The 57671-nt window shown below is 35.5% G+C and carries 47 protein-coding genes (1 of these 47 running past the window's edge); 30 read left to right on the top strand and 17 right to left on the bottom strand.

Annotation, left to right across the window (positions count from 1 at the left end):
* Window positions 1-305, top strand: partial view of an alkylphosphonate utilization protein gene (locus GJU43_RS15315; RefSeq protein ID WP_154341624.1) — the 3' portion only. The gene continues 274 nt to the left of window position 1, outside the view; 305 of the gene's 579 nt are visible here — the last part of the coding sequence; the start codon falls outside the window, past its left edge; it ends in the stop codon at window positions 303-305.
* A 131-nt stretch (window positions 306-436) separates the two neighbouring features.
* On the opposite strand, the gene GJU43_RS15310 is transcribed toward GJU43_RS15315, so the two are convergent.
* Both GJU43_RS15310 and GJU43_RS15305 read right to left on the bottom strand, forming a co-directional pair.
* A complete protein-coding gene (locus GJU43_RS15310) occupies window positions 437-883 on the bottom strand; it encodes a hypothetical protein (RefSeq protein WP_154341623.1) in 447 nt (148 codons plus the stop codon).
* Window positions 884-1105: 222 nt separating this feature from the next.
* A complete protein-coding gene (locus GJU43_RS15305) occupies window positions 1106-2455 on the bottom strand; it encodes a DEAD/DEAH box helicase (protein ID WP_154341622.1) in 1350 nt (449 codons plus the stop codon).
* A gap of 518 nt (window positions 2456-2973) precedes the next feature.
* Here GJU43_RS15305 and GJU43_RS15300 point away from each other — a divergent pair.
* Window positions 2974-4701, top strand: coding sequence for a M14 family metallopeptidase (locus tag GJU43_RS15300; protein WP_154341621.1), 1728 nt, complete (start codon window positions 2974-2976; stop codon window positions 4699-4701).
* A 414-nt stretch (window positions 4702-5115) separates the two neighbouring features.
* Window positions 5116-5340 (top strand): hypothetical protein, encoded by a 225-nt coding sequence (locus GJU43_RS15295; RefSeq protein ID WP_127337246.1) that lies wholly within the window; start codon window positions 5116-5118, stop codon window positions 5338-5340.
* Window positions 5341-5533: 193 nt separating this feature from the next.
* Here the strand turns inward: GJU43_RS15295 and GJU43_RS15290 are convergent, their stop codons facing one another.
* Window positions 5534-6145 (bottom strand): NUDIX hydrolase, encoded by a 612-nt coding sequence (locus GJU43_RS15290; protein WP_154341620.1) that lies wholly within the window; start codon window positions 6143-6145, stop codon window positions 5534-5536.
* Window positions 6146-6152: 7 nt separating this feature from the next.
* Between GJU43_RS15290 and pyrE the strand changes: the two genes are divergently transcribed.
* The gene (pyrE, locus tag GJU43_RS15285) at window positions 6153-6797 is read left to right on the top strand and encodes an orotate phosphoribosyltransferase (RefSeq protein WP_154341619.1); all 645 of its coding nucleotides are present in this window, start codon (window positions 6153-6155) and stop codon (window positions 6795-6797) included.
* 268 nt (window positions 6798-7065) lie between these two features.
* On the top strand, window positions 7066-7458 hold the full coding sequence (locus tag GJU43_RS15280; protein WP_132033286.1) for an SRPBCC family protein: 393 nt from the start codon (window positions 7066-7068) through the stop codon (window positions 7456-7458).
* Window positions 7459-7761: 303 nt separating this feature from the next.
* Here the strand turns inward: GJU43_RS15280 and GJU43_RS15275 are convergent, their stop codons facing one another.
* Window positions 7762-8502 carry a biotin--[acetyl-CoA-carboxylase] ligase gene (locus GJU43_RS15275; RefSeq protein WP_154341618.1) on the bottom strand — a complete coding sequence of 247 codons (741 nt, stop codon included), beginning with the start codon at window positions 8500-8502 and terminating at the stop codon, window positions 7762-7764.
* Window positions 8503-8596: 94 nt separating this feature from the next.
* Here GJU43_RS15275 and rsfS point away from each other — a divergent pair, with 94 nt between their 5' ends.
* From rsfS to GJU43_RS15240, 7 genes are all read left to right on the top strand, one after another.
* A complete protein-coding gene (rsfS, locus tag GJU43_RS15270; RefSeq protein WP_007809313.1) occupies window positions 8597-8968 on the top strand; it encodes a ribosome silencing factor in 372 nt (123 codons plus the stop codon).
* A 15-nt stretch (window positions 8969-8983) separates the two neighbouring features.
* On the top strand, window positions 8984-10909 hold the full coding sequence (gene ftsH, locus GJU43_RS15265) for an ATP-dependent zinc metalloprotease FtsH (RefSeq protein WP_154341617.1): 1926 nt from the start codon (window positions 8984-8986) through the stop codon (window positions 10907-10909).
* Between the two features lie 113 nt (window positions 10910-11022).
* The gene (locus GJU43_RS15260; protein WP_154341616.1) at window positions 11023-11631 is read left to right on the top strand and encodes a lactate utilization protein B/C; all 609 of its coding nucleotides are present in this window, start codon (window positions 11023-11025) and stop codon (window positions 11629-11631) included.
* A 1-nt stretch (window position 11632) separates the two neighbouring features.
* Window positions 11633-12523 carry a phosphatidate cytidylyltransferase gene (locus GJU43_RS15255; protein WP_154341615.1) on the top strand — a complete coding sequence of 297 codons (891 nt, stop codon included), beginning with the start codon at window positions 11633-11635 and terminating at the stop codon, window positions 12521-12523.
* Window positions 12513-13166 (top strand): phosphatidylserine decarboxylase family protein, encoded by a 654-nt coding sequence (locus GJU43_RS15250; protein WP_154341614.1) that lies wholly within the window; start codon window positions 12513-12515, stop codon window positions 13164-13166. Before GJU43_RS15255 ends, GJU43_RS15250 begins: the two co-directional genes overlap by 11 nt.
* Window positions 13167-13436 (top strand): acyl-CoA-binding protein, encoded by a 270-nt coding sequence (locus GJU43_RS15245; RefSeq protein WP_154341613.1) that lies wholly within the window; start codon window positions 13167-13169, stop codon window positions 13434-13436.
* An 8-nt stretch (window positions 13437-13444) separates the two neighbouring features.
* Window positions 13445-14224: a superoxide dismutase gene (locus GJU43_RS15240; protein WP_154341612.1), complete on the top strand. Its 780-nt coding sequence runs from the start codon at window positions 13445-13447 to the stop codon at window positions 14222-14224.
* A gap of 61 nt (window positions 14225-14285) precedes the next feature.
* On the opposite strand, the gene GJU43_RS15235 is transcribed toward GJU43_RS15240, so the two are convergent.
* Window positions 14286-16154: an alpha-amylase family glycosyl hydrolase gene (locus GJU43_RS15235; RefSeq protein WP_154341611.1), complete on the bottom strand. Its 1869-nt coding sequence runs from the start codon at window positions 16152-16154 to the stop codon at window positions 14286-14288.
* Between the two features lie 560 nt (window positions 16155-16714).
* Here GJU43_RS15235 and GJU43_RS15230 point away from each other — a divergent pair.
* The 6 genes from GJU43_RS15230 (at window position 16715) to GJU43_RS15205 (ending at window position 25445) form a co-directional block, all read left to right on the top strand.
* Window positions 16715-18394: an OstA-like protein gene (locus tag GJU43_RS15230; RefSeq protein ID WP_154341610.1), complete on the top strand. Its 1680-nt coding sequence runs from the start codon at window positions 16715-16717 to the stop codon at window positions 18392-18394.
* 332 nt (window positions 18395-18726) lie between these two features.
* Window positions 18727-19923, top strand: coding sequence for an aspartate aminotransferase family protein (locus tag GJU43_RS15225; RefSeq protein WP_154341609.1), 1197 nt, complete (start codon window positions 18727-18729; stop codon window positions 19921-19923).
* A gap of 162 nt (window positions 19924-20085) precedes the next feature.
* A complete protein-coding gene (locus GJU43_RS15220; protein ID WP_154341608.1) occupies window positions 20086-21483 on the top strand; it encodes a tetratricopeptide repeat protein in 1398 nt (465 codons plus the stop codon).
* A complete protein-coding gene (locus tag GJU43_RS15215; RefSeq protein ID WP_154341607.1) occupies window positions 21484-22233 on the top strand; it encodes a shikimate dehydrogenase in 750 nt (249 codons plus the stop codon).
* A gap of 450 nt (window positions 22234-22683) precedes the next feature.
* Window positions 22684-24675, top strand: coding sequence for a DUF349 domain-containing protein (locus GJU43_RS15210; RefSeq protein WP_154341606.1), 1992 nt, complete (start codon window positions 22684-22686; stop codon window positions 24673-24675).
* Window positions 24676-25025: 350 nt separating this feature from the next.
* Window positions 25026-25445 carry an OsmC family protein gene (locus tag GJU43_RS15205; RefSeq protein ID WP_127337227.1) on the top strand — a complete coding sequence of 140 codons (420 nt, stop codon included), beginning with the start codon at window positions 25026-25028 and terminating at the stop codon, window positions 25443-25445.
* Window positions 25446-25557: 112 nt separating this feature from the next.
* Here the strand turns inward: GJU43_RS15205 and GJU43_RS15200 are convergent, their stop codons facing one another.
* Both GJU43_RS15200 and gyrA read right to left on the bottom strand, forming a co-directional pair.
* Entirely contained in the window at window positions 25558-26826 is a 1269-nt protein-coding gene (locus GJU43_RS15200) for a lipopolysaccharide assembly protein LapB (RefSeq protein WP_154341605.1), read from the bottom strand.
* Window positions 26827-26871: 45 nt separating this feature from the next.
* Window positions 26872-29514: a DNA gyrase subunit A gene (gene gyrA, locus GJU43_RS15195; RefSeq protein ID WP_154341604.1), complete on the bottom strand. Its 2643-nt coding sequence runs from the start codon at window positions 29512-29514 to the stop codon at window positions 26872-26874.
* Between the two features lie 257 nt (window positions 29515-29771).
* Between gyrA and GJU43_RS15190 the strand changes: the two genes are divergently transcribed.
* The 3 genes from GJU43_RS15190 (at window position 29772) to GJU43_RS15180 (ending at window position 34348) form a co-directional block, all read left to right on the top strand.
* Window positions 29772-32318: an ATP-dependent Clp protease ATP-binding subunit gene (locus tag GJU43_RS15190; RefSeq protein WP_154341603.1), complete on the top strand. Its 2547-nt coding sequence runs from the start codon at window positions 29772-29774 to the stop codon at window positions 32316-32318.
* Window positions 32319-32460: 142 nt separating this feature from the next.
* Entirely contained in the window at window positions 32461-33828 is a 1368-nt protein-coding gene (gene rimK, locus GJU43_RS15185) for a 30S ribosomal protein S6--L-glutamate ligase (protein ID WP_154341602.1), read from the top strand.
* Between the two features lie 4 nt (window positions 33829-33832).
* Window positions 33833-34348, top strand: coding sequence for a DUF421 domain-containing protein (locus GJU43_RS15180; RefSeq protein ID WP_154341601.1), 516 nt, complete (start codon window positions 33833-33835; stop codon window positions 34346-34348).
* 193 nt (window positions 34349-34541) lie between these two features.
* Here GJU43_RS15180 and GJU43_RS15175 read toward each other — a convergent pair whose 3' ends face one another.
* The 4 genes from GJU43_RS15175 to GJU43_RS15160 form a co-directional block, all read right to left on the bottom strand.
* Window positions 34542-35882 carry an inorganic phosphate transporter gene (locus GJU43_RS15175; RefSeq protein ID WP_154341600.1) on the bottom strand — a complete coding sequence of 447 codons (1341 nt, stop codon included), beginning with the start codon at window positions 35880-35882 and terminating at the stop codon, window positions 34542-34544.
* Window positions 35883-35915: 33 nt separating this feature from the next.
* On the bottom strand, window positions 35916-36560 hold the full coding sequence (locus GJU43_RS15170; RefSeq protein WP_154341599.1) for a DUF47 domain-containing protein: 645 nt from the start codon (window positions 36558-36560) through the stop codon (window positions 35916-35918).
* A gap of 48 nt (window positions 36561-36608) precedes the next feature.
* Entirely contained in the window at window positions 36609-38123 is a 1515-nt protein-coding gene (hutH, locus tag GJU43_RS15165; protein WP_154341598.1) for a histidine ammonia-lyase, read from the bottom strand.
* A 147-nt stretch (window positions 38124-38270) separates the two neighbouring features.
* Window positions 38271-39335: a hypothetical protein gene (locus GJU43_RS15160; RefSeq protein WP_154341597.1), complete on the bottom strand. Its 1065-nt coding sequence runs from the start codon at window positions 39333-39335 to the stop codon at window positions 38271-38273.
* Window positions 39336-39951: 616 nt separating this feature from the next.
* Between GJU43_RS15160 and thrA the strand changes: the two genes are divergently transcribed.
* From thrA to thrC, 3 genes are all read left to right on the top strand, one after another.
* Entirely contained in the window at window positions 39952-42399 is a 2448-nt protein-coding gene (gene thrA / locus GJU43_RS15155) for a bifunctional aspartate kinase/homoserine dehydrogenase I (RefSeq protein WP_154341596.1), read from the top strand.
* Between the two features lie 150 nt (window positions 42400-42549).
* Complete coding sequence (locus GJU43_RS15150; RefSeq protein WP_154341595.1) at window positions 42550-43482, top strand: homoserine kinase; 933 nt, start codon at window positions 42550-42552, stop codon at window positions 43480-43482.
* 166 nt (window positions 43483-43648) lie between these two features.
* A complete protein-coding gene (gene thrC, locus GJU43_RS15145) occupies window positions 43649-44938 on the top strand; it encodes a threonine synthase (protein ID WP_154341594.1) in 1290 nt (429 codons plus the stop codon).
* 77 nt (window positions 44939-45015) lie between these two features.
* Here thrC and GJU43_RS15140 read toward each other — a convergent pair whose 3' ends face one another.
* Together GJU43_RS15140 and GJU43_RS15135 are read right to left on the bottom strand one after the other, a co-directional pair.
* Entirely contained in the window at window positions 45016-47385 is a 2370-nt protein-coding gene (locus GJU43_RS15140; protein WP_154341593.1) for a P-loop ATPase, Sll1717 family, read from the bottom strand.
* Window positions 47386-47669: 284 nt separating this feature from the next.
* Entirely contained in the window at window positions 47670-47870 is a 201-nt protein-coding gene (locus GJU43_RS15135) for a hypothetical protein (RefSeq protein WP_154341592.1), read from the bottom strand.
* A gap of 146 nt (window positions 47871-48016) precedes the next feature.
* Between GJU43_RS15135 and GJU43_RS15130 the strand changes: the two genes are divergently transcribed.
* The 3 genes from GJU43_RS15130 (at window position 48017) to GJU43_RS15120 (ending at window position 49487) form a co-directional block, all read left to right on the top strand.
* Window positions 48017-48223, top strand: a complete 207-nt coding sequence (locus GJU43_RS15130) for a helix-turn-helix transcriptional regulator (protein ID WP_370455648.1) — start codon at window positions 48017-48019, stop codon at window positions 48221-48223.
* A 106-nt stretch (window positions 48224-48329) separates the two neighbouring features.
* Entirely contained in the window at window positions 48330-48881 is a 552-nt protein-coding gene (locus GJU43_RS15125; RefSeq protein WP_154341591.1) for a HutD family protein, read from the top strand.
* A gap of 99 nt (window positions 48882-48980) precedes the next feature.
* Window positions 48981-49487, top strand: a complete 507-nt coding sequence (locus tag GJU43_RS15120; RefSeq protein ID WP_154341590.1) for a GNAT family N-acetyltransferase — start codon at window positions 48981-48983, stop codon at window positions 49485-49487.
* A gap of 213 nt (window positions 49488-49700) precedes the next feature.
* Here GJU43_RS15120 and GJU43_RS15115 read toward each other — a convergent pair whose 3' ends face one another.
* Window positions 49701-50270: a Crp/Fnr family transcriptional regulator gene (locus GJU43_RS15115; protein WP_154341589.1), complete on the bottom strand. Its 570-nt coding sequence runs from the start codon at window positions 50268-50270 to the stop codon at window positions 49701-49703.
* Window positions 50271-50501: 231 nt separating this feature from the next.
* On the opposite strand from GJU43_RS15115, the gene GJU43_RS15110 reads away from it, so the two are divergent.
* On the top strand, window positions 50502-51608 hold the full coding sequence (locus GJU43_RS15110; protein ID WP_154341588.1) for a polysaccharide lyase family 1 protein: 1107 nt from the start codon (window positions 50502-50504) through the stop codon (window positions 51606-51608).
* 275 nt (window positions 51609-51883) lie between these two features.
* On the opposite strand, the gene GJU43_RS15105 is transcribed toward GJU43_RS15110, so the two are convergent.
* The 3 genes from GJU43_RS15105 to GJU43_RS15095 all read right to left on the bottom strand — a co-directional run bounded on the left by GJU43_RS15105 (window position 51884) and on the right by GJU43_RS15095 (window position 53995).
* Window positions 51884-52267 (bottom strand): DUF3037 domain-containing protein, encoded by a 384-nt coding sequence (locus GJU43_RS15105; RefSeq protein ID WP_154341587.1) that lies wholly within the window; start codon window positions 52265-52267, stop codon window positions 51884-51886.
* On the bottom strand, window positions 52257-53039 hold the full coding sequence (locus GJU43_RS15100) for a HipA family kinase (protein WP_154341586.1): 783 nt from the start codon (window positions 53037-53039) through the stop codon (window positions 52257-52259). The genes GJU43_RS15105 and GJU43_RS15100 overlap by 11 nt, the downstream gene beginning before the upstream one ends.
* A gap of 107 nt (window positions 53040-53146) precedes the next feature.
* The gene (locus GJU43_RS15095; RefSeq protein ID WP_154341585.1) at window positions 53147-53995 is read right to left on the bottom strand and encodes an NAD(P)H-hydrate dehydratase; all 849 of its coding nucleotides are present in this window, start codon (window positions 53993-53995) and stop codon (window positions 53147-53149) included.
* Between the two features lie 233 nt (window positions 53996-54228).
* Between GJU43_RS15095 and gcvT the strand changes: the two genes are divergently transcribed.
* Window positions 54229-55311, top strand: a complete 1083-nt coding sequence (gene gcvT / locus GJU43_RS15090) for a glycine cleavage system aminomethyltransferase GcvT (protein WP_154341584.1) — start codon at window positions 54229-54231, stop codon at window positions 55309-55311.
* A gap of 221 nt (window positions 55312-55532) precedes the next feature.
* Window positions 55533-57563 carry a S41 family peptidase gene (locus GJU43_RS15085; protein ID WP_154341583.1) on the top strand — a complete coding sequence of 677 codons (2031 nt, stop codon included), beginning with the start codon at window positions 55533-55535 and terminating at the stop codon, window positions 57561-57563.
* The last annotated feature ends 108 nt before the right edge of the window (window positions 57564-57671 follow it).

The following is a 57671-nucleotide window of genomic DNA, read 5'->3' as shown; positions in this document are numbered from 1 at the left end:
GGCCACAGGAATTACTCGATATGATGTACCTGGATGAAGATACACTGGCATGGGCACAAGCAACAGGTGAAGGAGAAGAAGATGAAAACAAACTGGTACACCGTGACAGCAATGGCGTAATACTGGAACACGGAGATTCTGTTGTTTTAATCAAAGACCTGAAAGTAAAAGGATCCAGCATGGTGGCCAAACAGGGAACTGCTGTTCGTAACATTCGTTTAGACCACGAAAATGCCGAATACATAGAAGGAAAAGTAGACGGACAACAAATTGTAATTATCACACAGTACGTGAAGAAGATATAAGTTTACAGTCGCAGTTTACAGTTTGCAGTCCTATTGAGACTGTAAACTGTGACTGATCACTGCGACTGTAAACTAAAAAAAAGGCTATTCAAAATCTGAATAGCCTTTTTTAGTTGTATACTTGAAGTAAATTATTTCTGGAATAATTTATTGATTTGATCTTTAACGAATGGCTCAGAAACGCTGCTTGTTGCAGAAGAAGCTTCTTTTGAAGAAACCATGAACTGAACTGTAGCTTTCTCAGGAATAGCACTTCCTGTGTAGTGCAACCAGATATAGTTATTAGGCAATTCTAATTTAATATCGTACAAAGGACTTGCAGTAAAACCTCCCATAATAATATTATAAAGGCTTGTGTAATCATTGTTTACATTTTTAAATGAAAACTTTCTTAAAGATGAAGATTCATCATCATTCTGAATACTTGTATAATAAACAGTATATTCATCTCCAATTTTTTGAATATAATTGTTATTTACTTTTCCCAATTTTTCAACTGGTACAGTTTCAAGAACTTTAATCTGTGCAAACGAAACAAAACTAAAGAGCAAAATGGCAAGGGTAATAATTTTTTTCATAACGAATTTGGGGTTAATTTTTACTAATATTATAAACGCCGAAATTATGAAAAATTACCTCTAAAACTGCTATTTTATTAACATTAAATTGTGAATATTAGTTAAAATTCCAAAGCAGGTAAATAAAACAAATGTAACCTTTTAAAAATCAGCAAAATAAACCCAAAACAACAGCTTAAAAGTTTGTCATTTTTCGATAAAATTGACCAAAACTGATTGCTTTTATCGCTCTTCTTCCTTTTTAACGACCTTTCTGGCCACTTCAATTTTAAATTTTTTGCCTTTCATTTTCTCGTCCCTGATATTTTTCAGCAACTCTGTTACCTTATTATATTTCACTGCTGCAAACGAAATAAAGTCTTTTACTTCAATCAGACCTAAATCTCCTTTTTCCAGTTTTCCTTTTTGGGAAAAGAAGCCCACAATATCGATTTTATTCAATTTGTTTTTCTTTCCGCCACTAATATAAATGGTTTGAAATTCGGGTGGTTTTGGTAATGTTGTTAAGTTATCGACATTCAGGACATCCATTCCGTAGTCGATATAATCCAGTTTTTTTTCACTTTCATGAATGAGTATATAAGCCGTTCCGGAAGCAAGCATACGTGCTGTACGACCGTTACGGTGGGTAAATTCGTCTTCTTTTAAAGGCAGATGGTAATGAATTACATGCTTCATTTCCGGAATATCAAGACCACGTGCCGCAAGATCGGTTGTGATTAGGTAGCTCACGCTTCCGTTTCTGAACTGAATCAAAGCACGTTCACGCTCATCCTGATCCATTCCGCCGTGATAATAAACCGAATAGATTCCTTTTTCGTTCAGGGTATCGCTAATGCGCTCTGCCGCATCACGATGGTTACAGAAAATAATAGCCGATTGTGATTTCAACGAACAAATTAAACTGAATAAACTTTCCAGTTTATCTTTTGCAGGAGAAACCACCATTTTCATCGAAAGATTGGTCTTTTCCTCTTCCTCAGGAATAAAATCCAGAATGGTAGGATTAACCACTCTTGTATATCTCGGAATCTCAACATCTGAAGTAGCCGAAACCAGAACCCTTTTGTTCAGTTTCGTTAATTTCCCAATGATAAAAGACATCTGCTCATGAAAACCCAATTGCAGTGACTTGTCAAATTCATCCAGAATTAAGGTCTGAACTTTATCCAGTCGAAAAGTTCCCCTGTCAATATGATCTGCAATTCGTCCCGGAGTTCCGATTAGAACTGCAGGCGGATTGCTTAAGTTTTTAATTTCGGTCTCTATCGAGTGTCCACCGTAACAAATATTTACTTTATAATCGGTTCCCATTTTTTTCCATACTTGTTCAATTTGGAGTCCTAATTCACGGGAAGGAACTAAAATTAAACACTGAACGGATAGTATTTCAGGCTGCAATAATTCTAAAACCGGCAATAAAAAGGCCAATGTTTTCCCTGATCCTGTAGGGGAAAGTAATAAAACGTTATTGTCGTTAAGAATTGCATCCTGTGCAACTTCCTGCATTTCGTTAAGGCTCTCAATACCTAAATTCGAAAGTATATTGTTGGAATGGTGTTTTTTATTCATTTTGCAAAAGTAGTTAAAAAAAGTGGTTTCAGGTTTTCACGTTTTCTTTCTTTCAAGTTTTTTAACCGCAAAGTTCGCAAGGGTTTACGCAAAGTTTTTTTTATTCAATCACGCAAAGTCGCAAAGACGCAAAGTTTTTTTTGCTCAATCACACAAATTCGCAAAGTTTATTTTCTTTGCGTCTTTGCGACTTTGCGTGAAATAAATTAAAATCCTTTACGGTAAAATGCCGAAGTTGCTTTATCCACATTTCAACGTGAAACCTGAAACCTCAAACAATTGTAACCGCTTAGAATGCATAAAGTTCGTAAAGCTGCTTTTATTCAATCACGCAAAGTTCGAAAAGTTTTGATTATAAAGCTTTGCGAACTTTGCGTTTTTAAACCCTTCCATTATTAAAAAACTTTGCGTGCCTTGCGTTTAAATGCCAAAATTGCCCTACCCTCATTTCAACTTAAAACCTGAAACCTGAAACAAATAAAACTTTATATTTGACTTTTCTATTAAAAACCCAAATCATGAGACTTTTTACCATTGTCATTTCCCTTTTTACACTTACCCTTTTCGCTCAGAACACCAAAAAATATGATACTTTTTTCGAAAAAGGAAATGGAAATCAGGCGGCAGACTATTTCGAAACCATCAACTACTACACGCTATTATCGCATGATTTCCCAACAATCCAGATGCTCGAAATGGGCCTGACAGATTCAGGATATCCGTTACATATGATTACTTTTAATCCGGACAAAGAATTTGACTTTACTAAAATTCAGAAAAACAAAGCCGTCCTGTTAGTGAATAACGGAATACACGCCGGAGAGCCTGACGGAATTGACGCTACCATGCAATTGTTCCGCGATTTGGCTTTTGGAAAAATCAAGGCTCCCAAAAATACGGTTATCGTCACCATTCCGGTTTATAATATTGGCGGTGCTTTAAACCGAAATTCCACCACAAGAGCCAATCAGGATGGACCTGAAATTTATGGTTTTCGCGGTAACGCCAGAAACTACGACCTGAATCGCGATTTTATGAAATCGGATACGCGTAACACCAAAAGTTTTGTCGAGATTTTCCAGAAAACAAATGCCGATGTTTTTATAGACAATCACGTTAGTAACGGATCTGATTATCAGTACAAATTAACCTACATCATGACGCAACACAACAAATTAGGAACTGTTTTGGGTGATTTTATGAATACCCAAATGATGCCTGCTTTGGTAAAAGATTTACAAAATAAAAAAATCGAAACGACACCTTACGTCGATTCGTTTAAAGATACACCGGACAAAGGTTTCGGTCAGTTTACAGATAGTCCGAGATATACTACCGGCTATACGTCGCTCTACAATACCATTGGATTTGTGGTAGAAACGCACATGCTGAAAAAATATGCCGACCGTGTTAAAGTAACCTACGAATACATGAAGTCGACCATTGATTTTATGGACGCCAACTACCTAAAAATAAAAGAACTTCGATTGAAAAACGAAGAACAATATAAACCCAAAAAGACCTATACTTTGAAATGGGAAATGGACAGTACCAAAACGACTCCTTTTTCATTCCTGGGCTATGAAGCGGGTTACAAAAAAAGCGAAGCTACAACCGGAAATCGTTTGTTCTACGATCGCAGCAAACCTTATAAAAAAGACGTTCCGTACATTAAGGAATTCAAATCCATGAAAGAAATTGTCATTCCGACCGCTTATATTATTCCGCGTGGGTATTGGAATATTATAGATCTTTTGAAAAACAATGCCATCACCTACTCTACCTTAAAAAAGGATACGATAATAGAAGTTGAAAGTTATAAAATTGCCGATTTCAAAACGGTTCCGTCGGCTTATGAAGGGCATTACATTCATCGAAATACAACCATTACTTCTAAAATGGTAAAAGTTACTTTTGCGAAAGGCGATTACCTGGTTCCAACAGATCAAAAAGGCGTAAAATATCTACTGGAAGCTTTCGAACCGGAAGGGGTTGATTCCTTTTTTAACTGGAATTTCTTCGACCCAATTTTACAGCAAAAAGAACATTATTCGGACTATGTTTTTGAAGATACCGCGGCGAAACTTTTAAAAGAAAATCCAGCCTTAAAAGCAGAGCTGGAAACTAAAAAGCAAAATGATGCCGAATTTGCCAAAAATCCCGAAGCGCAATTAGAATGGATTTACAAACATTCTGTTTATTATGAGAAGGCGCATTTGCAGTATCCGGTTTATCGTGTTTTGTAGATTTTTCTTAACCGCAAAGTTCGCTAAGTTTTTTGTTTTTGATTGGGTTGAAAAACGCGGGGGGACGCAAAGCTTTAGGTGTAGATCTGAGCAAATTTCGATTGATTGAACTTAGTAAGCTTTATACTTTAATTTGTGACAAAATGAAAGCGAATAAAAAATTTGTCACGGATTTTTTGTGACAAAAAATAATTTTAAAAAAAAATGTCACAGTTTTATGCATAACAATATCAAAAATAGAGCAGAAAAAATAAAGATGTTTTTTTTTTTTAAATTGAAAGTTTTTTCTTATTTTTGAAATTCTAAACTACGACATTAGAATTAAATACAATTGCTCTTGTGATAAGGTTTTGCTATTAAAAACAATAGTGATGCATTATTTACGCGGGTTTAATATTCACTAAAATGTAGTTTATGAGTACAAACACTTTTTCAAAAGAAGCCGAAAAAAGGCTAATTGATTTTTTTAATCACGCGATAGCCCCTGAAGATATGGCTAAAGTAATCAGGCAGGTAAATTACACACTGGCTTTAGGCGTAATGCGGGAACAGGAAACCCCACCAAATGGAATAGAATCCAACTTTTATTGGCTCAATGAATTAGCCGAAATTTTAAATCCTTATCTGGAGGCCGAATAAATTTAACTGAAACTATTAAATGAAAACCCCGATTTTAAAAAGATCGGGGTTTTTTATTGGATTTTTTTAGCCTCTAAATCATTAAGATTCTAAGCTGCTAAGTCTTACTTACTTTTTTTTATACTTAAATCAGAATCTCCAGCATAGAATTTTCTAATTATCAAATTATCTCATTATCAAATTATATCATTATCTAATCCTCAACTGAAGCCTTAACTTCTTCTTCAAATAACAATTTAATATTCTCATAAGAATTTTTAAGTGCATCCTTGATTTCCTCCGGGTTCAGCCAGGCCACTTTTTCGATTCCTTCTTCGATCTGGCCTTCCGGAATTCCTTCAAAATCAGATTGCATTTCGAACCAATGCGTGATTTTGAGTTTGTATTTTCCGTTGCGTTTAAAAACGTGATAGGTTTTCTGAAGTTTTTCAGTGATGGTCAATTTTCCAACACCGGTCTCCTCTTCTACTTCACGCATAGCGGTGTCTTCAATTTCCTCCCCTTTTTCGATTCCGCCCTTAGGCAAATCCCATTTTCCGTTTCTGAAAATAAATAAAACTTCGCCTTTTTTATTGTAAACCAATCCTCCTCCGGCTTTCGTTACAGGAATTTTGGCCTTGAGCGTTTTCATTATTTCCCTTTCGTCAGGATGATATAAATAGGCTTTTTGAATTTTATTTTGAAATATTTTCACTATAAGCTGCTCAATATCAATACTCTCTAATAAGAATAATTGAAAATTAGTCTCTTTGGAGATTTCATTTGTCAAAAAAAGTGGTTTGTCGTTCACAAAAACTTTATACATTTGTACTATGATTTTTAATAAAGATACTGCCGAAAAAACAGCCGAATTGCTTTTGCAAATAAATGCAATTAAATTGAATCCAGAAAATCCTTTTACATGGGCTTCTGGCTGGAAATCTCCTATTTACTGCGATAATAGGTTAATTCTTTCATTTCCAACGATCAGAAATTATGTTCGTGATGAGTTTGCAAAGAATATTGAGAAACAATTTGGGAAACCGGATGTCATTGCCGGTGTTGCAACCGGAGCGATAGGAATTGGTATTCTGGTGGCCGAAAGCCTTGGATTGCCTTTTGTATACGTACGCCCGGAAGCCAAAAAACACGGAAGGCAAAATCAGGTGGAGGGCTTTTTGCAAAAAGGACAAAATGTTGTTGTGGTTGAAGATTTAATCAGTACCGGAAACAGCAGTCTGATGGCCGTGGAAGCTTTACGTAATGAAGGTGCTAACATTAAAGGAATGGCAGCGATTTTTACATATGGTTTTAATGTGGCGGAAGAGAACTTCAAAAATGCTAATATTGACCTTTATACCTTAAGCAATTACGAGAACCTCTTGGATTTAGCGGTTCAGAAACAATATATCACCGAAGACCAGCAATCGACCTTGCAGGAATGGAACGGAAGTCCGTCTACCTGGGGACAGGAATAATTTTAGATTTTAGATTGTTGATTTTAGATTACACTATATCGACAAAACTTTGCGAACTTTTGCGTTTATAAAAAGTTTACAAAATTAAAAAAGATTGCGTCCTTTGCGGTTAAATAATTTTAGATTTTAGCTAAAAAATCGCTTCGCTCTTTTTTGGAAATTGAGATTTTAATTTCGATCTAACTTTGCGAACTTAGCGCTTTATAAAACATTGTATATTAAAAATCTTAGCGCTCTTTGCGGTAAAAAATAAAAAAAAAAGAAAAATATGAACTTAGAAAGTCCAAAAGTTACTGTTCAGAAATCAGCACAGGATTTATTCGATTTGTTGACTGATGTTAAGAATTTCGAAAAATTAATGCCCGATAATATTGCTAAATTTGAAGTAACAGGCGAAGATGCTTTTATTTTTGGACTGAAAGGGATGCCGGAAATAAAACTTAAAATGAAGGAAAAAGTAGCTCCAAACAAAATTGTTCTGGGTGCGGCGAGCGATAAACTTCCGTTTACACTAGTTTCTAACATCGATAGTATTTCTGCTACCGAAAGTGCTGTACAACTGCAATTTGAAGGAGAATTCAATGCCATGATGGCCATGATGATCAAAGGGCCAATCAGCAAGTTTATTGAAACGCTGGCCGCTAATATGACAAAACTATAAGTATTGATATTAATGCTTAAAATTTAAAGTCCGATTTTACGATCGGGCTTTTTTTGCTTTCACGCAGATTCTGCAGATTTAGCAGATTTACTTCTCTTAAAGTCACAAAAACATTAAGTTTTAATTTCTTTAAGACTGTGCAAGAGTATTAGAACACCTCTCCCTCTCCCTCTTTGCTACTTTAAGCCTTTGCAACTTTGAACCTTTGAACCTTTGAACCTTTGAACCTTTGAACCTTTGCACCTTTGCACCTTTGAGCCTAAAAAACCTTAGCACCTCAGAACCTTAGTCCCTTAGAACCTTTCAATAAAGCATCTGAATTTCCTTAATTTCAAATTCCGAAACCGAATCATCTTCAAGAAGTATTTGGATTTTCCCCACAGGAGAAACGCCCTGAATGATTCCCATAAAATTTTGTCCCGAAGTTTGCGGATGAAGATTTTTAAACGGCATAGGAACTCCTTTTCGAAAGAGCGAATTGAAATATTCCTCCCAAAAAACGGATGAATTCGTTTGCCAGGATTGAATTTTTTGCTCGATTTTTTCCGTAATTAAAAAGGGCAAAATATCCTTATCAAAAGTCTTTCCTGAAAGTACTGTCAATGACGACGCATGGGGCAATTCATCAAAATTAGTCTGATTCACATTAAGACCTAATCCGACAACTGACACGATTCTGCCATCACTTTTGAGGGTGTTTTCAATTAGTATGCCACCAATCTTTTTATTGTATGACATAATGTCGTTTGGCCATTTTATGCTTAAATTGGAAATATCCAGCGATTTTAAAGTCTCGATTACTGCTAATGAAACTATAACGCTTAAATTAAAAACCTGCTCATTATCAAACAAAAAATCCTTCACCAAGACACTCATAATTAAGTTTTTACCGGATTCAGACTGCCATTTAGATCCCATTTGCCCCTTGCCTTTTGTCTGATTTTCAGCTGTTACCACTGTAAAATTATCAGGCTCTTCCTGACTGGCCAGGGCCTTAAGAAAATCGTTTGTAGAATCTATGGCATCGAGTTTGATTAGTTTCATTCAAATAATTTATTTATACTTAATTTAATATTTTGTTAAGGTTCAAAATTAATCACAAAAATTGGTAACTTTACAAAATCATATAAAATAATTCATGGCGAAAAAGACTATTAATAATGATGTTCTATTGGCGAACATAATCAAAGGAATCGAAGAAGTAAAAGGAAATGATATAGATATTCTTGACTTAAGAGAAATAGACACGGCTGTTTGTGACTATTTTGTAATTTGCAACGGAAGTTCAAATACCCAAGTTAATGCCATTGTAAACTCAATTCAAAAAACAGTATCCAAAGACTTAAAAGACAAACCGTGGCACGTAGAAGGAACCGATAATGCGGAGTGGGTCCTGATGGATTATGTGCATATCGTGGTACATGTTTTCCAGAAACATATTCGTGAATACTATAATATCGAAAGCCTTTGGGGTGACGCCAAAATAACTACAATCGAAAACAAATACTAAAGAAAATTTTTTCTAATGGCTAAAGATAATAATCCAAACCCGAGTAAATTTAAAATAAGTCCCTGGTTAATATATACTGCAATACTTCTAGTTTTTTTATTTATAAGTTTTGCAACCGGAGGATCAAACTTAAGCGAACCTGCACAATTAACTTCTTCTAAATTCAATAATTTATTAGAAAAAGGACAAATTGAAAAAGTCATTGTATACAATAAAGCGGAAGCTGAAGTATATCTGACAGCTGCAGCACTAAAAGATGCAGCAAATAAAAAAGTAGCAAAAGATATTTTTGAAAGACCTAATAAAGGTCCTCACTATACCTTAGAAATTGGTAACGACCAGATTTTTCAGACGAAATTAGAAAAAGCAGTAGGCGAAGGCAAACTGAAAGATTTTAATTTCCTGCAAAAAAACAACTGGAGCGATATTCTGATCAGTCTGCTTCCAATCATCATCATTATTGGTGTATGGATTTTCATTATGCGTAAAATGTCAGGCGGAGCCGGTGGCGGTGGCGGACAAATTTTCAACATCGGAAAATCAAAAGCGAAACTGTTTGATGAAAAAACAGATATCAAAACAACATTTAAGGATGTTGCCGGTTTAGAAGGTGCAAAAGAAGAAATACAGGAAATCGTTGAATTCCTGAAAAACCCTGAAAAATATACCAATCTGGGAGGTAAAATCCCTAAAGGAGCCTTACTTGTAGGACCTCCGGGAACTGGTAAAACCTTATTGGCTAAAGCTGTTGCCGGTGAAGCCCAGGTACCTTTCTTCTCTTTATCAGGTTCTGATTTCGTTGAGATGTTCGTAGGAGTTGGAGCATCGCGTGTACGTGACTTATTCAAACAGGCCAAAGAAAAATCTCCTGCTATTATCTTCATCGATGAAATTGATGCTGTTGGTAGAGCAAGAGGAAAAAGCAATATGTCAGGCGGAAATGACGAAAGAGAAAATACACTGAACCAGTTATTGACAGAAATGGATGGTTTTGGTACAAACTCTAATGTAATCGTTCTGGCTGCGACAAACAGAGCTGATGTGCTTGATAAAGCTTTAATGCGTGCCGGTCGTTTTGACAGACAAATTTTTGTTGACTTACCGGACATTCGTGAAAGAGCTGAAATCTTTAAAGTTCACTTAGCTCCTATCAAAAAAGTAGAAGGTCTTGATTTAGATTTCTTAGCCAAACAGACTCCGGGATTCTCTGGTGCTGATATTGCAAATGTTTGTAACGAAGCCGCTTTAATTGCTGCACGTTACAACAAAACGGCTGTAGACAAACAAGATTTCCTTGACGCTGTCGACAGAATCATTGGTGGTCTTGAAAAGAAAAACAAAATCATTACGCCGGAAGAGAAAAGAGCAATTGCGATTCACGAAGCCGGTCACGCAACCGTAAGCTGGATGTTAGAGCATGCTGCACCCCTTATTAAAGTAACGATTGTTCCTCGTGGACAAAGTTTAGGAGCTGCATGGTATCTTCCGGAAGAAAGACAAATCGTAAGAACAGATCAAATGTTAGACGAAATGTGTGCTACTATGGGCGGAAGAGCTGCTGAAAAAGTAACTTTCGACAGAATTTCTACAGGAGCATTAAGCGATTTAGAAAAAGTAACCCGTCAGGCTCGTGCAATGGTAACGATTTATGGTCTGAATGATAAAATAGGAAATGTTACCTATTATGATTCAACCGGTCAAAGCGAATACAATTTCTCGAAACCCTATTCTGATGAAACAGCAAAGGTTATTGACAAAGAAATTTCAGAATTAATTGAAGGCCAATACCAAAGAGCCATTCAAATTCTTGAAGAAAATAAAGACAAACTAAATCAGCTTGCCGATATTCTAATTGAAAAAGAAGTTATTTTTAAAGATGACTTAGAAACAATTTTCGGAAAACGTACTTTTGACAAAAATCTGGAAGAAGTAGTTTCTTAAATTATTCGGAAATATTTAATATTTTTTAAAATCTTAATTCAAAATAGCCTTTTGAATTAAGATTTTTTTATCTTTGAACGTTTTCAATTAACATGTAAAGTATTTCATATAAAATGAATTTTTTCAAAAAAATATTTGGTTCGAGCGATGCCGCTTCTGATGAAGAAACTGAAAGCGAATATGGAGGGAATCCAACAAATCCTGATAGTCATTTATCTATTGACGAGCGATTCATTTTTAATTTTAAGAAAAACGGGGGTAAATTTTTGTATTGTGAAAACAAACAGGAAGTAGCAGAACAATTTGAAAATATTTTAGAAGAAAACGACTGGTTCGAGAATGAAGTATTATGTTACGAACCGGGTTTATTCAGCTTATTGGAGGAAAATAAATTAATTTATATTTCACCAAGAAATCCTAAATTCCTTCTTGCCTCTTGCGAAAACCTTATTGCTGATGAAGGCTCCATCTTATTTTCATCGAAACAAATCAGACAGGACAAACCAAACGAATTACCTCCCAACATTGTTATAATAGCTACCACCAGCCAGATTCTTGCTATAAAAAGTGATGGTCTGAGTGCTATTAAACGCAAATACGAAAGAGACTATCCTACCAATATTACCACAATAAAATATTTCGAAAAAGCAAAAGAAGAAGATTTCACACAATACGGAAGTGTTGCCAAAAATCTGTACTTATTGCTTTTAGAAGATCTTTAAGATGAACGAAACACTCAAGAGAACCATTTCTGGTGCTGTTTATATCGCTTTGTTACTAACTTCGATCTTGTTTTCTACCGAAAGCTTTATTATCCTTTTTGGTATATTTCTGGTTATTACGATTTATGAATTTTCCAATTTGGTCGATCTTAATAAAATCTTTTCGATTCTATTTGGCGTCTTGTTGTTTTCCGTTATTGTATTAATCAGCCACTACAACAAACAAACTACACTTTACCTTAATGATCTGTTTCAGGGAAACTTTGATTTGGAAACCAATATCAAGCAATTAGATTTGGTATTACTTGCCGTTACCATAGTCATAGCCATTAAATGTATCTTATTTCTGTTTTATGACTCTGTTCAGAAAATAAGCATTTCCTCCAAATACTTATACCTGTTAGGCTATATTACATTACCGTTTGTTTTTATTGTAAAAATTTCTTTCGGTACGAATGATTACAATCCAAAAATTATCATTGGATTATTTATTCTGATCTGGACGAACGACACTTTTGCTTATCTGGTAGGTAAATCTATAGGTAAACATAAATTATTCGAACGTGTTTCTCCCAAAAAAACCATAGAAGGATTTTTAGGAGGAGCTGTTTTTGCTGCTTTTGCAGGCTTTTTGATTTCAAAATTTTACATCCAGCCCAATCCTGCTTTTAGCGGTAAGTCTATTTTAATATGGACTATTATTGCGCTAATTGTAAGCGTTTTTGGAACGATCGGTGATTTGATCGAATCAAAATTCAAAAGAATTGCCGGTGTAAAAGACAGCGGTTCGATAATGCCCGGACACGGAGGCATCTTAGATCGATTAGATAGTGTTATATTTGTAGCACCAATTATATATTTATTTTACCAAATTTTATATTATGTTTCATAAAGAAGGAGCCCCGTCCATTTTATTAGGTACTGTTTTTACTGTTGCCGTACTTTTGATCGCTGATCGTTTTATTGATATCAGCTGGCTGAGAATGCTTGTTCAGATAGCAGCTGTTTTGATTTTGATTATTATTTTACAATTTTTTAGAAATCCTAAAAGAATTGCGATCAGAGAAGACAATCATATTCTGGCTCCGGTAGATGGAAAAGTAGTAGTAATTGAAGAAGTTTACGAAGGCGAATACTTTAAGGATAAACGTTTACAGGTTTCTATTTTTATGTCACCCATAAATGTGCACGTAACCCGTTATGCTATGGATGGTGTTATCAAATTCAGCAAATACCACCCTGGTAAATTTTTGGTTGCCTGGCACCCAAAAGCAAGTGAAGAAAACGAAAGAACAACTGTTGTCATCGAAAATGAAACTTTCGGACAAATCCTGTACAGACAAATTGCCGGCGCTTTGGCCCGCAGAATTGTAAATTACGCAGAAGAAGGAATGCAGGTGGTTCAGGGAACAGATGCAGGATTCATTAAATTTGGTTCAAGAGTAGATTTATTTTTACCTTTAGGTACGCAAATTAATGTAGAATTAAACCAAAAAGCAATTGGAGGAAAAACCATTATTGCTACAAAAGCTTAAATGACGATCAAAGATTTAGATACTCGTTTCTCAGAGGCCGTAGAAACTGCCTTACAAATGACACAGGCTTCGTTGCCGCAAGATGTGCAGTTAAGGCTGTATGCCTATTACAAGCAGGCGACTTTCGGCACTGCGGTGTACAATCATTCTGAAAATTTTGATTTACGTGACGCCTTCAAAACAAATGCCTGGATGCAAATAAGTCATATATCCGTTGACGAAGCAAAAGAACATTATATCGAAATCATAAATTCACTAACAGCAAAATAATTCCCATTATGAAGAAAAACATTGTTCGTTTCAGTATTTTAGCTTCATTCTTAGCATTATTTTCTTGTAATGACAATAAGCTAACCGAAGTTGTAGAAGTTCCTTTACCCACAAAAGAGGAGAAAATAATCATAGGAACTCCGGATGAAGTAAAAGCAGATCCGGGATCTTTTGCACTTACAAAACTGGCTTTCTCTTATGACGGATTAGCACCCGGCATCAGGTCTCTTACTTTAGAAACACACTATTCCAAGCATTATTTAACGTATACCAATACCTTAAACAAGGAAATTGTTTCTACTGAATTTGAGAATATGTCTATTGAAGATATTCTTAAAAAGTTAGATCTTAATAATGCCAAACTTCGTCAGAATGCCGGTGGATATTACAATCACACGCTTTATTTTAATATTCTGACACCAAAACAGCAAACTCCTAAAGATACTCTTTCAAGTGCAATTGATAAGGAATTTGGTTCTTTCAATAATCTTACCAATCAGTTTAAGGGACAGGCCACAAAACAATTTGGGTCTGGCTGGGTCTGGCTGGTAGTGGATAAACTGGGCAAACTGCAGGTAACTACCACAGAAAATCAGGACAATCCTTTAATGAAAAATGCTCTGGTTCCCGGAACACCAATTATGGGCATAGATCTTTGGGAACATGCTTATTATCTCGACTACCAAAACAGAAAAGGAAGCTATATTGATGCTTTTTACGAACACATTAATTGGGAGAAAGTAAACGAAAATTATATAGAAGCCTTAAAAAAGGTCAAGAAAGTATAAATCATAAAAAAAGCTGATACATTATGGTATCAGCTTTTTTCTTTTTAGCTTCATTCAATTTTTATTCCACTTCATAAATAAAAGATTCTGACGGTCCGATTGTAACTCTTGCCACTCCTTCTCCATTCTTTACCACAAAATAGGTTTTATTCTTTAAATACAACTGATCTAAAAGCACATAAGAACCGTCTTTTAATTTCCATTTTGAAATAATATCAGAAGGTATTTTCAATTCAAACTCACTTGTTTTCTCCGAAGAAAAATTGGCGACAACAATTAACTTTTGCTTGTCTGACCAACGAACATACGAATAAATGAAGTCATTATAACCCGCATTATTACGGTTGACCGATTGAACTTCCTGAAAATCCCCCATTAGAGCGGAACTTTTAATCGAAAAATTCAGCAGTCTTTTGTAAAAATCCCGAAGGTTTTTTTCTGATTCAGAAAGCTGTCCTCCATCAAATTTTCCGTCGTTCATCCAGCGCTGATGATTCGGAACACCGATATAATCAAAGATTGAAGTTCTCGAATGTGTTCCAAAACCTGCATTTTCATTTCCTGCCTCTCCCACTTCTTGTCCAAAATAAACCATTGTTGGTGATGTGCTGATCGTTGTAGAAACTACCATTAGAGGTTTTCCTCTTTCCGGAGTTCCTGCAAATTCAGGACTTGCCAGACGCTGTTCATCATGATTATCCAAAAAATGAAGCATATGATGTTCGATATCCTGCATTCTCGTCTGAATTTCAGATAAACCGTCGGTTGAAGATTTTCCATGAATAATGTCTTTCAGTTTATCGTAGGTTTCTACTTTATCATACAGATAATCCATTTTTCCCAAACGGATATAATTGCGGTATTCATTCGGATTATATACTTCAGCCAGTAAAAAAGCATTTGGGTTTTTCATTTTGATAGCTGAATTCATATAGCTCCAAAATTCATACGGAACCATTTCGGCCATATCGTAACGAAAGCCATCGACTCCTTTTGCTGTCCAGTACAAAGCGATTGCTTTAAATTTTTTCCAGGAATCGGGCACGTCTTTATCCTGCCAGAAAGCAAAATGTTCGGCAGCGGATTTTTGGTCAAAACCAGCCGGAAGCTCCGGAAAATCTTTTGAACCATCCGGACGGATTCCGTAATTTACTTTTACGGTTTCATACCAGTCATTCTGATCCGGTTTTACTTTACGCGATCCGTTTCCGGTCCATTTTGCCGGATTTTCATCAAAAACACCATCAACAAGAGGATTTTTTTCTCCATTTAACGGAAGATCTCCGTCAGGAATCTGAAAATGCTCGTTCGGAATATAATAAAAATTATTGTTTCTGCTGTATTCCACATTTACATCATCGTCAGCACCAAAATCGCGAACACCTTCCGGATTGTTTTTTCCTTCGTATTTACGGGCAATATGATTGGGTACAATATCAATAATTACTTTCAGGCCGGCTTTGTGGGTGCGTGCAATCAAATCTTCAAATTCCTGAAGGCGATTGGCAGGGTTTACCGCTAAATCAGGATTTACATTGTAATAATCTTTTACGGCATAAGGAGAACCAGCCCTGCCTTTCACCACCTCCGGATCATCATTTGAAATTCCGTAAGCCGTATAATCCCGAACCAAAGCATGATGCGGCACTCCGGTATACCAAATGTAGGTAACGCCTAAATCCTTAATTTCATGCAATGCCTTATCTGTAAAATCATTAAATTTCCCGACACCGTTTTCTTCAATGGTTCCCCAGGGTTTGTTGGTCGTATTTTTATTTCCGAATAAACGCGTAAAAACCTGATACACGACAATTTTCCTATCGGCAAGAACTTCTTCGTTAGCTGTATTCATTTTCAAATCTTTTGTTTTACATGCCGTAAACAGCATCGCTACAGCTATTCCTGCAACCCAAATTCTATTATTTTTCATAATTATTTTTAAACTGTTTCACAGAAAAGAAAATGCAATATTTAAATCCTAAATTCCAATCGTAATAAAATTGAAATTTATTTTTTAAAGTTTATTTCATCAAATCAATAGAAACGATTTTTTAAATTTAAACTAATTTTTAAAACTCAAAAGAAATTGATTTTCATTAAACGTCAAAAAGCAAAACTACAACGAAATAGTTTTATCTTTTGTTGGTAACTTAATAAAGGTTCAAAGTTACAGAGATGCAAAGGTTCAAAGTTTTTTCACTGATTATTTTTATGTGAGACATACTGTTGTGTGTCTCTACCAATACCTAATACACCTCTGAACCTTGGTCACTTTGAACCTTTGTCACTTTGAACCTTTGCCACTTTGAACCTTTGCCACTTTGAACCTTTGCCACTTTGAACCTTTGTCAATTTGAACCTTTGCTACTTTGAACCTTTGCCACTTTGAACCTTTGCCACTTTGAACCTCTGTACCTAAAAATTATAATTTAATCCTAATATCAAGAAAGGTTGTAACCTTTTTCATAAATTTGACAAAAAATTAATCCCTTGAAGAAATTACTCTTTTTCATATCTTATTGTTTACTTGTTTTAAGTGTTCAAAGCATTTTTGCGCAAACGCCTAAAAAAATCATTGTCGAGAATGCTGATTTTTCTGATGTTGATCAAATCGCAATGCCCGACGCGCTTTTGTTAACCGGAAATGTAAAAGTCAATCATGACGGCGTTGTGCTTACCTGCAACAAAGCTTATTTTTTTCAAAAGGAAAACTATTTAAAAGCGTTTGGAAATGTACAGTTAGTACAGGGGGATACCTTGTATCTTAACAGTAAATACGCCGAATATAATGGTAATATGAAAAAAGCGTTTGCTACCGGAGATGCTGTTATGACCTCACCGGATGCCACTTTGCAAACCGACACGATCAACTTTGACCGAAATGTTCAGGAAGTTTTTTATAATTCGAAAGGAACAATCGTTAATAAAGACAATACCTTAGTTAGTAAATCAGGGCGCTATTATGTCGCCCAGAAAAAATTTCAATTTCTGACCTCGGTGGTTCTTACCAATCCGAAATACGTTATCAAATCAAATCATCTGGATTATTACAGTAATTCAGGACATAGTTATTTGTTTGGTCCCTCGACGATTACCAGCAAGGCTAATTATATTTATACCGAAAAAGGATTTTACGATACCAAGAAAAATCTGGCCCATTTACTCCGAAAATCATACATAAAGTACGACGACAGGCGCATTGAAGGAGATAGTTTGTTTTACAATAGAAATACTGAATTTGCATCAGCAACCCGAAATGTAAAAATTACCGATTCTATAAACCGCGGAATTGTAAAAGGACATTATGCCGAAGTTTTCAAGCTAAAGGATTCGATGTTTGTCACCAAAAGAGCTGTTGCTGTGAACTTTGTAGATAATGATTCCGTTTACATTCACGGAAAAAAACTAATGGTTACAGGAAAACCGGGCGAACGAATTCTGAGAGCTTTTAACAATGTTCGTTTTTATAAAACAGATATGAGCGGAAAATGTGATTCGATTCATTCCAATTCAAAAACAGCTTTGACAAAACTGATCGGTAATCCAATCCTTTGGAATGGTGAAAGTCAGATAACCGGAGACATTATGCATTTAATCGGAGATAACAAGACCCGAAAAATAGATTCCTTAAAAGTACTCAACAATACCTTTATTGTCTCGCGGGATACACTTGGAACCGGATTTAACCAGGTAAAAGGTCTCAATTTATTTGGAAAATTCAGGGAAGGCAAATTACATGACGTCGATGTGATCAAAAATACCGAAGTCATTTATTATATGAGAAATGATGATCATGAACTCATTGGTATCAATAAAAATGTGAGTAGTAAAATCAATATGATTTTAGAGAATAATGCCATTGAAACCATTACATTTTTCAACAAAGTCGACGGAGATATTTATCCCGAAGCCGATTTGCCCGAAAATGCACGTAAATTAAGAGGTCTGGTCTGGCGTGGTGATGAACGGATAAAGTCTAAAGATGATATTTTCACTTCCGAAGAAAATGAGCTCAATGATAAATTAGTCAAAGAAGGAAAAGACGAAGACGCCAAAGAAAATGTCCCGATGAAAATCAGGAAAGAGACATTGGATTACGATAAAAAGAAACCGACTGCGAAAACAAGTACAGCTAAGCCAGCGACGACAAAAGGTGCTTCTAAGAAATAGTCGCGGTTTTCGGTCGCAGTCTTAGAGTTGCAGTCTTAGAGTTGCAGTCTTAGAGTTGCAGTCTTAGAGTTGCAGTCTTAGAGTTGCAGTCTCAGAGTCACAGTCGCAGTTTTCAGTTTACAAAGCTTTGCGATCTTTGCTTTTTAATAATCTAAACTTGACCTGAAATTTTGCGAACATTGTGCAAACTTTGCGATCTTTGCGGTTAAATTTAGTTGCAGTTAGACAGTCGCAGTCACGGTTTTCAATTTTTACTGAGACTGAAAACTGAGACTGAGACTAAAAAACTCAGAACCTTAGTATCTCAGCCACTTAGACCCTTAAGAAAAAAAATGAATTCAGATTTTATAAAATACCAGGCACAAACTTCCCCATACCCTTTAGGAATGGAAGTTTCACATGCCATTGGTTCTTACATATACGATACGAGCGATAAAAAATATTTAGACTTTGTTGCCGGAGTTTCCGCCTGTACATTAGGGCATCAGCACCCGAGAGTCAATCAGGCCATAAAAGATCAGTTAGATAAATACTCGCACGTCATGGTGTACGGCGAATATTCACAAAGTCCGGCTGTTCAATATTGCAAGTTGCTGGCTTCATTCCTTCCGGAATCCCTTAATAAAACCTATCTGGTCAATTCAGGCACAGAAGCCATCGAAGGAGCCCTGAAACTCGCAAAGCGAACCACTGGACGCAGTCAGCTTATTTCGTGTCATAATGCGTATCACGGGAATACGATGGGATCAATGAGTGTGATGGGGTTTGAAGAACGCAAACAGGCTTTTAGACCATTGCTTCCTGACGTGGATTTTATTACTTTTAACAATGAAGCCGATTTACAAAAAATAACCACCCGAACCGCAGCTATTCTTTTGGAAACGATCCAGGGAGGCGCCGGATTTATTCAGCCTCATGATAATTTTCTTCAGAAAGTACGCCAACGCTGCGATGAAGTTGGAGCGATGATGATTGTTGATGAAATTCAGCCCGGTTTTGGAAGAACCGGAAAACTTTTCGGCTTTCAGAATTACGATGTTGTTCCTGATATTGTGGTAATGGGAAAAGGAATGGGTGGCGGAATGCCTGTGGGTGCTTTTACGGCTTCGGCTGAAAAAATGGACCTTTTAACCGAAAATCCCAAACTGGGTCATATCACCACTTTTGGAGGTCATCCTGTCATTGCGTCAGCCTGTTTAGCTACTTTGCAGGAATTAACTGAAACAAACTTAATGCAGGAAGCTTTAGAGAAGGAAAAACTGTTCAGATCTCTTTTGGTACATCCTTTGATAAAGGAAGTTAGAGGAAAAGGATTAATGCTAGCCGCAATGACCGAAACTGCCGAAATAACCAACGAGGTTATTTTAAATTGTCAGGACAAAGGGCTTATATTGTTCTGGTTGCTGTTTGAAGGATGCGCCATACGAATAACACCGCCATTAACCATTTCGGAAGAAGAAATAAAAGAAGGCTGTGCCATAATTTTAAACGTTATGGATGAAATAATGAAAAAAGAAAAAAAAGTTTAATACCCGGTACTCTTTCACAAATCAAAAGATTACAACTTAAAACAGAGTAGAAATTCTGTCCGTATTGTTAATTAAATTGTTCAAAACAATTGATTCCCGTTCCTCTCAACACTAATATGGTTGCCTAATTTTATAACAGGCTAATTTCAAATAAAACAAAGTATGCAATTAAGCAACGAAGAAGAAGATTATAACCTATCCTTATCCAAATTTGAGTCGATGTTAAAAACGAACAAAGTACTCTTTTTTGATTCTGAAGAATTTGAAGAAATTATTCTTCATTATTTGGATATAGGCAAGGCTAATTTAGCAAAAAAGGCCTTAAAACTTGCATTAGACCAACATCCAAAATCTACGGGCTTAAAATTAGTACAAGTAGAAATGCTGGTTTACGACGACAAACTTGATATCGCTGAAAAGCTTTTAAATGAGTTGTATGCAATTGAACCTAACAACGAGGAAATTTACATCCAGAAAGCCAATATCTGTTCCAAGAGAGATCAACATGAAAAAGCGGTAGAATTGCTTAAAATTGCCCTGCAATATACAGACGATTATGCTGACGTGTACAACTTAATCGGAATGGAATATCTTTTTATGGATAATCTCGAGATGGCAAAAGACAGTTTTATCAAATGTCTCGAAGAAGATTTAGAAGATCAGTCTGCACTGTACAATGTGGTTTACTGTTTTGAATTTTTAGATCAAAACCAGGAAGCCATTGTATACCTGAACGATTACATCAATAAAAATCCATACAGCGAAATTGCCTGGCACCAGCTTGGGCGCCTGCATTATGGCGTGAAGGAATACGAAAATGCCATTCGTGCATTTGATTACGCTACCCTGATTGACGACGAATTTCTGGGCGCTTTCATGGAAAAAGCAAAAGCGTACGAACGTCTGAAAAAATACAAAAAAGCAATTGAAAGCTACAACCGCACCATCGAATTAGACGATGCGACCTCGTATGCCTTATTGCGTATTGGAAAATGTTACGAGAAATTAGGCAATTTTGCCAAAGCATTACAATATTACAATCAGACCGTGCATGAAGATCCGCTTTTAGATAAAGGATGGATTGCCATAACTGATTTTCACGTTCGCCAGAAAAACTTCCAAAAAGCCTTATTTTTTGTCAACAAAGCATTGGCAATCGACAATCAGAACCGTTTGTACTGGAAACGTTATGCCACGATCAACAAACAAATGAACTTCTTTGAGGAAGCTGAATTTGGATACAGAAAAGCGGTTGAATTTGGTGATTACGGATTGGACACCTGGTTATTCTGGGTTGATATTTTGCAGTTTTTAGGTGAATTTGACAGTGCTATTCAGACTTTATTACAAGCATCCGAATATTTCCCTGAAGAAAACGAAATCGAATATCGTCTGGCCGGATTGTATTTCATGATTCAGGACAATACAAAGGCAAAATTTCACTTAAGCAACGGCTTACGTTTAAATTTTGACAACTACATTCTAATCGAAGATTTATTTCCGGTGGTCTGGTCAAAAAAAATGGTGAAAAATTATATTGAAAAACACAGAAAAGAATAAATGATCGATATTTTAAAAAGACGATTTGGCTTATTAGGCCGTAATATTAGTTACTCTTTTTCGAAAGGATATTTTACAGAAAAATTTAATGATGAAGTTTTTGCAGGCAACACCTATGAAAATTTCGACATTTCTGAAATTAATCATTTCTCCGGACTGATTAAAAATAATCCCGACTTAAAAGGCCTTAATGTTACGATTCCATACAAAGAGCAAATCATTCCCTTTTTAGATAAACTTTCAAAAAAAGCCACTTTAATAGGTGCTGTCAATACCATTAAATTTACCAAAAACGGAAAATTAAAAGGATACAATACGGATTATTATGGTTTCAAAAAATCATTAAAACCGTTACTGGAACCACATCATAAAAAAGCACTCATTTTAGGTACCGGAGGTGCCTCAAAAGGAGTTGCTTTTGCTTTGGATGAGCTCGATATTCCGTATACTTTCGTTTCAAGGGAAGCCAAAGAAAATATTATTGATTACGACTTAATCAATGCCACTACTTTTGACAATTTTCAAATCATAATCAACTGTACTCCTGTAGGAACAAGCCCCAATATCGAAGCTTGTCCCAATCTCCCTTATGAATTTTTCACCAATAAGCACATCGCTTATGACTTAATTTATAATCCGGAAGAAACACAATTTCTAAAAAAAGCAAAAGAGCACGGAGCTGTTATAAAAAACGGCTACGATATGCTTATTTTTCAGGCTGAAAAGGCATGGAAAATCTGGAATAAATAAAAAGCTACTCCTTCCCGTACAACTGTTTATCTTAATTTCTTTTCGCCATCACAGAATAGTATCTACCGTTTTCTTTTCCTGTACTACCAATCCAGACCAAATGGGCTCTGATGCTGTTTTTCGATACACTACACCCCCAATGTATTTCCCAGCAATACGACTTAGAATACAGCAGCAAAATCATTTTATCACAAAAGATTTATTAAAATAAAATCACAATTCGAAGATTAAGACAATCATTTCATTAGATTTTTCTAAAAATTCATACAAATGAAATTTTATATTAACTTCAAAAAAAAGGATAAAAAAATCAATATCATATTGGCTGAACGGAGCAATAAATAAGAATTTAATTGCAAAATAGCGTATAAACAAACGATTTATTTTGTATTTAGAAACACCTTTACTATCTTTCGCTCTGTTTAAAACAATAAACCTTATACATTTAAAATGTTAGAAGAAAAGAATGATAACCTGCAAGAAGCAGACGGAAAATTAGGAATCGAATTAAGCGATTCTATACAGGATGATGCAACTGAAACATCAAATTCTGAAATAACAGCTGAAGACTCTGTTTCAAATACTGAAACTGAAGCAGAAACTACAGTTGAAGCCACAGAAACTGATCATCAGGAAGCATTGGATGCGATAACAAATTCAAACGCGGAAGAAAGTGAAGATGAGACGCTGAAAGAGCGTCATGATATTCCTATGCAGGACTATAATACTTTTTCGTTAGATGAACTTGTTGACGAATTGAAAAAGCTCGTACATACAGATAAAACCATGTCTGTAAAAGATCATATTGAAGAAATCAAAAAAGCATTTTTATTACAATACAATCATCTTATTGAGGAGAAAAGGGAAGAATTTAATGCTTCCAAGCAAGATCCAAATGAAGAATTTGAATACCATTCTCCGTTAAAATCTAAATTTGATGAATACTATAATGTTTTCAGGGAAAAGAGAAATGTTCATTTTAAACATTTACAAACCAATTTAAAATCAAATCTGGACAATCGTTTAGCTATTGTTGAAGAACTAAAAGAACTTATAAACCCGCAGGAAAACATCAAAGACACCCTTAAACATTTTAATGATTTAAGAGAAAGATGGAAAAATGCAGGCCCAATTCCAAAAGACAAATACAATCACGTCTGGAATAATTATCACTTCCACGTAGAAAATTTCTATGACTATCTGCATTTGGACCGTGAAGCCAGGGATTTGGATTTCAAATACAATCTGGATCAAAAACAAAAAATAATTGCCCGTGTCGAGGAATTGGTAAATGAAACCGACATTAGCAAAGCTTTCCGTGAACTACAGGATTTACACAGAATCTGGAAAGAGGATATTGGACCAGTTTCGAAAGAACACCGCGATACTATCTGGAATAAATTTAGTGAACTGACTAAAAAAATTCACGACAAAAGAGAAGTTTTATTTGAAAGTCAAAGAGCCAACGAGCAACAAAATCTGGAGGTTAAAAAAGAAATTATTGCTAAACTAGAAGTTTTAGGTACTGAAAAAGTAAACTCCCATTCGCAGTGGCTCGTTCAGATACAAAAAGTAGAAGCTTTACGAAATGAATTCTTTGCTGCAGGAAAAGTTCCATCGGAAGTAAATGAGGAAACCTGGGCTGCTTTTAAAACTGCCGTTAGAAATTTTAATTCTTTCAAAAATTCATTTTATAAGGACATTAAGAAAGATCAGAACGATAATTTAAACAAAAAAATGGCGCTTGTGGCGAAAGCCAAAGAATTACAGGAAAGTACTGATTTTACAGCCACTACTCCAATCATGAAGCAGATTCAGGAGGAGTGGAAACAGATTGGTCACGTTCCTAAGAAATATTCAGATAAAATCTGGAAGGAATTTAAAGATGCCTGCAATCATTATTTTGACAAATTAAAGGAACATAAATCTGAAGAAAATGTTGATGAAGTAGCTGCTTTTGACCATAAAAAAGCATATTTAGACATTCTTAGAGCATATCAGCTTACCGGAGACCACAAAACAGATTTAGACGCTATAAAATTGCATATTGAAACCTGGAAAGGATTTGGAAAAGTACCGTTCTCCAGACGTCACATTGAAGGAAAATTCAATAAAATTCTTGATGCCCTTTTTGAAAAATTAAGTCTGAGCAAAAAAGAAACGGAGATGATGCGTTTCTCTAACCGTATCGATTCATTATCTGAAAGTAACGACACCCGAAAACTGGACAACGAAAAAATCTTTCTCATGCGTAAGATTGAAGAAGTTCAAAATGAAATTTTCCAATTAGAGAACAATATTCAGTTTTTTACCAATACAAAAAATGCTAAAAAAGAAAACTCAATCGTTCTTGAAGTTCGCAAAAACATTGCTATTCACAAAGAAAGTCTTGAGGTTTGGAAAGACAAACTAAAACAATTAAGAAACCTGAACCAGGAATAATAATTGTCCGTTAAATAAACAAAGCATTTTACCGTAAGGCACGCAAAGTTTTATTCATACGTATATTTTTCCACAAAACGCAAAGTTCGCAAAGCTATATCAATATCAGCCTTGCGAACTTTGCGTTTTATAAGCGTAATACAAAAACAAAACTTAGCGTTCCTTGCGGTTAACTTTTTCACTCCACTTCATTTCAACTTGAAACCTGAAACTTGAAACTTGAAACATGAAACCCTAAACTTAACATTCTCCTCAACTTTCATAAAACAATTCTGTAAAATATTGATTATATTTGATAGTCTATTTTTTAACTAAAGTTCAAATAATTATTAATTATATAAATTACCGATATGAAATTTACAAGAAAAGCAAATGCCAACTGGAAAGGAACGGGCATGGAAGGAAAAGGAACCATTAGTACACAAAGTACCACACTGGATAATGCTCAATTATCATTCAAAACAAGATTTGCAGACGGCGTTGGAACAAATCCTGAAGAACTTGTTGCTGCAGCTCATTCCGGCTGTTTTACGATGCAATTAAGCTTTTTATTAAACGAAGGCGGCTTTACTGCAGATGATTTGGCTACAGAAGCCACAGTAACTTTTGAAGACGGAACCATAACTTTGATCCATTTGGACCTGAAAGGAAAAGTACCTTCCATCTCTGCTGAAGAGTTTGAAAAAACAGCTCTTAAAGCAAAGGAAATTTGTCCGATTTCCAAACTTTTAAACACTACTATTACACTTTCTGCCACCCTGATCAGTTAAGGAGCAAATTAAAAAAAAAAATACAAATAAAAAATTCCAAATCCCAAAAGATGCTGAGCATAATTGGAATTTGGAATTTTTAAATATTGGAACTTTTAAGCTGTAGTCAAAACTACATTGTAGCCTTCAAAGCTTTTGCTTCAGCTGTCATTTCTAATGCTTTATAAACACCTAATAACGTTTTAGCAACATCTTCATTTTTAGGATCTAATTCGTTTGCTTTTTTTAGATAAGGAATCACTCCTTTAAAAACAGACTCTCTTTGTGCTTTTAACACATCGTAACGCTTCATATCTTTTGCCGAATTACCCAATTTATTCATTTCATCAATAATTGGTTTTTCAGCTTCTAATTTTAATGCTGCAAGATTAAGGTAGGCATTTGTATAAGCCGGATTAATTTCGATCGCTTTCAAATAGTATTTTTCAGCGTCAGCTGGATTTTTTGCATTTCCACTAATAACTCCAAGATTGAATAAAAGATCAGCATTGTTCGGGTCTTTTTGCAAAGCTTCACCCACTAATTTTTTGTAGGTATCAAAATCTTTGGTTTCAAGATATAGATTTGCTTCTGTAAGTAATAGAGAAGAATCTTCCGGGTTTGTTTTTCTTGCATCGGCGATTGCTTTTTTAGCATCTTCGATACGGCCTTTCTGAACTAAAATCAAAGCAAAATTTTTATAAATCTCTCCTCTTTTAGAAGGAATAGCCTCTGTTTTAGGTTTTTCGTGTGTTCCTAATTTTACAGCTAAATCTCTTTCACTAGCGGTATTAAATCCGTCTTCGTTTCCAGACGCTTTATTTAAAGCTGTATAACTAGTCCCTTTTCCTGAATAGTTAATTTTTTTCAACTCTTCGTACATTGGTAAAGCTGAATCATAATCCTGAGCATTTACTGAAGTTGAAGCTGCATAATATAAATTGATTGTATCTTTTTTATCTAACAAGTAAGCATCATACAATTTTTTTGCTCCTTCAGCATTTTTATTTGCCTGAGTATCTGCAATAGCCGAATTAATTAAGTTTCCTTTAATCTGAGCAATTGAAGTAGCTGCCTGAGTAGAATATTTTAGTTTTCCGGATTCTTTTTCAATGTCAATTAATTTTTTATAGCTTTCAGCAGCAAGAGATAAGCTTTTACTCTCATCTACTTTTTTAGTAGCCAGGTCAAGGTAAGCATTACCTTTTACAAAATAGTATTGTGCCTGTTCAACATCTTTGGCATTTACAACCAAATTTTCAGCATCTTTCAATATTGAAATTGCTCCTTGAGCATCTCCGCTTTTTAATGCTTTCTCTGCACTTTTAATCTGATCTTTTTGAGCAAAAGTAGCTACTGAAATCAGTAATGCTGACGCAAGTATTACATATTTACTTTTCATAGTATTCAATTTGTATATTTAATTTTCTTTTTTGTGACTTTTTTTTTATTCTTCTGATTCTTCTTCTTCCTCAGAATCGTCTTCCTCTTCTGTTACTTCATCAGAATCGTCGTCGTCGTCTTCCACTACAGTATCATCTTCAAGAACTTCTAAATCCGGTTTCACTCTTTCTATAACTGATTCTATAACATTACCGTCTTCATCAACAACAACTTCTGCTACATCGTCTTTCATTACTTTTGTAACCGCAGCGATAGAATCTTTTCCTTTTAAGTTAATCAATCGAACTCCCTGAGTAGCACGACCCATTACACGTAAATCTTCAATAGCCATTCTGATTGTTAATCCTGATTTATTGATAATCATCAAATCATCAGCATCTGTTACCGCATTAATCGAGATTAGTTTTCCTGTTTTTTCTGTGATGTTAAGTGTTTTAACTCCTTTTCCTCCACGATTGGTAATTCTGTAAACATCCTCTCCGTCGTCGTCTACTAATTTGGTACGTTTACCATATCCGTTTTCTGTTACCACTAAAATTTGCGAATCGTTCACATCATCTTTATCAACAGTAACCATACCAATTACTTCATCGGTATCGTCTTTTAGTGTTATTCCGCGAACTCCGGAAGCTGTTCTTCCCATTGGGCGTGTTTTAGTTTCCTCAAAACGAACTAATTTACCAGATTTTACAGCCAAAATAATCTGGCTTTCTCCGTTGGTTAATTTCGCTTCCAGTAACTCATCACCTTCTTTAATCGTAATGGCAGCAACACCATTAACTCTTGGTTTAGAATATTTCTCTAAAGAAGTTTTCTTCACCTGACCTTGTTTCGTAACCATTACAAGGTTATGACTGTTGATATAATCTTTGTCTTTTAAATCCTGAGTACAAATGAAAGCTTTTACTTTATCATCGCTTTCAATGTTTACCAGATTCTGAATTGCTCTTCCTTTGGCTGTCTTGCTTCCTTCCGGAATTTCGTAAACACGCATCCAGAAACATTTTCCTTTTTGCGTAAAGAACATCATATATTGGTGGTTGGTAGCAACGAACATGTGCTCAAGGAAATCCTGATCTCTTGTTCCTGCGCTTTTTTGTCCAACTCCTCCTCTGTTCTGCGTTTTGTATTCTGTTAAGTTCGTACGCTTGATATAGCCGGCATGAGAAATGGTAATTACCACATTTTCATCGGCAATCAAATCTTCGATACTTACATCTCCGCCTGAATATTCAATTTGAGAACGACGGGCATCTCCGTATTTCTCACGGATTTCCTCCAGTTCTTCTTTGATTAAAGCAGTTCTTAAGTTAACATCTTCCAATAAAGCTTTCAAATGCTCGATTAATTTCATTAATTCTTCGAACTCCGCTCTTAACTTATCCTGCTCCAGACCTGTTAACTGACGTAAACGCATCTCAACAATGGCACGGGCCTGAATATCGGACAAATTGAATCTTTCGATTAATTTCTCACGCGCTTCTTCTGTATTTTTAGAACCTCTGATGATCGCAATTACTTCATCAATATTATCAGAAGCAATGATTAAACCTTCTAAGATGTGCGCTCTTTCCTCTGCTTTACGCAATTCGAAACGTGTTCTTCGAACAACTACATCATGACGGTGCTCAATAAAATAGTGAATCATGTCTTTCAGATTCAACATTTGCGGGCGCCCTTTTACTAATGCAATATTATTTACACTAAAAGAAGATTGTAAGGATGTAAATTTATATAAGGTATTCAAAACTACGTTTGGCGTAGCATCGCGTTTCAGGATATAAACGATACGCATACCGTTTCTGTCTGATTCGTCACGAATATTCGCAATACCTTCAATTTTTTTATCATTAACCAAATCAGCCGTACGTTTGATCATTTCGGCTTTGTTTACCTGATATGGGATCTCGGTAACAATGATACATTCTCTTCCGTCAACTTCTTCAAAACCAACTTTGGCGCGCATTACAATACGTCCTCTACCGGTTTTAAAAGCTTCGCGAACGCCTTCGTAACCATATATTATACCTCCTGTTGGAAAATCCGGAGCTTTAATATGCGTCATTAATTCGTCAACTTCAATATCGTTATTATCCAGGTAGGCTAAAGTACCATTGATCACTTCTGTTAAATTGTGTGGCGGCATATTGGTTGCCATACCAACTGCAATACCTGTTGCTCCGTTTACTAATAAAGTAGGAACTCTTGTCGGCATTACTTTTGGCTCATATAATGTATCATCAAAGTTCAATTGAAAATCAACTGTCTCTTTTTCGATATCTGCCATGATGTCCTCTGAAATCTTACGCATTCTGGCCTCAGTATAACGCATTGCTGCCGGACTGTCACCATCGACAGAACCAAAGTTACCCTGACCGTCTACTAATAAATAACGCATACTCCATTCCTGAGCCATACGTACCATAGCATCATACACAGAGGTATCTCCGTGTGGGTGATACTTACCCAAAACCTCTCCTACGATTCTCGCCGATTTTTTGTGGGCAGATCTTGAAGTTACTCCTAAGTCATACATTCCATAAAGAACTCTTCGATGCACTGGTTTCAAGCCATCTCTAACATCAGGAAGCGCTCTTGATACGATTACTGACATCGAATAATCGATGTAAGCTGATTTCATTTCATCTTCTATGTTAATAGGAATTAACTTTTCTCCTTCAGACATAAGTTGTTATATTAAATAATTATATTAGTTTCAAAGCGTGCCAAGATACGTTTTTTTGAAATTTTTTCAGCTATTTCCTTACACTTATTTCAATGATTTATTAACAACTTTATTTTAGCTTTTAGTTAATAAATTAAGCGTTTTTTAACGCTTTTATTGTCTTTTTTTTTGTCTCTTAGCTGTCATGAGATTCTGAAGGGTATGGTTTTTGTTTTTCATAGAGTAATTCACTAAATTTACAATACAATTAATATATTATGGATGATAATTTTTCACCAAGAGTAAAAGATGTTATTACCTACAGTAAAGAAGAAGCCTTACGTTTGGGTCACGACTTTATTGGTACTGAACATCTTATGCTGGGCATTTTGAGAGATGGAAACGGCAAGGCCATTCATATCCTCAATAACCTCGCTGTTGATTTAGATCATTTACGCAGAAAAGTAGAAGTACTCAGTCCAGCCAATCAAAGCGTTGAAATCAATGCCGAAAAGAAGAATCTTCATCTTACCCGCCAGGCGGAAAGGGCACTGAAGACCACTTTCCTTGAAGCAAAGGTATTCCAGAGCTCATCGATTAGCACGGCACATTTGCTGTTATGTATCTTACGAAACGAAAACGATCCAACAACCAAGCTGTTGAATAAGCTAAAAATAGATTATGACATAGCTAAAGAACAATATTTAAATATGACTCCAAACGAAGAAGAATTCTTAGAAAACTTGCCAAGAAACGAATCGTATAATGACGATTCAGGACAAGATGACAGTCTGAAAGAAAGTAGTTTTAATAATCCCGCCAATAAGTCAAACAAAAAATCCAAGACTCCGGTTTTAGATAATTTTGGGAGAGATTTAACAGAAATGGCGGAAGAAGGAAAACTAGACCCTGTAGTAGGACGTGAAAAAGAAATAGAACGTGTTTCTCAAATCCTAAGCCGTAGAAAAAAGAACAACCCGCTTCTTATTGGAGAACCCGGAGTTGGTAAATCTGCTATCGCGGAAGGATTAGCATTACGTATCATTCAGAAAAAAGTATCTCGTATTCTTTTTAACAAACGTGTGGTAACGCTTGATCTGGCCAGTTTAGTAGCCGGAACAAAATACCGTGGCCAGTTTGAAGAAAGAATGAAAGCCGTTATGAACGAGCTTGAAAAAAATGACGACATCATTCTTTTTATTGATGAAATACACACCATTGTAGGTGCCGGAGGTGCAACAGGTTCGCTGGACGCTTCTAACATGTTCAAACCTGCTTTGGCAAGAGGTGAAATCCAATGTATTGGAGCTACAACACTTGACGAATACAGACAGTACATTGAAAAAGACGGTGCTTTAGAAAGACGTTTCCAGAAAGTAATCGTAGAACCAACTTCTGTTGAAGAAACAATTGCCATCTTAAACAACATCAAAGACAAATACGAAGATCACCATAATGTAACGTATACGCAGGAAGCCATTGAAGCTTGTGTAAAATTAACCAACAGATATATGTCTGAGCGTTTTTTACCGGACAAAGCTATCGATGCTCTTGATGAGGCCGGTTCCCGTGTACACATTACTAATATTGATGTTCCGAAACAAATTTTAGATTTGGAACGTCAGTTAGAGGAAGTTCGCGAAAACAAAAATATGGTTGTTAAAAAACAAAAATATGAAGAAGCAGCCAAACTTCGCGATGATGAAAAACGTATCGAAAAAGATTTAGCTGTTGCACAGGAACAATGGGAAGAAGATTCTAAAAACAACAGAATTGAAGTTACAGAAGATAATGTAGCGGATGTTGTTTCTATGATGACCGGAATTCCGGTAAACAGAATTGCACAAACAGAAAGCAACAAACTGGCGAAATTACCTGAATTAATTCAGAACAAAGTAATTGGTCAAAACGATGCCGTTCTTAAAATTGCACGTTCTATCCAGCGTAACAGAGCCGGACTTAAAGATCCGAACAAACCAATTGGTTCGTTTATTTTCTTAGGTCAGACCGGAGTGGGTAAAACGCAATTAGCAAAAGTGTTAGCAAAAGAATTATTCGATTCTGAAGATGCATTAGTTCGTATCGACATGAGTGAATACATGGAGAAATTTGCGATCTCCCGTCTAGTTGGAGCGCCTCCGGGATATGTTGGTTACGAAGAAGGTGGTCAGCTGACTGAAAAAGTTCGCAGAAAACCGTATTGTGTCGTACTTTTAGATGAGATTGAAAAAGCACATCCTGATGTATTCAACATGATGCTTCAGGTTTTGGATGACGGATACCTGACAGACAGTTTAGGCCGCAAAATCGACTTTAAAAACACCATCATTATCATGACGTCTAACGTTGGTGCACGTCAATTGAAAGACTTCGGACAAGGCGTAGGATTCGGAACTGCTGCTAAAGTAGCTCAGGCCGACGATAATTCAAAAAGCATCATCGAAAATGCATTGAAAAAAACTTTTGCTCCTGAATTCTTAAACAGAATTGATGATGTTATCGTTTTCAACGCATTAGAAAAAGCGGATATTGATTTGATTATCGAAATTGAACTTAAAAAACTATATTCCCGTATTGCTGAATTAGGATATAACTTAAGTCTTACGGATAAAGCGAAAGCATTTATCGCTGAGAAAGGTTTTGACAGACAATTTGGTGCAAGACCCCTAAAAAGAGCGATCCAGAAATATGTTGAAGATTTACTGGCAGAAGAAATCATTACTTCAAAAATCCATTCCGGTGATGAAATCCTAATGGATCTGAAAGATGATTCTCAGGAACTTTCTGTAGAAATACACAAAGCGGAAGAACCCACTAATCTATAAATTAGTTTAAATTTATAACAAAGTTAATTTACCCGTTACGTTTTCATAACATAACGGGTATTTTTTTTAGATAAATTACTACCTTTAGTAAAAGCAAATAGCTATTTTTGGCTATTAAATTCTATAAAACAAATCATAATATATGCTTCAAAACAAAGTCATTTTAGGCAGCGAAGAATGGTGCTCATTTCCGGAATTAGGAATCCCAACAATCAAAGCTCGTGTAGATTCCGGTGCCAAAACCTCGGCAATGCATGCTATAAACATAGCTCCTTTTATAAAAAATGATGCCAATTGGGTAAAATTTGATATTAATCCCATTCAGAATAATATTAAAACGATCATCCATTGTGAAGCTCCGCTGGTTGACAAAAGAATTGTGAAAAGCTCAAGCGGTTTTAGAGAACATCGTTATGTGATCCAGACCAACCTTAAAATTGGCGATGTAAAATGGCCTATAGAAATGACATTGACCAATCGTGATTCAATGGGTTTCAGAATGCTTTTAGGCCGTGAAGCGATGAGCGGACGCGTACTGGTGGATCCCGAAGAAAAATACTTATTAGGACAGCCAACTCCGGAGTCACTGAAAGAACTTTATCAAAATTCAGAAAAAGCAACGTCTGGTCTGCGAATAGGACTTTTGGCCAGTAATCCTGAATTGTACAGTAATAAAAGAATTATGGAGGCCGGCGAAATGCGTGGTCACGAAATGCATTTTTTGAATATCAAGGAATGTTATATGAAACTCGATGCCAAGACGCCCGAAATCCATTACAGAGGCGGAAAAATCCTAAATCAGTTTGATGCCATTATTCCGAGAATCAGGCCAAGTATTACCTTTTACGGTTGTGCATTAACGCGTCAGTTTGAAGCTTTAAAAGTTTTCTGTTTGAATTCAGCTACTGCCATAACACAATCACGCGATAAATTATATTCCCTGCAATTACTATTAAACAGCGGTGTAGACATTCCAACCACCGGTTTTGCCAATTCTCCTTTAGATACAGACAATTTAATTAAAATGGTAGGCGGATCTCCGTTAATCGTAAAATTACTGGAAGGAACCCAGGGAAAAGGCGTTGTTTTGGCCGAAACCAAAAAAGCCGCAGAAAGTGTTATTAATGCATTCAAAAGTTTAAATGCAAACATTTTAGTTCAGGAATTTATCAAAGAAGCCAACGGAAAAGATATTCGTTGTTTTGTTATCGACGGAAAAGTAGTTGCCGCCATGCAGCGTGAAGCGATGCCGGGAGAATTCAGAGCCAATATACATCTTGGAGGAACGGCATCTGTCATAAAAGTAACTCCTGAAGAGAAAAAGATAGCCATAAAAGCTGCAAAAGCAATGGACTTAAAAGTGGCCGGTGTTGATATTATACGTTCCTCAAAAGGTCCTTTATTGCTTGAAGTAAACTCATCTCCGGGTCTTGAAGGAATAGAAGGTGCCACAAATAAAGATATTGCCGGAGAAATGATCAGGGCAATTGAGAAGAATTTTAAGTTATAATTCAATGATATTATTCCCATATCTCGATATTATTGGCAGAAGTGCGGCGGTCTATTTTTTTATGACCATCGCGCTTCGCATTTTTGGTAAAAAGGAGCTTTCCCAGCTCAATACAGCCGATATTATTCTGATTTTGCTAATCAGTAATTCGGTCCAAAATGCGATGGTTGGTCCTGACACGAGTCTTTGGGGAGGTTTAGTTGCCGCTTTGGTGTTGTTTATAATTAATTTTGTCATTAAAAAACTAACTCACAAATACAAATTACTCAACGATTTGCTTTTAGACAAACCTGAAATCTTAATCCATGACGGAAAGCTAGATTTTGATTCTTTGAGCAAATTAGACATTTCTCACGACGAATTAAAAGAAGCGATGCGAGAACATGGATTGGAACATTTTACGGATGTAAAGCTCTGTATGCTCGAAATTGACGGTACAATTAGTGTTATTTCAAAAGACAAGAATTTAAAACAGACGCATTACAAAAGAAAACACAATCATAAGAATTTTAGGAAATAACATTAAATGGAAATTCCAATATTTTAAAATTCCAAATTCCAATGCTCTCGTTACACGTTTTCATTTTTGGAATTTGGAATTTTAAAATATTGGAATTTCATCATAAAAAAAGCTGGTTTCTATTTGAAACCAGCTTTTTTTATATCGTTAAAATGTAATTTATATATCACCACATTTTAGAAAAATCATTTTATTACATAAAGACACTTAGAATAAAATAAACCAATCCAGCCAATATTGCTGAAATAGGAATAGTCAGTATCCACGCCCAGATTAAACTTACCGTTACACCCCAACGAACAGCAGATACACGTTTTGTTAATCCAACGCCGATGATAGAACCTGTAATCGTATGTGTTGTACTTACCGGAATTTTTAAATGCTCTGTAAAATAAAGTGTCAGTGCTCCTGCAGTTTCCGCAGCTACTCCTTCAAATGAAGTTACTTTTGTGATTTTAGAACCCATTGTTTTTACAATTTTCCAGCCACCACTTAAAGTTCCTGCTGCAATCGCAGAATAACACGCTAACGGAATCCATCCCGGCATTACTCCTTTTACACCCAAATCATCGTTTGGCAAGACAACATCCAACCAGGATTCCATATGAATGCCCGGATGTGCATTAATATAGACCGCTACAGCGGCAGCAATAATACCCATTACTTTTTGCGAATCATTTCCTCCGTGTCCTAAACTAAAAGCCGCAGAAGACAACAATTGCATTTTTTTCAAAGCAGCATCTGCCTGATGCAGATTTAAACTACTAAATATCAAACAAAATGCACTTACGGTTAAGATGATAAAAGCTACCAGAAACCATTTAATATTATGAGGATCGAAAGCTACACTCCAAAAATGAGAATCAAAACGTGGTTTTCCATGTTTAAGAATATCCTCGTAAGACACCATCAGATTGCTGACCAACCAAACGGTCGCTATCATTAACGCTACGGTAAATATTTTAGGATAAATACTTTTACGGGATGCATTTAACAACCAAATTGAAATTAAATACGAAGCCAGCGCTCCTAACAAAGGCGCTAAAACGATAAAAGCAATAATAATAAGAACTCCTGAGGGCATTGCGCCGTCTTTTCCGGCCTTATACCAGCTTACGATTTCGTACCAGTAATGTGTAGTTCCATCTTCGCCTGCATAACCTGAAAAACCGTGCACTGCTATAGCGTGAGCCACAGCTGCTCCTGCAAATCCACCAATCAAAGTATGAGAAGAACTGGAAGGAATTCCAAGCCACCAGGTCAATAAATTCCAACAAATTGCGGCAATAACACCGGCCAGAATTACAACCAGGTTAATTTCCATGGTATGCGCTGTTTTTGCAACAGTATCTGCAACACCAAATCCGAAAACCCAATAAGCCAGAAAGTTAAAAAATGCTGCCCAAAGTACGGCCTGAAAAGGCGTTAATACCTTTGTCGCAACAACTGTAGCAATAGCATTTGCCGCATCATGAAAACCATTGATGTAATCAAAAATTAAAGCTAATACTATAATAATTATAAGTAGCGTCATAAAATTATAACTTCAGAATGAAATAAATTAAATTTAAGAATGTTTTACAGAAATAGACTCCAGTATGTTTGCAACGCTCTTACACTTGTCTGTAGCTGATTCTAAAACAGATAAAACTTCTTTATATTTAATAATATTTTTAGCGTCTGTTTCGTTTTCAAAAATTTCAAAAACTGCTTTGTTATAAACGTTATCTGACTTGTTTTCCAGTTTATTAATTCTGACACAAGCATCTTTAATAACTTTGAAATTATTTAAATTTCTCAATTCTTTAACGGCACTATCAATATTCTGACAAGCTTCAAGATTGATTTCTGTCATTTTTCTGATAGATTTTGTAATCTTGTCTACCTGATACAGTCTCATTCTGCTGGCAGCACCATGCAAATAATCGGCTACGTTATCTATAGAAGTAATTAATGTGTGAATGTCCTCTCTGTCAAACGGAGTAATAAAATTTCTGCTTAATTCTAAATTGGTCTGACGTGTAATGTCTTCTCCTTTTTGCTCTAATTCATCAATTTTCTGAAAAAGAACTTCTCTTTCTTTTAACGGAAGATTTACAGCTTCATGTAAATTAGACGCTAATTCAATTAAATTGCTTGAAGCCTCTTCAAAAAGTGGAAAGAATTTTTTGTCTTTCGGCACTAAAAATTGGAAAATACTGTTTATTGACATTTTTATATTTTTGATAGTGCAAAATTACTTCAATATTATCTTTCAATGTTAAGCCATTGTTAACAAATCATTTTCAATTTGGAAACTGCTAAGGAATTCAACTGTTTTCTCGATGTCATAATGTAAGATCCTGTCTTCTTTTACCAAAGGCACCACTTCTCTGTAACTGCTTAAAAACATTTCGATAAATTCGCTTGATTTCAAAGGTTCTCTGTACGCAATGGCCTGAGATGCATTCATCAATTCAATTGCGAGAATACGCTCTAAATTATCCATTACACGAAGTGCTTTTGTGGCTCCGTTTGCCCCCATGCTTACATGATCTTCCTGACCATTACTGGAAACAATGCTATCTACGCTGGCTGGTGTTGCCAGTTGTTTGTTCTGGCTGGCAATACTCGCTGCTGTATATTGCGGAATCATAAATCCTGAATTTAATCCCGGATTGTCCACCAGAAATGCCGGAAGATTACGCAATCCTGAAATCAATTGGTAGGTTCTTCTTTCAGAAATACTTCCCAATTCCGCAAGAGCTATGGCCATAAAATCCAATGCCAAAGCCAAAGGCTGTCCGTGGAAATTCCCTCCTGAAATAATCTGATCGGCTTCAATAAAGATATTCGGATTATCGGTAACTGAATTGATTTCTGTTTTAAATACTTTTCGAACGTAATCAATGGCATCCTTTGAAGCACCGTGTACCTGAGGCATACAACGGAAAGAATACGGATCCTGAACGTGTTTTTTTTCCTGAGCGATAATTTCACTTCCTTCCAGAAATTCGTTAATGCGCTGCGCCGTCACAATTTGTCCTTTGTGAGGACGGATAAAGTGAATCAATTCGTTGAATGGTTCTATTCTTCCGTCAAAACCTTCCAGAGAAATGGTTCCTATTAAATCTGCGAGATACGAATATTTATAAGCTTTAAGCAAAATGTGTGCTCCGTAAGCACTCATAAATTGTGTTCCGTTCAACAAAGCCAGACCTTCTTTAGACTGTAAAACAATTGGTTCCCACTTAAAATGCTTTAAAACTTCGCGGGAATGTACTTTTCTGCCTTCAAAAAGGACTTCGCCTTCTCCTAATAATGGTAAAGACAAATGTGCCAAAGGCGCTAAATCTCCGGAAGCTCCAAGAGAACCCTGAGTATATATTACAGGCAGGATATCGTTATTATAAAAATCAACTAAACGATTTAAGGTCTGCAATTGAATTCCTGAATGTCCGTAGCTTAAGGATTGGATTTTCAGTAACAACATCAGTTTTACAATTTCAGCCGGCACTTCTTCGCCTGTTCCGCAAGCGTGTGACTTGACCAGGTTTTCCTGAAGTTTTGATAAATTTTCGGTAGAAATTTTCACACTATAAAGTGATCCGAAACCTGTATTGATTCCATAAATCGGTTCAGAGTGTGTCGCCATTTTTTTATCTAAATAGTCACGGCACTTCTGAACATTTACTTTGGCTTCCTCCGATAATTCAAGCGTTTTTTGATTTACAATTATTTCTTGTAAAGCTTCTAAACTTAAGGTTTCAGTACTTATATAATGGACTTCTTTCATGTTGTTTGTAATTTAAGACGCCAAAATTCAGCAAATCAATATTAAAAAGCAATGTTTATTGAGGATTATTTAATCTCAGCATCAAAAAAAATAAAAGCAGCTCATTAGGAGCTGCTTTTATTGTACTTAAATAGTTAACTTCTTAAATTAATAATAAGTAACAACTGTTTTTTCAGTTTGTATTGTTGCACCTGAAGAAGACATAACGTTTTTCATTTTTGTCAAAATATAACCATTTTCATTGTATGTACAGTCACTTTTAGATGATTCAGTACTTTGAAGTACACCATTAAAATTAAAAATAGTTGAGGAGCTGATTGCATTATTTTTAGCAAAATTGGCAAAGAGATTAAATCCCAAAATATTTATATTAGATTCATTTTTTGAGTCATAAACATAATCTGTTATTGCAACATATGCATCACCATCAGGCATTGGAGTAGTAATTTGATATTTTACATAATTACCCTTTTCATAAGTATATATTCCTGGACCTGAATATGGAGTATCATCCGTTTCAGTAATTGTTCCGTCCTGATTGTAGGTATAAGTAACTGTAGAACTAATACTTCCATCTGCTTTTTTTCTTATTCCAGCGATCAATTTTTTTTGCTCATTATACATATATTCCAAAGAAGACTTAAGAATATTATCATCAATATAGACCATACTTTTTGTAATTAAATCTCCAGTGTATATATATTTAGCAATTGAATTTGTAATAGTCACCTCTTGGGTCTTTACATTTTTAGTAGTTGCTTTGGTACTTATTGTCATTAATTTAGTAATATTAGATGTGTCATAACTATAAGTATATTCATATTTAGTATCGTAATACTTATCAATTGTCTGTACAGTTTTTGTTTTAGGAAGTTCTAAAATTACTTTTTCAGAAACTATCCCTTTTGCACTTTCCACTCCTCCTAATGTAGCTGTAATCGAATAAGTAAAAGAACCTGTAGTTTTGAGCACATCCGTGAATTTTGCTTCAGTAAGTGGAACGGCATTAAGTTTTACAGGACTATCACTTCTATATACATTATATGTAATACCAGTACCTTCGACAACTGTCCATGTTAAATTTACAGAACCTCCATTTAGCGATGCATGAGTGGTAGCAGGTGATGCAGGAATTGCAGAGTTGTCTTCGTCATTGTTACAAGCTATAAGTAAGAATAAAGAAATAAATAAGAAAGTAATGTTTTTTTTCATTTTTTAGATTTAATTATTTCAGCGAAAATAGGTAAAACAAAAGTAATCAGCCAAAAATTTCATATATTAAACAAAACAATTCTTAATAATAACAGTTTTTCGTATTAAATACCAAATTCTATGAGTTTTCGATTTCAAAAACCTATAATTCTGATTATAAAACAGGAATTCTACTAAATTGATCGGATAAATTTGCAATTATTAACACTTCTAACATCAATTAAATAAGATCTATAAACAGTACAACTCACATATTAAACAAGATAAATATACGAATCCAACAATTTATAAGATTCAATCCTGATAAAAGCTCAATATTAATTTCATGAGATTTGAATTATTAAAATATTCGCAAAAAGAAAATAAGGGTTTTTAACTTTTATAAAAAACTGTACTTTTGAAAAACCAAAATGAAAAGTAACAGCGTAAAATATCCTTCTGTAATGACAACTCAAACCAGAGTTGCAATTGCTGTTACCACAACTTCTACAACAACTACTACCCCTTAGGGGTATACATTTTCACATATAATCCTTGGTTATCTATACTTTTTTCTAAAAAGAAGAAAGGTATTGGATAGATAAAAATATTTGCATAAAAGAAAAAAAACATCAAAATGAAAGTATTAAAATTTGGCGGAACTTCGGTTGCCAATGCACAAAATATAAAACTCGTTCTCGAAATTATAGACCAGAATTCTAAGCAGGGAAAATTAGTTGTTGTCGTTTCGGCTTTAAGCAAAGTCACAGATTTACTTCAACTGGCGGCTGCAAAAGCGGCGGCTAATGATGAAAGCTTCAGGGAAATTGTTGCCGAAATCGAAAAGAAACATCTGGACACCTTAAAAGAATTGATTCCGGTAAGCGAACAAAGCAGTTTGCTAAGTCATGTAAAAAGAATCATTAACCATTTAGAAACACTACTAGACGGCTGTTTTTTATTAGGGGAATTATCTCCAAGAACAGCAGATACCATTTTAAGTTTCGGAGAATTGCTTTCGTCCTATATCATTGCGCAGGCGTATCAGCAAATCAATAAAAATGTCGTGTATAAAGACAGCCGTGAAATCATAAAAACAAATGCTGATTTTGGAAAAGCAACTGTAAATTTTGAAATTTCAAATCAGCTGATTCAGGAATATTTTGCCGAAAATGAAGCACAAATCACTATTTTACCGGGATTTATAGCTTTAACCCTGGACGGAATTACAACAACTTTAGGCCGTGGCGGTTCTGATTACACTGCTGCTATTATTGCCGGAGCACTGGATGCAGAGCAACTGGAAATCTGGACTGACGTCAACGGAATGTTTACGGCTAACCCGAAAATTGTAAAACAGGCACAGCCTATTGCCACTATTTCGTATCAGGAAGCGATGGAATTGTCACATTTCGGAGCGAAAGTGCTGTATCCGCCAACCATTCAGCCCGTTTTAAGAAAAAACATTCCCATTTTAATCAAAAATACTTTTGAGCCCGAAGCTGCCGGAACTTTAATTTCCAGCCAGGTTTCGTCAAAAGATACGGTTGTAAAAGGGATCAGCCATATCGATCACATTTCGTTAGTAACACTCGAAGGCCCTGGAATGATTGGGGTTGCAGGTTCGTCAAGACGTTTGTTTGAAGTATTATCTCAGGAAAAAATCAATGTCATTTTTATCACTCAGGCTTCTTCCGAGCATTCGATTTGTATCGGAATTTTAAATTCAGATGCTGAAAGTGCCGAAAGTGCCATCAACAGAGCTTTCGAAGTAGAGATTCTTCAAAACAAAATTGATCCTGCTATTGTAGAAAAAGACCTTTGTATCATTGCTTTGGTGGGTGAAAATATGAAAAACCACCAGGGTTTAAGCGGAAGAATGTTTAGTACTCTCGGTAAAAATAACGTAAACATCCGTGCCATTGCGCAAGGTGCTTCTGAGCGAAATATCTCGACCGTAATCAACGAAAGAGACGTTAAAAAAGCTTTAAATACACTACACGAAAATTTCTTTGAAGAAAACACCAAACAGCTCAATTTATTTGTGATGGGCGTTGGAAATGTAGGTGAAAAATTCATCGAACAAATTCACAACCAGAAAAAATTCCTAAAAGATAACCTGAAGATTAATGTTCGTGTAATTGCGCTATCCAATTCCAGAAAAATGCTTTTCGATGAAGATGGAATTTCTTTAAAAGAATGGCAGGCTGATTTAGATAAAGGGGAACCGGCAAATAAAGAAACTTTTATCGAGCGCGCCAAAGAACTGAATTTACGTAACAGCATTTTTGTGGATATTACAGCCAATGCAACTGTTTCTGAAACTTACGAACAGTTTCTGAAACAAAGTATTGCGGTGGTAACTTGTAACAAAATTGCCTGTTCTTCAGCCTATGACAATTACAAAAAACTAAAAAACCTATCACGTCAATATAATGCTCCGTTTTTGTTTGAAACGAATGTTGGAGCGGGACTACCGATTATTGATACCGTTAAAAACTTAATCGCTTCGGGTGATAAAGTGCATAAAATACAGGCCGTTTTATCGGGAAGTCTGAACTTCATTTTCAACAATTTCGACAAGGATAATTCTTTTCATGATGTAGTAAAAGAAGCCGGAGTTCAGGGATTCACTGAACCTGATCCGAAAATTGACCTGAGCGGAATCGATGTTGCCCGTAAAATCCTGATTCTGATTCGCGAAAGCGGTTACGAAATGGATATTGATGCCATCGCCAACGAATCCTTTTTGCCTGCAGAATGTTTAGCGACCACAAACAATGAAGACTTTTTTGCTTCATTAATCAAACACGCTCCGCATTTCGGGGCTATTTATGAAGAAGCGCTTAGTAAAGATTCCAGGTTAAAATATGTTGCGAAATTCGAAAACGGAAAGGCAAGCGTTGGCCTGCAATTCATTCCGAAAGACCATCCTTTCTACAATTTGGAAGGAAAAGACAATATCGTGCTTTTTTACACTGATCGTTATGTAGATCAGCCGCTGCTTATAAAAGGAGCCGGAGCCGGAGCCGCTGTTACTGCTTCGGGGATTTTTGCGGATGTAATTCGAATAGGGAACAACTAAAGGGACTAAGGTACTGAGTTGCTAAGGTTCTGAGTTTTTTTCTCAATCTTAGCAACTTAAAAACTTAGTTCCTTAAAAACTTAAAAACAAAAGCTGCAAAGAAAACCTTAGAAACTTAGGACCTTAGCAACTCAGAACCTTAAAAAAAGAATGGAAATAAAACTATTTTGCCCGGCAACTATTGCAAATCTCTCCTGCGGATTTGACGTACTCGGGCTTTGCCTGGACAATGCGGGCGATGAAATGATTGTTCGAAAAGTAGATCAAAAAGGAATTCGCATCACAAAAATTACAGGTGCCGATTTGCCTTTAGAAACCGAAAAAAACGTTTCGGGTGTTGCAGCTGTTGCGATGCTGGAAGCCTACGAAAGAGATTTTGAACCCATAACGGTTGGATTTGAAATCGAAATCTACAAACATATCAAAGCCGGAAGCGGAATCGGAAGCAGTGCTGCAAGTTCTGCCGGAGCCGTTTTCGGAATTAATGAATTATTAGGAAAACCTTATTCGCGCAAAGATCTGGTGCAATTTGCGATGCAGGGCGAAAAATTAGCCAGCGGAAATGCGCACGCAGACAACGTTGCCCCTGCCCTTTTAGGCGGTTTTACTTTAGTGAGAAGCTACAGCCCGTTAGATATTATTCGGATTGATAGTCCTGAAGAATTGTTTGCTACAGTAGTTCATCCTCAGATTGAACTGAAAACATCGGATGCGCGTTCGGTACTAAAACAAACTGTTTCCCTAAAAAGCGCCATTATGCAATGGGGAAATGTGGGCGGATTAATCGCCGGATTATACACCAAAGATTACGATTTGATCGGAAGATCGCTTCATGACGAAATCGTAGAACCATTGCGAAGTGTTTTGATTCCGGGTTTTGATTTAATCAAACAAACGGCTTTAGAAAACGGCGCTTTAGGTTCCGGAATTTCCGGTTCGGGACCGTCGATTTTTGCCTTAAGCCGCGGAAAAGACACAGCGGATAAAATTGCCAAAGCGATGAGCGAAGTGTACGAAAACATGAATTTGCCTTATGAAATTCACGTCTCGAAAATTAATCCCGATGGTGTCCGCATCCTTTAGGATGGGACGCTGTAAGCAATAGGCTTTAGGCAATAAGCTTAAAACCATTGCGGAAAAGAAAAAAGAAAAAAGAAAAAGAAGCAATAAGCTAAGCGCATTTAGGAAAAAGCCTAAAGCCTACTGCTTAAAGCGTAAAGCTACAAAAAAGCCTAAAGCAAAAAAAAAAATGAAATACTACAGTTTAAACCACAACGCACCCGAAGTTTCGTTTAAAGAAGCTGTCATACAAGGATTAGCAAGCGATAAAGGATTGTATTTTCCACAAATTGTTACGCCTTTAAACCCTGCTTTTTTTAATGTAATCGAAAATCTGACCCATCATAATATTGCTTTTGATGTGATTCAGCAATTTGTAGGCGATGATATTCCGGAGGATTATTTAAGAGAAATCATAGCCGACACTTTATCCTTTGATTTTCCGGTGGTAGAAGTTGAAAAAGACATTTATTCACTGGAATTATTCCACGGGCCTACCATGGCCTTTAAAGACGTTGGAGCGCGATTTATGTCACGTTGTCTGGCGTATTTTAACAAAGACAAAAAAGACAGTAAAAACACGGTTCTGGTAGCGACTTCCGGAGATACGGGCGGAGCTGTTGCGAGCGGATTTTTAGGCGTTGCCGGTGTTGATGTCGTGATTCTGTATCCGTCCGGAAAAGTGAGCGACATTCAGGAAAAACAATTGACAACTTTAGGCAAAAACATCAAAGCCCTTGAAGTCGACGGCGTTTTTGACGATTGCCAGGATATGGTGAAAAAAGCGTTTTTGGACGAAAGTTTAGCGCATAAAAACCTGACTTCGGCCAACTCTATCAATATTGCGCGCTGGCTGCCGCAAATGTTCTATTTTTTCTTTGCTTATAAAGCGCTAAAAAGCCAGAATAAACCGTTGGTTTTCTCTTGCCCAAGTGGGAATTTCGGAAATATCTGCGCCGGAATTATGGCGAAGAAATTAGGTTTGCCAATCGAACATTTCGTTGCGTCTACCAACGTAAACGATACCGTACCAAGATTCTTAGAAAACGGAAAATACGAGCCAAAACCTTCCAAAGCGACCATCTCAAACGCTATGGATGTTGGAAACCCAAGTAACTTTATCAGAATTCAGGAATTGTACAACAATGATTTAAAAGCTTTCGAAAAAGATTTCTCTTCCTACAGTTATACGGATGAAGAAACGCTTGAAGCCCTAAAACAAATTTACAAAACCGATGGTTATATCGCAGAACCTCACGGTGCTGTTGGCTATTTAGGTTTGAAAAAAGAATTACAAAAACATGAGAATGCCATTGGTGTTTTCTTAGAAACGGCGCATCCTATTAAGTTTCTGGATGTGGTCGAACCTGCATTGGGCATTACGCTTCCGATTCCTGAACAAATTGAGAGTGTTATGAATGAGGAGAAAGTGAGTGTGAAGATTAAGACTTATGAGGAGTTGAAGGCGTTTTTGGGGTAGTTTACCTCATAAAATTTAAAAGCCACGGATTGCACGGATTATTTTATTCAATCTGTGGCTTTTATTATATATATTATTTAATTTATAATCTCACATTCCAAAAAGGGAATTAAAGCATTGTGAATTTTGTATCGCTTTGAATCTAACTTTTTTGACATTGTCTTTATTTTTTTAAAATTTTCAACATCATATTCAAATTGAAATTCATTGGTTCTTACTTCACGACCAAGTATAGTTAAGTCAACCAAATTATCTATAAATTTTTCAACATCTTCTTCAGTGACAATTGGTATATCAGAATTTATCATAAATTGTTTAATCATTGTTTCATTTATTACAGCACTTCCTCCAACTAATTCAAAAAGAAAATCTTCCATTTGTTTATTAAGAATATTATTCTCGACGAGTAATGATTTGAATATCCAACTTGAATATTCTTTATATGCAGATATGACATCCATTTCTTGAATTATTTCATGTCCCCTTGAAACTGCAATATCTTTACAGCTTTTACAAAAATAAATTAAATCACGTGGTCTTGGAAAAATAGATTTAATTATAAAATCTTTTGTAGGAACACCATTAACTTGTGAAATGAAGAATCTTTCAAAAAGTTCTTCTTTATTATATTTATTGTTACTTAATTCAACAAACCTTTCTTCTATTATTCTTAATAATATTTCTGAATCTTCCCACATTAATCTTGAAACTTCAATCTTATCAGGTTCACGGGCAATAAGTTGAATATATTTAAAAATATCACTACGTAAAAAAATTGTAAGATGAAATGATATACTAGTTTGAATAGATTTTATATAAGATAGCTCTTTAAAAATTCTACCTGATACACCTAATAAACCTAAGATGTATCTACTAAGAATATTTAATCTAGCATCTTTTTTCCAAGATTTATCTAGATTATCTATTAAAACAATTAATTTATGATTTTTAGGAATTAGAACTCCAAAATAATCTTTCATTTCATTAAGTACTCCATCATGAAGTATTTCAGCCACTTTTAACCTAAATTCATTATTATTTCCCGCTCCAATTTTACTAATCTCGTTTTCCCTTAATTTTTTAATTTGCTCCTCTAATCTTGTAGAAAAATCCGTAAGAAAAATTGTTTGATTTAACTCAATAAATTCAATATATTTATTTTCATCTTCAGACAAAGCAAATAGAGGTTTCTGTTTAATTTGATCAAATAATGACTTTGCTATTTGTGAGTAAATTAAAAACTTCCATACTGTTTCAATTAAAAAACCTTTTTCAAATTCACTATTTGATTCTTCCATCAAGGCAACCAACCCATCAACTTCAAAGTTAATTGGTTTAATTAATACAACGTGATTTCTCCTATCTCTTATTAGATCTTCAAATAAGTAATATAATGTAGCCGTTTTCCCTGTTCCTTTTCTTCCTACAACAATGTTATATTCGTTTTTGATTAATTGTTGTGTATGAGATGTATCAACATAATATTGATAAAGTTTATTGCTTTCATGTTCAGCAATTGCTTCACCAAAATCTAAATTTTGAAGTTCACTTAATTTCTTTCGCGTATCAACTCTTTCCCTTTCATTTATTAAAAGCGCAGCAATTTCCTTTTGTAAATTGATTAAAAAATCTTTTACAATTACAGAGCATTCTTGTCTATTACTAAATTTTTTTAATAAGTCTCGAAAATCTAAAGGAGAAAAATATGGTTGCTCAGCTAATAATTGAACTTCCAACCCTAAACCTATCGCCATGCCAGCAATTAGGGCACATTTTGAATTGTGCAATTCATAGCCAGCTCTTGTTTGTGAAGAAAATTGTATCAAAACAGAAGGTACAGAATGTAGTTTTTGAATATACCAACTTAAAGGTAAATTAGCATTTTCACTTGCATCATCAACTATTTTTGGAAGTTTAAAATAATCTACTTGAGTAATAATTTCAAGATTATAATTTGTTTCCGTTTGGCTATTTAGTACTAAAATTGCTTTAGAATCTTTTTCAGGTGTTATTGTTTTCGTTAAATCAGTCCAAATATTTCCAATTGGATCATACGGACGCTCTTTAAAAAAGCCGGTAATTATATCATGCGTCTTAGTATATTTTTTATATCCTAACGTACTTAATAAATTCAATTCTTTATACTTTTTATTTGATTCTTCATAAGAAACATCATTAATTATAAAAATAGGTTTCTTACGCGCCAAAGCGTATCCCAGTTCAAACAAAACATTATCATTAAGACCTGTTAAGTCACAACAAAAAAAATCACTTTTATCAATTTCATCTAATACTTCATTAATAATAAAGCGACCTGAATTCCTTAAATGAATCCAAGAAGTAATTATCGCTTCACCGCTATTATTAATTTGTTCAATAGCTTCTTCAATACACTCTCCACTTGATGAATATTGACTCCCGTATGCAAAAAAACCTGTCTCAGCCATAATAGATTAATTTAGTATTGAAATTTATAAAAAATAACAAAACAAATATTATTAATTTCATAAAATATCACATAATCAAATACTTATTATGAATCTCAAACTTGTATAACCAAAAAAACCGCGGAATTTCGGCTCAAACCACTCCTAAATCTCCTAATCTTTTTCCTCTAGCTAAAGCAGGAGGCAATTAAATAAATACAGTGAACGCAAAAGAATTCAAAATTTTTCAAGGCAACTAACAAACTATTTTTTCAACACCAAGTTGATTAATTAATTTTTAAAAGTTATTTCTGATTTCGTTTACCCGCTTGATATGTAAAACACTTTTCCTTAAATTCAGAAATTTCATCTTTTAATTTTTTATTGGTATTATGCAATAGTTCATTTTGTAATTTCATTATAGACAATAAATCATTCATAGCGTTTAGATTTTCCAATTGCATCATGACTATATCTTCAAGATTTGCTTTAGTGTATGCTTTCATAAATTTTTATATTAAATTTCAATACAAATATATATTAAATTATAATATTTTACAATGTGTTTTTATATCATAATTTAACACATCGAAAAAAGATTATTAATAGATAATAATTTTCTATACTAAATAGCATTATAAAAAAGTACTTAATGGCTGATATTCAAATGAACAGGATCAAAGAAGTTCTAAAAGAACAAGGAAGAACACAAACGTGGCTAGCCGAAAAAATTGAAAAAAGTTACGTAGTGGTGACGAATTACTGCAATAATAATGCTCAACCAAGTATTGACATCTTAAGAAAAATTGCTGAAGTATTAGATGTAGATGTTAGAGAATTACTGGTTTCGACAAAATAAAGAGTAAAAGAGTAAATGAATGAAAATATGTTGTTGCGGTTTTCAAGCTCGTGAACGCAAACAGAAAACTTTCAAAATCCCGACATTCATTTCAAAATACTAAAAAATGAACCTACGTCTTTTTCCTAAAAAAGAAACTACAGCCTCTGTTTGGAATGGCGGATTGACATACGAATATATGATCTATCCGGAAACGGCAAGCTATAGCGATAGGGATTTTCTATTCAGAATAAGCAGTGCTACAATAGAGGAAGTGCCTTCAGCGTTTACCAAATTTAAGGGCTATCACCGATACCTGGTTATGCTTGACAACTCCTTACCTATTGAGATAAACAAAGAGAAAAAAGTATACGAGAAATATGAAATCATAGAATTTAATTCGGATGATGAAGTAACTTCTTATACAAAAGGGATTGATTTTAATTGGATGGTTTCTGAAAAAATAGCCAATCCCAAACTCACAATAACAGATCGTAATCAGAATTGTAATGCTCAGATCATACTTTTATTTTCTTTACAAACAACAGTTATTAAAATTAATGAGAAGCCTTATTATCTGGAAGCTTATGATTTATTAGCCATTGAAAATCAAAAAAAAGAAAATATTACGATTCATTTTTCTAATGAATGTCTCTATGGAATATTGGAATCCCTGTAGTTAATTCAAAAATTTCGGGTAAAGCCAATCTTAAATATCCTAATTTTGTTCTTCCGCTTAAAGCAAGAGCAATTAAATAAATACAGCATAATAATTACCATGATTTCAAAAGCAACCTTACAAGACATTCCGGCATTAGTAACCTTAATCAATTCTGCTTACAGAGGTGAAACCTCCAAAAAAGGCTGGACTACCGAAGCTCATTTATTAGAAGGAAAAAGAACGACTGAAGAGGAATTAACGGAAATCATTTCAGATCCTAAAAATACATTTCTGAAATACACAGCCAACGACAAGATTATTGGTTCGGTTTTACTGGTGGAAAAAGAACATCAGTTGTATTTGGGAATGCTGACCGTTTCACCTGAATTGCAAAATGGCGGCATCGGCAAAAAGATGCTGGCGGAAGGTGAAAAACATGCTAAAGCGCTGGGATTATCCAGTATTCTTATGACGGTGGTTTCGGTTCGTTCGGAGCTTATTGCGTGGTACAAACGCCACGGCTATGTTGAAACCGGCGAAAGAGAAGCTTTTCCTTCAAGCGATATTCATACTAATATTTCAGATCAGCCATTGGAGTTTATCTATTTAGAGAAATTACTTTAATGGCTTAACCGCAAAGTTCGCAAAGGGTTACGCAAAGATTCGCGAAGTTTTTTTTAACTGAATTTTATATTCACGCAAAGACGCAAAGTTTTATTTTCCTGACGGCTTTGAGCCTTTGCGTGATTTTTCAAATAATACCTTAGACACACTGCTGTGCGCCTCTACAGAAAACCTTTGAACCTTTGTTACTCTGTACCTTTGAACCTTAGCACCTTAGCACCTCTTTTTAATCTTCGACAAGAACTCGTGTGAAACTCCCAGATACGATGACAAATTCCTGTTGTTGATCTTATCCACTTTGTGTGAATATTTTTCGATAAACTCCAGATACCTTTGTTTGGAGGTTTTGTTTAAGACATCTAAAAGTCTTTGCTGAATCGCAATGTTGGCTTTTTCGACCATAATGATGTGAAACTGAATTAGCTTTGGCACTTGCTCAAACAAGAGTGTTTTGTTTGCCTTGCTAATCACCAGGATCTCGCTGTCTTCAATGGCCTTGATATTGTAGGTGGTAGGTTTTTGATGATAGAAACTTTCGAGATCACACATCCATTCATTTTCAAAGGAGAAAAAAATAACACTTTCGGTACCGTTGTCATTCAGAATATAGGTTTTGAAAGCCCCCTTTAAAATAAAGCCTTCGTAGGAACTGTTGGAATCCTGAACCTGCAGGTATTCGTTTTTTTTGAGTTTGATAAACTCGGCTTTTTCAACGACAAATTTCCATTCTTCATCTGTTAATGGAATTTTACGTTCAATACTTGATCTGAGGGATTTGTACATGTGTTTTTACTTTTATTCTTACTTGGGGCGTAAGTATTGGAATGAATTAAAAAAATAATGTAATCGATTACGCAAAACTACCTTTTTTAGATGTTTTTGTCACTTAAAAATTGTTAAAAAAACATTTTTTGAAGATTTTTTTTCAAAACATTGAACTTGTTCAACTTTTTTAGGTGCAATTATCCGCAGATTTGTATTGTTAAATATTTTATAAACCCCCAAACTTAAATTATGAAATTTAGATCAAAAATCTCCATGTTCTTGTTAACATTGGTACTCGGTTTTACAGCATGTAATACCGAAGAAATCGGATCATCACAAAATGATGCAAACAGTAGTGCTGCAACTTCTGCAGGAAGCGGCTTAACAGCGAAAGTAGGAAACTGTGCCCAGGTTCCCGGATGGGCCTCTCAAAATGGCGGAACAACCGGAGGAGGAACTTCTGCTGAAACAACAGTCACGACTTACGCACAATTAAAATCAGCAATAGAAAATGCTGCTGTGAAGGTTATTAAAGTTAGCGGTACAATTACGGTTACTACAAGATTGTCCTTTCAGGATCAGACCGGTAAAACAATTTACGGTGCGAGCGGTGCAAAACTGGTTTCTACAAATCAAACCAAAGATGCTTCCGGAATTATCAATATTAAAAGATGTAAAAACATCATTATCAGAAACCTGATTTTTGAAGGTCCCGGTGCTTATGATACTGACGGCTGGGATAATGCTATTCTTGACGAATGTACAAATGTATGGGTAGACCACTGCGAGTTCAGAGATGGTGTTGACGGAAACTTTGACATCAAAAACAAATCCGATTATATTTCGGTTACGTATTCTAAATTCCATTACCTGAAACCACCAAAAGCAGGAGGTTCAGGAGGTTCTGACGATCACAGATATTCTAATCTGATTGGTTCAAGTGACGGTGCTACAGGAGACCGTGGAAAATTGAGAATTACTTTTGCCCGTTGCTGGTGGGCTCCAGGCTGTAAAGAAAGAATGCCTAGAGTTCGTTTTGGAAAAGTACATATCATCAATAGCTACTTCAACAGTACAGTAAGTAACAAATGTATTGCGGCTGGTTTTGAAGCTGATATTCGCGTAGAAAAGAATGTTTTCGAAGGAGTGAAAACACCAATTGATTTAATGACAGGTTATACAGCTGTTACAGCAGTTGATAACATTTTTACAAACACAAGCGGAAATACTGCAGGAAGCAAAACGGCTTTCACACCTCCCTACTCGATCGTAACACTTGCCGCATCCGCTGTTAAAGCAGATGTTAGCGGTGGTGCCGGTGCAACATTAGGAGGGAATACCTGCGGTTCGTTTTAATTAAAAAACTTTATTGCCGTAATTTAAAATATTCATGTACCTGAAATTACGGTTATTAAAATCTGAGTTAGTTAGTTTTAGTTTTAACCACGGATTACACAATCGTAAGATTGTTGTAATTCGTGGTTATTTTTTTAGAAAGAAAACATCCAGTTTTCATCTTTCATCTATATTCTTTATTCTATTCTCTTTCCTCTTTCCTCTTTCCTCTATTCTCTTTGCTCTATTCTCTTTGCTCTATTCTCTTTGCTCTATTCTCTATACTCTATTCTCTCTTAAAGCACCAACTCAGCAAACAACCTCTGAATCGTGTTTTCCAGATCCTCACAAAGTCCCGGATGTGGCCTTGAAGTCTGAATTGCCGAACTTCTGATAGCCGTTAACCATCTAAAACGAGAAGGAATATCCATTTGTGCAATCGGACCTCCATCTTTGGCTCCGTTGGCGATTTTCTCTAATGACGTTAAATTACATTCCAGTTGTTCGATATCAAAATCATCCGAAAGTGCTTCAATTTTACTGGCATTAATGTGAAAAAGTACCTTTATAAATTTAGCTCTTTTGCAGAACAAAATGATCCCGATATTTAGAAATTCTTCGCGCTCCACCCTTGGTACCACACGAATTACGGCATACTCATATAAGTGATTATCTTGCATTTTGAGCCTGGTTTACAAAGATTTCTGAATGATTTAATCGGGTTAGCAAAAACTGTAAATATACATTTCGCAAGTCCTCAGGAGTCTGGTCTGTATCTTCCCATTGCAGCCATTCCAGCGGAATGGTATTGGTAATTTCCTCCAGAATTTCCGGAGTTAGCAAGGTTTTATATTCGGCGTCGACCTCTTTTAAAAGAGAAGCCTGAGGTAATAAAACGTGGTCTTTTATCAGGGCAAACGGACTTTTGGCATGCTGTTCCCAATTGTTCCAGGAATGATGAAAATACAAACAGGCACCATGATCGATAAGCCATAATTCTTTATGCCAGATCAGCATATTGGTATTTTTAAAAGTACGGTCAACATTGGTAATATAAGCATCCAGCCAGACAATCTGCGAAGCCAGTTTAGCATCAACTGTGGTTACGACAGGATCAAAAGTAATGGCACCGGATAAAAAATGAAGCGCCAGATTGAGTCCCTGACTTCCCTGCAGCAAATCCTGAATTTCTTCGTCGGCTTCGGTTCTTCCAAAAGCTTCATCCAGATTCGCAAAAACCAACTCCGGAAGCTGCAATTTTAAAGCCTTAGCAATTTGTCCTCCGATTAATTCGGCAATCAAAGCTTTCACCCCATGTCCGGCTCCTTTAAATTTCAGGACATATTTAAAATCATCGTCGGCTTCTGCCAAAGCAGGTAGAGAACCGCCTTCACGTAAAGGAGTAATATAACGTGTTACATTTACCGTTCTCAGGTCGAAATTGTTTTTCATAAGCAGTATTTACTGAAATACAAACTTACGAATTTAGATTTCTGATTTTATCATTTAAAATTCCAAAAAATCAGGGCAATCCAATCAGTTCACAAAAAAAGCGGGAACTAAAAATCTAAAGATAAAAATGCCTTCCCCAGATTTTTAATAATATCTGACGCGATAAAAGACTGATAACCTGTTTTTGGAAGTGCAATATCAGCCGTTAATCCGTGGATAAAAACCCCTAATCTTGCGGCCTGATCCGGTAAATAGCCCTGCGCTAAAAAACTGGTAATAATTCCCGTTAGAACATCCCCGCTTCCTGCGGTTGCCAATGCTGCATTTCCGGTAGTGTTTTGGTAAATTTTACTTTGATTGATGATAAAGGTCGGTGCGCCTTTCATTACAATTATGATTTTATAATGCTCTGAAAAAGCAATGGTCTTTTCAAATTTTTCACTTTCTGAATCCCACTTGCCTATAAGCCGTTCAAGTTCTTTCGGATGTGGTGTCAAGATGGTATTTTCGGGCAATAATGCCAGCCACGACTTATTCGCCGACAAAATATTTAAGGCATCGGCATCTACCACCAAAGGGCTCTTATTAGTATTTAAAAATTCAAAAAAAGCTTTTTGTGTCTCTTTTTCCTGTCCCATACCCGGACCAATTCCAATTGCTTGTGGCTGTATTTCAAAATGTATTCGGGAAATAAAATTTTCATTTTCATCGGTTACCACCATAACTTCCGGATTGCTTATTTGAAGTATGGCATAACCACATTTTGGAATAAAAGCAGTAACCATACCACAACCGGATTTCAGGCAGGCTCCCGAGGCCAGAACCGTGGCTCCGATTTTACCATAGCTTCCTCCTATAATAAGCGCATGACCCTGAATTCCTTTGTGTGTTAAAGGGTTTATGAGTTTATAAAAAGCTAAAATTTCCTGTTTTGTAATCTGAAGGGGTACTTTCATCTGATTTGCTTTGCGCTTTTAAAATTACAAAAAAATCACTGAGAAGAATTTTCTTATATAACAAAGTTTTGCCTATGAGGATAAATTGAGTGTCTTTTTTTCCGTTCTAAAAAGTAAAAGAAATAGCAAATTAGCAGGAAATCAGACTTAATCTTTACGAATTTTATAATTTAGACTAGCATATTTCGATATTTTTTAAATAAATTTGCCTCACAATTTTATAAAACAACACAATGAAAAATACTGCGCTTACGCACATACATGAAGGTTTGGGAGCAAAAATGCTTCCGTTTGCCGGGTATAATATGCCTATTACTTATGAAGGTATTAATGCTGAACATGAAACAGTTCGCAACAATGTGGGCGTTTTTGACGTTTCACATATGGGTGAATTTTTACTTACAGGACCAAATGCTTTGGCTTTAATCCAGAAAGTAACTTCAAATGATGCTTCGACTTTAACGATCGGAAGAGCGCAATATTCTTGTTTGCCTAATAACGACGGTGGAATTGTAGATGACCTGATTGTTTATAAAATGAAAGAAGAAGAGTATTTGCTTGTTGTAAATGCTTCTAATATTGAAAAAGACTGGAACTGGATTACAGCACACAATGATTTGGGTGTTGAAATGAAAAACCTTTCTGACGACTATTCCTTATTGGCCATTCAGGGACCAAAAGCCGTTGAAGCCATGCAGTCTTTATCTTCTATCGATTTGTCTGCTATCGCTTATTACCATTTTGAAGTAGCTGATTTTGCAGGTTTTAATGATGTGATTATCTCTGCTACAGGATATACCGGTTCCGGCGGATTTGAAATTTATTGTAAAAATGCCGATGCTGAAGCAATCTGGAATAAAGTTTTTGAAGCCGGAGCAGCTTTCGGAATCAAACCAATCGGACTTGCTGCCCGTGATACGTTACGTCTTGAAATGGGATTCTGCTTATATGGAAATGATATTAATGACACCACATCTCCTCTTGAAGCCGGTTTAGGATGGATTACAAAATTCAATAAAGAATTTACCAATTCTGACAACCTGAAAAAACAAAAAGAAGAAGGTGTTACTAAAAAATTAGTGGCTTTTGAAATGCAGGAACGTGCAGTACCAAGACATGACTACGAAATTGTTGATGCTTCGGGTGCTGTCATTGGTGTTGTAACTTCAGGAACCATGTCTCCTTCTATGAATAAAGGAATTGGCCTTGGATATGTTACCGTAAACAATAGTGCGGTTGACAGCGATATCTTCATCAGAATCAGAAAGAATGATGTGCCGGCGAAAGTAGTAAAATTGCCATTTTACAAAAAATAGATTTTCAAAACCCAAATTATCCAAGATTATTTGAGGTTTACTTTATAAATGCATTACACCGAAAAGTGTAGTGCATTTTTTTTTAGCCCTGAATTCACGAATCTTAACATGCAAAAAGTTGGCAATTACCAAAATTATAAGGTCATCGACATTTTAAAGAAATTACTGCTTTTTATCAAAAAATAACCGTAATTTTAGTGTAAACGATGACTTTCTCCTTTATGAAAAAAATAATATTAGTATTTATATTGACCACAAATGCCCTGTTTAGTCAGAATAGCGACAGAACCTGCGAAATACTAAATAAGATAAATGCATTGATTCAGACCGAGCATGTTCGTCCAAAACCGGTAAACGATAGCTTGTCAGTATTTGTTTTTGACAATCTTATCAATGAATTAGATCCTTCCAGAAATATCTTTTTCCTGAGTGAATACAACGAAATGTCTCAAAAATATCGCCTCAATTTAGACGATTTGATTCTGCAGAATGATTGTAGTTTTTTAGCCGATATCACTTCAAAATACAAAGCCGGACTTCTCAGAACCAAAACGGTTCTGCAAAAAATCCAGGCGGAACCGATCGATTATACTAAAAAAGATACGATTCGGTTTTACAAAAAAGCATTTGCGTTCTATCTTCAAAAAGAAAACTTAGAAAAGGTCTGGATGAAGAAACTACGCTATCAAATTCTGGATGATATTGCAGAAACCAGTGATAATTTAGATTCTCTAAAAACCAATTTCAAATCGATTGAATCGGCTTCCAAAAACATGATTCTGACAAATGAAATCTGCCGGATAAATACACTATTGGAAGAAAAAAATACACAGGATGAAAAGCTATACAATTTCTTCTGTACTTATTTTGATCCGCACACCGCCTATTTTAGTAATGATTCGAAGTCAAGTTTTGTCGCTTCCTTATCGAAAGAGCATCTATCGCTCGGAATGACTGTCAATCTGAATGAGAAAAATGAAATAATAATAGACGAAATCGATCCGAATGGTCCGGCTTTTAAGACCGGACAAATCAAAAAAGGAGATCAGATTGTTTCCGTTTCCAATCAAAAAGAAACGCTTCAGGTTTCCTGTGCTTCATTAGAATCGGTTTCGACGATGATTTTATCAGAATCGAATAAAAATATTGTATTAACGTTAAAACGGAATTCCGGCAAAAGCTTTGATGTCCATGTCGAAAAGCAGGTCATGAAAGACGAAGACAACTCTGTTTTTAGTTTTATAATTGGCAAGGACAGTAAAATTGGTTATATCAAAATTCCAAGTTTTTATGCTGATTTAGACGGGAATAGCCGAAAGGGCTGTGCGGATGATGTAGCACGTGAAATAATTAAGCTGGAAAGAGACAAAATAAAAGGTCTGGTAATTGATCTGATTGACAACGGCGGCGGTTCTATGGAAGAAGCGATAAAACTGGCCGGAATGTTTATTGATTATGGCCCGCTTTCTATTGTTGTGGACAATAAACAGGCAGCGTCTGTGATCAATGATCCCTACAAAGGACTTATTTACAAAGGCCCGATCGTAATTTTGGTAAACAGTAATACCGCTTCGGCCAGTGAATTTTTCTCTTCCATTCTGCAGGATTACAACCGTGCTTTATTATTGGGCAGTACCACGCTGGGCAAAGCAACTATGCAAACGATTCTTTCGCTTGACGAAAATAAAAATACGGACTTCCTGAAAATTACGATTAATAAATTCTACAGGGTTACCGGTAAAAGCCATCAGTATATCGGTGTTACTCCGGATGTAGTACTTCCGGAATTTTACGAAGATGTTTATCAAAAAGAAAGTGATTTTCCGACTGCCATTAAAAACGACAGCCTCGCTCCTTTTTTAAAATATAAAACTTATGTAAAACGAAACGTGATCGATAAAATAGCAAAAAACAGTTCGATACGATTAGCAGATAATTATTATTTTAATGACATCAAAAAAATCAATCAGAAAATTGATACGCTGATAAACGTTCCCAAAACAGAAATCACAATGACCCTGGATGCTATTTTTGAGCAGAAAAAGGTAATAAACTCCCTTTGGACGGAAATTCACACTTTTAACGATGATAATAATCCTTTGGATGTTTATAATTCGACTGTAAACCAATTTTTATTAGGCGTTTATCCAACTGAAAAAACAATCAATCAATACCAGATAGACAATCTTAAAACAAACCCGTACTTAAATGAAGCCGTGAATATTATTACGGAGTTTAACGGGTCGAAATGATTTTAGCCCTGATAGTTATCGGTGTAGATTCTTAGATTCTTAGATTCTTAGATTCTTAGATTCTTAGATTCTTAGATTCTTAGATTCTTAGATTCTTAGATTCTTAGA

It is taken from the genome of Flavobacterium sp. LC2016-23, assembly GCF_009674775.1.
Lineage (GTDB): Bacteria > Bacteroidota > Bacteroidia > Flavobacteriales > Flavobacteriaceae > Flavobacterium.
This window is presented reverse-complemented; position numbering and strand designations above follow the sequence as displayed.

Excerpts from the sequence above, each read along its gene's own strand:
- GJU43_RS15130 (WP_370455648.1), top strand. The coding sequence starts at position 48,017 with ATGGCTGATATTCAAATGAACAGGATCAAAGAAGTTCTAAAAGAACAA.
- GJU43_RS15205 (WP_127337227.1), top strand. The coding sequence starts at position 25,026 with ATGAAATTTACAAGAAAAGCAAATGCCAACTGGAAAGGAACGGGCATG.
- GJU43_RS15160 (WP_154341597.1), bottom strand. The coding sequence starts at position 39,335 with ATGAAAAAAAACATTACTTTCTTATTTATTTCTTTATTCTTACTTATA.
- hutH (WP_154341598.1), bottom strand. The coding sequence starts at position 38,123 with ATGAAAGAAGTCCATTATATAAGTACTGAAACCTTAAGTTTAGAAGCT.
- GJU43_RS15180 (WP_154341601.1), top strand. The coding sequence starts at position 33,833 with ATGATATTATTCCCATATCTCGATATTATTGGCAGAAGTGCGGCGGTC.
- GJU43_RS15215 (WP_154341607.1), top strand. The coding sequence starts at position 21,484 with ATGATCGATATTTTAAAAAGACGATTTGGCTTATTAGGCCGTAATATT.
- GJU43_RS15200 (WP_154341605.1), bottom strand. The coding sequence starts at position 26,826 with ATGAAAAGTAAATATGTAATACTTGCGTCAGCATTACTGATTTCAGTA.
- gyrA (WP_154341604.1), bottom strand. The coding sequence starts at position 29,514 with ATGTCTGAAGGAGAAAAGTTAATTCCTATTAACATAGAAGATGAAATG.
- GJU43_RS15140 (WP_154341593.1), bottom strand. The coding sequence starts at position 47,385 with ATGGCTGAGACAGGTTTTTTTGCATACGGGAGTCAATATTCATCAAGT.
- pyrE (WP_154341619.1), top strand. The coding sequence starts at position 6,153 with ATGATTTTTAATAAAGATACTGCCGAAAAAACAGCCGAATTGCTTTTG.
- GJU43_RS15100 (WP_154341586.1), bottom strand. The coding sequence starts at position 53,039 with ATGAAAAACAATTTCGACCTGAGAACGGTAAATGTAACACGTTATATT.
- GJU43_RS15135 (WP_154341592.1), bottom strand. The coding sequence starts at position 47,870 with ATGAAAGCATACACTAAAGCAAATCTTGAAGATATAGTCATGATGCAA.
- GJU43_RS15225 (WP_154341609.1), top strand. The coding sequence starts at position 18,727 with ATGAATTCAGATTTTATAAAATACCAGGCACAAACTTCCCCATACCCT.
- GJU43_RS15095 (WP_154341585.1), bottom strand. The coding sequence starts at position 53,995 with ATGAAAGTACCCCTTCAGATTACAAAACAGGAAATTTTAGCTTTTTAT.
- GJU43_RS15150 (WP_154341595.1), top strand. The coding sequence starts at position 42,550 with ATGGAAATAAAACTATTTTGCCCGGCAACTATTGCAAATCTCTCCTGC.
- GJU43_RS15115 (WP_154341589.1), bottom strand. The coding sequence starts at position 50,270 with ATGTACAAATCCCTCAGATCAAGTATTGAACGTAAAATTCCATTAACA.
- GJU43_RS15175 (WP_154341600.1), bottom strand. The coding sequence starts at position 35,882 with ATGACGCTACTTATAATTATTATAGTATTAGCTTTAATTTTTGATTAC.
- GJU43_RS15170 (WP_154341599.1), bottom strand. The coding sequence starts at position 36,560 with ATGTCAATAAACAGTATTTTCCAATTTTTAGTGCCGAAAGACAAAAAA.
- GJU43_RS15110 (WP_154341588.1), top strand. The coding sequence starts at position 50,502 with ATGAAATTTAGATCAAAAATCTCCATGTTCTTGTTAACATTGGTACTC.
- GJU43_RS15105 (WP_154341587.1), bottom strand. The coding sequence starts at position 52,267 with ATGCAAGATAATCACTTATATGAGTATGCCGTAATTCGTGTGGTACCA.
- GJU43_RS15290 (WP_154341620.1), bottom strand. The coding sequence starts at position 6,145 with ATGTATAAAGTTTTTGTGAACGACAAACCACTTTTTTTGACAAATGAA.
- GJU43_RS15300 (WP_154341621.1), top strand. The coding sequence starts at position 2,974 with ATGAGACTTTTTACCATTGTCATTTCCCTTTTTACACTTACCCTTTTC.
- GJU43_RS15210 (WP_154341606.1), top strand. The coding sequence starts at position 22,684 with ATGTTAGAAGAAAAGAATGATAACCTGCAAGAAGCAGACGGAAAATTA.
- thrC (WP_154341594.1), top strand. The coding sequence starts at position 43,649 with ATGAAATACTACAGTTTAAACCACAACGCACCCGAAGTTTCGTTTAAA.
- ftsH (WP_154341617.1), top strand. The coding sequence starts at position 8,984 with ATGGCTAAAGATAATAATCCAAACCCGAGTAAATTTAAAATAAGTCCC.
- GJU43_RS15250 (WP_154341614.1), top strand. The coding sequence starts at position 12,513 with ATGTTTCATAAAGAAGGAGCCCCGTCCATTTTATTAGGTACTGTTTTT.
- GJU43_RS15235 (WP_154341611.1), bottom strand. The coding sequence starts at position 16,154 with ATGAAAAATAATAGAATTTGGGTTGCAGGAATAGCTGTAGCGATGCTG.
- GJU43_RS15305 (WP_154341622.1), bottom strand. The coding sequence starts at position 2,455 with ATGAATAAAAAACACCATTCCAACAATATACTTTCGAATTTAGGTATT.
- GJU43_RS15260 (WP_154341616.1), top strand. The coding sequence starts at position 11,023 with ATGAATTTTTTCAAAAAAATATTTGGTTCGAGCGATGCCGCTTCTGAT.
- GJU43_RS15220 (WP_154341608.1), top strand. The coding sequence starts at position 20,086 with ATGCAATTAAGCAACGAAGAAGAAGATTATAACCTATCCTTATCCAAA.
- GJU43_RS15240 (WP_154341612.1), top strand. The coding sequence starts at position 13,445 with ATGAAGAAAAACATTGTTCGTTTCAGTATTTTAGCTTCATTCTTAGCA.
- thrA (WP_154341596.1), top strand. The coding sequence starts at position 39,952 with ATGAAAGTATTAAAATTTGGCGGAACTTCGGTTGCCAATGCACAAAAT.
- GJU43_RS15245 (WP_154341613.1), top strand. The coding sequence starts at position 13,167 with ATGACGATCAAAGATTTAGATACTCGTTTCTCAGAGGCCGTAGAAACT.
- GJU43_RS15310 (WP_154341623.1), bottom strand. The coding sequence starts at position 883 with ATGAAAAAAATTATTACCCTTGCCATTTTGCTCTTTAGTTTTGTTTCG.
- GJU43_RS15190 (WP_154341603.1), top strand. The coding sequence starts at position 29,772 with ATGGATGATAATTTTTCACCAAGAGTAAAAGATGTTATTACCTACAGT.
- GJU43_RS15295 (WP_127337246.1), top strand. The coding sequence starts at position 5,116 with ATGAGTACAAACACTTTTTCAAAAGAAGCCGAAAAAAGGCTAATTGAT.
- GJU43_RS15120 (WP_154341590.1), top strand. The coding sequence starts at position 48,981 with ATGATTTCAAAAGCAACCTTACAAGACATTCCGGCATTAGTAACCTTA.
- rsfS (WP_007809313.1), top strand. The coding sequence starts at position 8,597 with ATGGCGAAAAAGACTATTAATAATGATGTTCTATTGGCGAACATAATC.
- GJU43_RS15085 (WP_154341583.1), top strand. The coding sequence starts at position 55,533 with ATGAAAAAAATAATATTAGTATTTATATTGACCACAAATGCCCTGTTT.
- gcvT (WP_154341584.1), top strand. The coding sequence starts at position 54,229 with ATGAAAAATACTGCGCTTACGCACATACATGAAGGTTTGGGAGCAAAA.
- rimK (WP_154341602.1), top strand. The coding sequence starts at position 32,461 with ATGCTTCAAAACAAAGTCATTTTAGGCAGCGAAGAATGGTGCTCATTT.
- GJU43_RS15275 (WP_154341618.1), bottom strand. The coding sequence starts at position 8,502 with ATGAAACTAATCAAACTCGATGCCATAGATTCTACAAACGATTTTCTT.
- GJU43_RS15125 (WP_154341591.1), top strand. The coding sequence starts at position 48,330 with ATGAACCTACGTCTTTTTCCTAAAAAAGAAACTACAGCCTCTGTTTGG.
- GJU43_RS15255 (WP_154341615.1), top strand. The coding sequence starts at position 11,633 with ATGAACGAAACACTCAAGAGAACCATTTCTGGTGCTGTTTATATCGCT.
- GJU43_RS15280 (WP_132033286.1), top strand. The coding sequence starts at position 7,066 with ATGAACTTAGAAAGTCCAAAAGTTACTGTTCAGAAATCAGCACAGGAT.